Below are 52733 nucleotides of genomic sequence, written 5' to 3' on the forward strand. Positions count from 1 at the left end.
AGCGACTTCAACGGCAAATAATTCCGACACGAAACAGAAAGAAGATGAAATCGTCGTGACCGGGCAAACAAGCACGACGCAAAATGATGCAGCGGCAGGCGCCGGATTTAAAACGTCGGATATTGATGTCGGCCCGCTCGGTAATAAAGCATGGGTGGATACACCGTATTCCAGTACCACCGTCACACACGAGATGATTGAAAATCAGCAGGCGAAAAGCGTTAGCGAGTTGCTGAAGTACTCCCCCAGCACGCAGATGCAGGCGCGCGGCGGTATGGACGTAGGCCGCCCGCAGAGCCGCGGTATGCAGGGCAGCGTGGTGGCGAACAGCCGCCTCGACGGGCTGAACATTGTCTCCACCACCGCCTTCCCGGTGGAAATGCTCGAACGGCTGGATGTGCTCAACAGCCTGACCGGGGCGCTGTATGGCCCGGCAAGCCCGGCGGGGCAGTTTAATTTTGTGGCTAAACGCCCCACCGAAGAGACGCTGCGCCGCGTCACGCTTGGTTACCAGAGCCGCAGCGCGGTAACAGGCAGTGTCGACCTGGGTGGTCATCTTGATGATGAGAAACGCTTTGGCTACCGCATTAACGCCCTGAATGAAGAGGGCGAAGGCAACCTCGACGACAGCACTCTGCGGCGCAAACTGCTGGCGGTGGCTTTTGACTGGAACATCAACCCCGGCACGCAGTTGCAATTAGACGCCAGCCACTATGAGTTTATCCAGAAGGGGTATCCGGGGAGCTTCAGTTACGGTGCTGGCATTAAACTGCCGTCTGCGCCAAACCCGAAAGACAAAAACCTGACGCTCAGTACGGCGGGGAATGACTTAACCACCGACACGCTCAGCACGCGGCTGATCCACTATTTTAATGACGACTGGTCAATGACTGCCGGGGTGGGCTGGCAGCAGGCCGACCGCGCGATGCGTTCGGTCAGCAGCACCATCACGAACAGCGACGGCGATATTACCCGCTCGCTGAGCGACTCCAGCGCAGCGGGTCGTTTCCAGGTGCTGAGCAACACCGTAACCCTGAACGGCCACGTCGATACCGGCAGCATCGGCCACGATCTGGCGCTCTCCACCACCGGCTATATCTGGTCGATTTATGGCGCGAAAGGCTCCACCACGCGTTACTCGCTTGGCCGCAGCAACATGTACTCGCCATCGTCAATGAGCGAACCGGGCGACGGGCGTATCAACGTCAACGGCGCGCGTTACAAGTCCAGCGAGAACACCCAGCAGAGCATCACCGTTGGTGATACGGTGACCTTCAACCCGCAGTGGTCGGCGATGTTCTACCTGAGCCAGAGCTGGCTGCAAACAAAGAACTACAACAGTTCCGGCAATCAGACCGGGCAGGATGATCAAAACGGATTAAGCCCGAACGTGGCGCTGATGTACAAAATCACTCCGGCGCTGATGGCCTACGTCAGCTATGCGGACTCGCTGGAGCAAGGCGGCACCGCCTCCACCGGCAGCGGTATCAAAAACGAAGGCCAGACGCTGGACCCGTACCGCAGTCAGCAGTATGAAGCGGGTCTGAAAGCCGATCTCGGGGATCTGAACCTCGGTGCGGCGATCTTCCGCCTGAAACGCCCGTTCGCTTATGTCGACCCAACCGACATGGTTTACAAAGAGCAGGGCGAGCAGGTGAACAACGGGCTGGAACTGACCGCGACCGGGCATGTGTATGACGGGCTGAATATCTACAGCGGTGTGACCTTCCTCGACCCGCAACTGAAAGATACCGTCTCGGAAAGTACCACCAACAAACGCGTGGTCGGCGTGCCGAAAGTGCAGGCTAACCTGTTGGTTGAATACAACCTGCCGTCAATGCCGGAACTGGTCTACAGCGCCAACATCCACTACACCGGCAAACGCGCCGCCAATGATACCAACTCCGCGTGGGCCGACAGCTACACCACGCTGGATCTCGGCACGCGTTACCGCACCAAAATCAGCGATATCCCCACCACGCTGCGCCTGACGGTGAATAACGTGACCAACGAGCACTACTGGGCGTCCATCTTCCCGTCGAGCACCGATGGCGACGGCGGTTCCCCAAGCGCGTTTCTGGGCAGTGGCCGTGAAGTACGCGCTACCGTGACGTTCGACTTCTGAGTGGAGTGAAACATGAAACGGCTTCTCGCCCTTGTTCTGTGCCTGGGCATGTTAGTCAGTGGCGGCCTGCGGGCCGCTGATCCACACGCAGATGTGCGCATTGCTTCCCCGTGGCCCGCGCAGAACACCATTATCACCATGCTGGGTTATGGCGAAAACATTGTGGGGACGTCCAGTGTGGCGCAACAGATCCCGCTGTTTCGCCAGAGTCTGCCGCGCATTGCAAACGTGGCGGTGGTCAGCGTGAATGTGGGTCATGAGCTGAATCCGGAGCAGTTGATTGCACTGGGTGCGCAACTGGTTTTTGTGCCGAAAGGCATGGCGGTGCCACAGGACGATATGCTGGCGAAAACCGGTGTGCGCGTGCTGGCGTTTGAAGCCAACTCGATGGCAGCGCTGACCCATCGTGTGCAGCAAACCGCCGATGTGCTGGGCACGGATGCGCAGCAGAAAGCCCGCGACTACCAGCGCTATTTCGATCGTAATGCCAGGCTGGTGAAAACCCGCCTTGCGGATCTACCCGCGTCTGAGCGGGTGACGGTCTATCACAGCATGGGCAATGCGCTCACGACCACCGGCCGCCCGTCGTTGAATCAGGACTGGATGGATCTGGCGGGGGCGCGCAATGTGGCGGAAAACTGGTTTAGCGACAAGAAAAACAGCGCCGGGGAAGTGGCGCTGGAAAAAGTGGTGGCCGCAAATCCGTCGGTGATTGTGGCGATGAACCGCCGCGATGCGCAGGAGATCCAAACGTCGCCACAATGGGCGGGTGTGGATGCGGTGGTTCACCATCGCGTGTATGCCAACCCGAAAGGGATGTTCTGGTGGTGCCGGGAAACCAGTGAAGAGGCGTTACAGTTCCTGTGGCTGGCAAAAATGCTCTACCCGCAGCGCTTTGCTGATGTGGATATGCAGCAAGAAACGCGGGATTTTTACCAGCACTTCTTTGGCATTACGCTCAGTGACGCGCAAATTGCCGACATCCTCAACCCACCCGCGCAGGTTGGGCTGTAAGCCCAAAAAAGCGCGGCTAACACGGAAACCGACCGCCGCCGTACCTTGGGTTATCAGACCGGGTATGGCGCGGTTTAACCGCGTCACATATTCACAGGCGTAATGTGTGATCCCGCCAGGAGAGCGATTACTATAGAGCGATAAAACCAAACCTATATCGTGAGGGCGTGTCGGTGGAACTTCACCAGCTCAGGTGCTTTATTGCCGTGGCGGACGAGCTGCATTTTGGTCACGCGGCGCAAAAAATGGATATGCTGCCTTCTGCGCTGGGCCGCTATATAAAGCTGCTGGAAGAGGATCTCGGCACGCGGTTATTATCGCGCTCAACGCGCAATGTCTCCCTCACGCCCCACGGCGCGCTGTTTTTACCGGAAGCGCGGGAACTGGTGGCGCGTGCCGACGATATCGAAAAACGCTTTCAGACGCTGGCGCGGCAGAATGCAGGAAAACTGCGGATTGGCGCGATCGACAGTGCGGCGGTCAGCCTTATTCCTCATGTGTTGCACCATTTTCGCGAGCGCTGGCCAGGCGTGGAACTGAGTTTTCTGGAAGATAAATCGTCACGCCTGCTGCCAAAGCTGAAAACCGGCAGGTTGGATCTGATTTTTATTCGCCCGCAAAGCCAGATGGACAGCGCGTTGCATAGCGAGTTTCTGTTTTACGAAGATGTGGTGCTGGCGATTTCCGATAAGCACCCACTGGCCAACCGCAGTGAAATCAATGTTGATGATTTACGCGATATCCCGCTGATTGTGCCGGAAAAACGCGTACGCCCGCACAGCTACGATTTAACCTTGAGCCTGTTTGAACATGCCAGTTTTAAACCGACGCTGATTCAAATTGCCGATGAAAAACAGACCATTATTAATATGGTGGCAGCAGAACTGGGCGCAGCGATTATGCCTCGTTGGGTTATGCGCATGGCGGCGCTGAATATTAAATTCATTCCAATTGGCGAAGGTTATGACTCGATTCGCAGTAAATTGCCGATGGCCGCCGTATGGGTGGCAGGGGCACGGGATGAAGCGCGGGATAATATGATGCAAGTGGTAATGCATGAATTACCGGTGATTTCGGATCTCTATTAACCTGGTAAATCCGGGGAGAGGGGAAACCACAGCACCCCGCCACTGCGTTCGACAGTGTGTTTCGCCTGACGGCCTGGCGCGTTAAGTTCCCTCTCCCCTGTGGGGTGTAAGGGAGAGGGGGAAAATCTGCACTTCCCTTTGGGGAGTGAAAGTGAAACGCGCTCCAGTCGATCCCATCTCCCCTGTGGGGAGAGGGTTAGGGTGAGGGGAAAAATCTGCTATTCTGCCCCGCGTTATCATCAGGGGCAGCATTATGTTAAACATCGTTTTATTCGAACCAGAAATCCCGCCGAATACCGGGAATATCATCCGCCTGTGCGCCAATACTGGCTTTAGCCTGCATATCATCGAACCGATGGGTTTTACCTGGGATGATAAGCGCCTGCGCCGCGCCGGGCTGGATTACCATGAGTTCGCCGCCGTGAAACGCCACCATGATTACGCCGCCTTTGTTGCCGCAGAACAGCCGCAGCGCCTGTTCGCGCTGACCACCAAAGGTACGCCAGCGCACAGTGCCGTGAGTTATCAGGACGGGGATTTTCTGATGTTTGGTCCGGAAACCCGCGGACTGCCGGCAACTATTCTTGATGCGTTGCCAGCTGAGCAGAAAATCCGCATTCCAATGATGCCGGACAGCCGCAGTATGAACCTGTCAAACGCCGTGTCGGTGGTGGTATATGAGGCCTGGCGCCAGTTAGGTTACCCAGGGGCAATACTGCGCAGTTGAAAGGTTAGCGTATCGAGTGGCGGGTATTAATCGGAAACATGAGTAACACTTTTCTGGCATTATTGGCGTAGGCAGATTGAACACGGACAGCGCAGTACGTGAGGATTTTGAGCACTGCCCTGGTTCAGGCTGGCGAGTAAAATAGCCAGAAAATTAAATACCATCTCCGTATTCGAAACCGTGGTTTATCCCGTTGAAATGCTGATCCATATCCATCGACGGCTTTTCACTCTCCGGTTTACCCACAATGCGCGCCGGAACGCCTGCGGCGGTGGTGTGCGGCGGTACGGGTTGCAACACCACGGAACCTGCGCCGATTTTCGCACCACGACCGACTTCGATATTGCCGAGGATTTTCGCGCCTGCGCCAATCATCACACCTTCGCGGATCTTCGGATGACGGTCGCCGGACGTTTTCCCGGTCCCGCCAAGAGTCACCGATTGCAGAATCGACACATCATCTTCAATGACGGCGGTTTCACCCACCACAATGCCGGTTGCATGGTCGAGCATAATGCCGCGGCCGATTTTCGCCGCCGGATGAATGTCCACCTGGAAGCTCACCGACACCTGGTTTTGCAGGAAAATCGCCAGCGCGCGACGCCCCTGCAGCCACAGCCAGTGACCAATACGGTACGCCTGCAGAGCGTGAAAACCTTTCAGATAGAGCAGCGGCGTGGAGTACTTATCTACCGCCGGATCGCGGGTTCGCACGGCCTGGATATCACAGGCGGCGGAAGCAATCATTTCCGGATCTGCAGCATAGGCTTCTTCCACCACTTCGCGAATAGCGATAGCCGGCATAATCGGCGACGCCAGTTTGTTGGCCAGCATATAGCTCAGCGCGCTGCCCAGGTTTTCGTGCTTGAGTAATGTCGCATGGTAAAAACTGGCCAGCATGGGCTCACAGTCCGCCAGCGCCCGGGCTTCGGCTTTGATATTGTTCCAGACCAGATCCAGTTCTTCACACGCCATTGCTTACTCCAGAATATCTGCGTTTCAATACGCAACATCATCCAGAATGCCTCGGGACAGCCAATCTGAGCAGCCCGGCAGCTTACGTGAGTAAGCAACCGGGGATGCACAGGCGCAGCCAACAAGGAGGCAGCCGGAAAGATAATGTGTATTTAGTGATTGCTGCGTTCGTCTTTACGCGCACGACCTAATAGCGTCAATGCTGCCTCGCGCGCATTTTTTCCGCAATACAATACCTGATAAATTTCCTCGGTTATTGGCATTTCAACGCCAAACCGGTGTGCCAGCGCGCGCACTTCTTTGGTATTGCGGTAACCTTCAACCACCTGACCAATCTTGTCCTGGGCGCTTTGCACGTCCATTCCCTGGCCAAGCATCATGCCAAAACGGCGGTTACGCGACTGGTTATCGGTGCAGGTCAGCACCAGATCGCCCAAACCAGCCATGCCCATAAAGGTTGCCGGATCGGCGCCCAGCGCAGCACCAAGGCGCGACATTTCTGTCAGGCCGCGGGTAATCAGCGCAGTACGGGCATTCGCACCAAAGCCGATGCCATCAGACATGCCTGCGCCAATCGCAATCACGTTTTTCACGGCGCCGCCAAGCTGCACGCCAATGAAGTCCGGGTTGCTGTAAACGCGAAAACTTTTGCCGCAGTGCAAAAGCTGCTGGAGGTCGTCGGCAAACTGCGGGTCGGTCGATGCCAGAGAAATCGCCGTGGGCAAACCTGCCGCCAGCTCTTTCGCAAAGGTCGGGCCGGAGATCACCGCCAACGGAATATCCGGGCCTAAGACTTCGCGCGCGACATCTTCTAACAGACGCCCCGTTTCCGCCTCCAGGCCTTTTGTCGCCCAGACAATGCGCGCATCATGGCGCATCAGCGGTTTGATCTGCGCCAGCACCTCGCCAAAGACATGGCTTGGCACCACCACCAGAATATTGCGGCTGGCAGTGAGCGCACGCGTAAGGTCGCTTTCTAATTGCAGGGTGTCAGGGAAAGGCACATCGGGGAGAAACGCGGCATTGCAGCGATCGTGCTGCAGGGTCGCGATATGTTTCGGGTCATGGCCCCAGAGCACAACCTGGTGGCCGTTTCTTGCCAGTGTGATGGCAAGAGCGGTGCCGTAAGAGCCGGCACCGATCACAGTCATTGCAGCATTAAGTGCGTTCATCAGGCATCCTGATGTTGTTCAGCACCTTCGCCAGTCTGCTGTTGCAGGTAGTTCATGAACAGCGCATCAAAGTTAACTGGCGCAAGGTTCAGTTGCGGGAAAGTACCGCGGGACACCAGGCTGGTGATGCACTCACGCGCATACGGGAACAGGATGTTCGGGCAGTATGCACCAAGGCAATGCGCCATCTGGGTACCTTCGATACCGTCGATGGAGAAGATACCGCCCTGCTGTACTTCACACAGGAAGCCAGTCTCTTCGCCCAGGGAAGCGGTTACGGTAACGCGCAGAACCACTTCATAAACGCCTTCCGCCAGTTGAGTAGAGGCGGTGTCGAGGTCCAGTTTCACTTCCGGCTGCCACTCTTTCTGGAAGATGTGCGGCGCGTTCGGCGCTTCGAAAGAGATATCTTTCGTATAAATACGCTGAATCTGGAAAGTCATTTCGGTGTTGTTTTGTTCGGACATGAGTGAATAACCCTTTAGTGTTGTAGTGCTTTAAAGCATTAACGCAACAGCGGATCCAGCCCGCCACGCGCGTCCAGCGCATATAAATCGTCACAGCCGCCAATGTGCTGCGCATCGATAAAAATCTGCGGAACCGTTGTACGGCCACTACGTTGAATCATCTCTTCACGTTTTACCGCGTCGCCGTCAATCGGCAACTCAGCAAAAGTCACGCCTTTGCTGCTCAGAAGCGCTTTCGCACGGTGGCAAAACGGGCAGGTTGCTTTCGTGTAGATCTCAATATTGGCCATAACTCTTCTCCAGCTTTGACCCCGCGGGAGCTCTCCCGCCGGGCAAATTATTTACCGCGAACTAACGGCAGGTTCTCTCCGATCCAACCAGAGATACCGTCTTTAAGTACGTAGACTTTCTCGAAGCCCGCGTTCGTCAGCGCATTTGCTGGCGCCTGCGCCTGCATACCGGTGCCATCAACCACGATAACCGGCGCGCTTTTATGTTTCTCAAGCTCACCTACATTATTGGCTTTGATCTCGTTTGGCAGCAAATTCACGGAACCTGCAATGTGACCTTTACGGAAATCATCACGCTGGCGCAGATCCACCACCACAGCATCTTCTTTATTGATAAGACGTGTGGCTTCGCCGCGAGAAATCACTTTCACTTTAGACGCGATGCCTTTGAAAGTGGTGAACAGCACTGCCCCGAGTAACGCGACCCAGGCGATACACAGTATGGGGTTGCGGCTGATAAATTGCATAATTTCTTGCATCTGGGGTAACGACTCCCGACTGAGTGATAAAAAAACCAGGAAAGGAGTATACCTGCGCAGTGTGGCAAATACAGCCAGCGAGCGCGATGGAATGCATTTTCTGCGGAGTGTTACGAAAAAAATGAGTAAAGGCGGTGAAAACAGGCGTCGGCGCAGGCGCTTTTTTTGATCTTCTGAGGCTATTTGATCGATTCAGCTGTAGTAAAATTACGCAAAATTTTTTTGTCTTTGAGCATGAGGTTGTCGCAATGTCGGTTTCTAAAAAACCTATGGTACTGGTGATTCTGGATGGCTACGGCTACCGTGAAGACCAGCAGGATAACGCTATTTTCAACGCAAAGACCCCGGTGATGGATCAACTGTGGGCAAACCGTCCTCATACCCTGATTGACGCATCTGGTCTCGAAGTCGGCCTGCCGGATCGCCAGATGGGCAACTCCGAAGTCGGCCACGTTAACCTGGGCGCTGGTCGTATTGTTTATCAGGACCTGACCCGCCTGGACGTGGAAATCAAAGAACGCACCTTCTTCAGCAACCCGGTGCTGTCCGGCGCGGTGGACAAAGCCGTTGCCGCTGGCAAAGCAGTACACATCATGGGCCTGCTCTCTGCGGGCGGTGTGCACAGCCACGAAGACCATATCATGGCGATGGTGGAACTGGCGGCGGAACGCGGCGCAGAAAAAATCTACCTGCACGCTTTCCTCGACGGACGTGATACCCCGCCGCGCAGCGCTGAGTCTTCACTGAAAAAATTCGAAGACAAATTCGCCGCGCTTGGTAAAGGCCGCGTTGCCTCTATTATCGGTCGTTATTTCGCTATGGACCGCGATAACCGCTGGGATCGCGTTGAACAAGCTTACGACCTGATGACGCAGGCCAAAGGCGAGTTCACTGTCGATAGCGCCGTTGCCGGTTTGCAGGCTGCCTATGCACGCGATGAAAACGACGAATTCGTGAAAGCCACCGTAATCCGTGCTGCAGGTCAGCCGGACGCCGCCATGCAAGATGGCGATGCGCTGATTTTCATGAACTTCCGCGCTGACCGCGCGCGCGAAATTACCCGTGCGTTCGTTAATGCGGACTTTGACGGCTTTGCGCGTAAGAAAGTGGTTAAGCTGGGCGATTTCGTCATGCTGACTGAATATGCCGCCGATATCAAAACGGCTGTTGCTTACCCGCCAGCCTCTCTGGCGAATACGCTCGGCGAATGGATGGCGAAGAAAAACAGAACCCAGCTGCGTATTTCCGAAACGGAAAAATACGCACATGTGACGTTCTTCTTTAACGGTGGCGTTGAAGAGCCGTTCCCGGGTGAAGATCGTATCCTGATCAACTCCCCGAAAGTGGCAACTTACGATCTGCAGCCGGAAATGAGCTCTGCGGAATTGACCGAAAAACTGGTCGCTGCCATCACCAGTGGCAAATACGACACCATTATTTGTAACTACCCGAATGGCGACATGGTTGGTCATACCGGTGTGTTTGATGCAGCAGTTGCCGCCGTCGAAGCGCTGGATCACTGCGTTGAGCAGGTCGTCAAAGCGGTTGAGTCCGCGGGGGGCCAGTTACTGATCACCGCAGACCACGGCAACGCTGAACAGATGCGCGACCCGTCAACCGGTCAGGCTCACACCGCGCACACTAACCTGCCAGTGCCGCTGATCTACGTTGGCGACAAAGCCGTAAACGCCATCGCAGGCGGCAAACTCTCTGATATCGCGCCGACCATGTTGACGCTGATGGGAGAGGAAATCCCGCAAGAGATGACTGGTAAGCCGCTGTTCATCGTGGAATAATCGCTCCCCATGAGGGGAAAGGCGATTTTTTCAATTACATGGGGCGGGCTCCGTCCCCTGCTCTGCGCCAGCGCACTCAGCGCTGGCGCATTGCTGTGCGCCGTATCCGCCCACGCGGATGACCGCGACCAGCTCAAATCTATTCAGGCCGATATTGCCGAGAAAGAGCGTGCAGTACGCCAGCAACAGCAGCAACGTTCCGGTCTTCTCGCCCAGCTAAAGGCGCAAGAACAGGCGATTTCCGCCGCCGCACGTCAGCTACACGAAACGCAAAACACCCTCGCCCAGCTCAATAAACAAATTGATGAGATGAATGCGTCAATCGCCAAACTGGAACGCCAGCGCGCGACCCAGGAGCGTAATCTTGCCGCACAACTCGATGCCGCGTTCCGTCAGGGTGAACATTCGGGCATTCAACTGATTTTAAGTGGTGAAGAGGGCCAGCGCGGTCAGCGTTTGCAGGCCTATTTCGGCTATCTTAACCAGGCGCGACAGGAAACTATCGCCCAGTTGAAGCAGACCCGCGAAGAGGTCGCTGCGCAAAAAGCGGAACTGGAAGAAAAACAGAGCCAGCAACAGACGCTGCTGTATGAGCAAAAAGCCCAGCAGGCGAAGCTGGAGCAGGCACGCAGTGAACGGCAAAAAACCCTGAATGGCCTTGAGTCATCCATTCAGGAAGGCCAGCAGCAACTGAGCGAAATGCGCGCCAACGAATCACGTTTGCGCGATCGTCTGGCCCGTGCGGAAGCGGCAGCAAAAGCCCGCGCTGAGCGCGAAGCCCGCGAAGCGCAGGCCGTACGGGACCGTCAGAAAGACGCCAGCCGCAAAGGCACAACCTACAAACCCACCGAAAGCGAACGCTCGCTGATGTCCCGCACCGGTGGGCTTGGCTCACCATCTGGACAGGCCGTCTGGCCTGTTCGCGGCCCATTACTGCATCGCTATGGCGAACAGTTGCAGGGTGAGCTACGTTGGAAAGGGATTGTTATCGGTGCGTCTGAAGGCAGCGAAGTCAAAGCGGTTGCCGATGGCCGCGTTATTCTTGCCGACTGGCTGCAAGGCTACGGCCTGGTGGTGGTGGTTGAGCACGGGAAAGGCGATATGAGCCTGTACGGCTACAACCAGAGTGCACTGGTCAGCGTGGGAACGCAGGTGCGCGCAGGCCAACCGATAGCACTCGTTGGCAGCAGTGGCGGTCAGGGCCGACCGTCACTCTATTTCGAAATTCGCCGTCAGGGTCAGGCGGTCAATCCACAACCGTGGTTGGGAAGATAAGTTTTGCTTCAATTTCGTCGTCTTTTTCTCGCGCTTACCAGCGTGCTGGCATTTTCTTCACCGGTTATGGCCGGAAAGCTGGCCATCGTTATTGACGATTTTGGCTATCGCCCGCAGACGGAAAACCAGGTGCTGGCTATGCCGTCCGCCGTCTCCGTCGCGGTTCTGCCCAATGCAACACATGCCCGGGAAATGGCCACCAAAGCCCATAACAGCGGCCATGAAGTGTTGATCCATCTGCCCATGGCGCCCCTCAGTAAGCAACCGCTGGAAAAGGACACCCTGCGCCCGGACATGAGCAGTGCGGAAATAGAACGAATCATCAGCGATGCGGTCAGCAAAGTCCCTTACGCCGTCGGGTTGAATAACCATATGGGCAGCGCGATGACCTCCAGCCTGTTTGGCATGCAAAAGGTGATGCAGGCGCTGGAGCGTTATAACCTCTATTTTCTTGACAGCATGACCATCGGTAACAGCCAGGCGGTGCGCGCCGCGTCCGGTACCGGCGTTAAAGTGATTAAGCGCAAGGTGTTCCTCGACGATACGCAAAATGAGGGCGATATCCGCCGCCAGTTTGAAAGAGCCGTCGAACTGGCGCGCCGCAACGGTTCCGCTATCGCCATTGGACATCCACACCCGACGACCGTTCACGTATTGCAGCAGGTTATCTACACGCTGCCTGCGGATATTACGCTGGTGCGCCCGAGCAGCTTGCTGAACGAACTGCAAACCGATACCTCAACGCCCGGTGGCGTGATACCTCAGCCGCCGCGTAACCCCTTCCGTGGTGTGAAACTCTGTAAAGCGAAGCAGAAACCTGCACCGGTTTACGCCACCCGTTTCTTTAACGTGGTGAGTGAAAGTGTTGGTGAGAATACGCTGGTTCGTTATTTCAGGAACCAGTGGCAAGGGTGGAAGACGCCCCGCGCTTAAACCACCCGTTTGTTATGTTCTTTTGTCCTCGCGGAGGATTTTTCCTCCGCATGGGCATACCAGGCTTTAAAATATTTCATAAAGCTGTAGAGCGTGGCATATAGCCCGGTCGCCGCGCCAACCTTACCCTCGCGCCACGCCCCACTGAACACATACCATTTAAAAAATGCGCCAATCGCGCTAATGATCCCACGGGTGATGGATGGCCTGACAGGATTGTATTTCACCAGCCGTGTCGTATAGCCATTGAGCTTATTAAACATCTCATGCAGGGTATAAAACGTATCGTGACGCACCCGGCCGGGCATTTTCGCGCAGGTGAGCGCGCCGACCACCTGATCATCCACCGGGCGATCGTTAAACCGCGCACACTGGCGGTTAAATAAGCGCACCGGAAAATCGGGTGAAGAGATGGGATACAGGGTACGAACTTCCTGCCCCAACACGTACCAGTAGCGTGGTAAACGCCAGGCATGATCGCGCAACGGCTCATGACCTGCTTTAAGCTTCAGAATAAAATCGACCACCCGATCATCGAGGATCTCATCGCTGTCCATACATAGCACCCAGTCGTGAGCCGCAAGTTGGATCGCATAATTCATCTGCTGACCATGCATGTCATAGGGACGCTGATGGACGTTAACACCATAATCCCGGCAAATATCGAGCGTCGCGTCTGTACTGCCGGAATCAACCACCACGAAATCATCCGCCACAATAATGAGCGGCGGTAACACTTCCCGTAATAGTCGCGCTGAATTGTATGTCAGCAGGCATACCGATACTTTGAACATAAGGAAGACCACACATCAAAGTTAAACCGTTGCTCAACAGGTTAATCGCCTTGACGCAAACGGGTAGGGAAATTGTGCGGTTAAACGAAATAAAAATTGGGGAATGTGAGGATAGTTGTAAAAAAGGGCGCCTGCCAGCGCCCTTCCGTTTTGTTAGTCCCAGCTCAGAATAACCTTGCCGGAATGCCCCGAGCGCATCGCGTCGAAGCCCTGCTGGAAGTCATCAATGCTGAAACGGTGGGTGATGATCGGCGAGAGATCCAGACCAGACTGGATCAGCGCCGCCATCTTATACCAGGTTTCAAACATCTCACGGCCATAAATACCTTTAATAAACAGACCCTTGAAGATGACTTTATTCCAGTCGATAGACATATCCGACGGGGGGATGCCCAGCATAGCAATGCGACCGCCGTGGTTCATGGTGTCGAGCATCGTACGGAATGCTGGCGGCGCGCCGGACATCTCAAGGCCCACATCGAAGCCTTCCGTCATGCCCAGTTCCGCCATCACATCCGTCAGGCTCTCTTTGGCAACGTTTACCGCACGGGTCACGCCCATTTTCCTTGCCAGCTCAAGGCGATACTCGTTCACGTCGGTGATCACAACATGGCGCGCGCCAACGTGTTTTGCCACTGCCGCAGCCATAATACCGATCGGCCCTGCGCCGGAAACCAGTACATCTTCGCCCACCAGATCGAAGGAGAGCGCCGTGTGCACCGCATTGCCGAACGGGTCGAAAATCGACGCCAGATCGTCGGAGATATTGTCCGGGATTTTGAACGCGTTAAACGCCGGGATCACCAGATATTCTGCGAAACACCCCGGACGGTTAACGCCAACGCCGACGGTATTGCGGCACAGGTGCGTACGGCCCGCGCGGCAGTTACGGCAGTGCCCACAGGTGATATGGCCTTCACCGGAAACGCGGTCGCCAATCTTGAAACCTTTCACTTCCTGGCCAATGCCGACCACTTCACCCACGTATTCATGGCCAACAACCATCGGTACCGGAATGGTTTTTTTCGACCAGTCGTCCCAGTTGTAGATGTGCACGTCAGTCCCGCAAATCGCGGTTTTGCGAATTTTAATCAGCAGATCGTTATGCCCGACTTCCGGCTCCGGTACGTCGGTCATCCAGATGCCTTCTTCCGCTTTCAGTTTGGATAACGCTTTCATCGTAGTCCTCAGGCAATCACACCCAGTTGTTTACCAATGCGGATAAACGCAGCCACCGCACGCTCAATTTGCTCCGGGCTATGCGCCGCAGACATCTGCGTGCGGATACGCGCCTGGCCTTTTGGCACCACCGGGTAGAAGAAACCGGTGACGTAAATGCCCTCTTTTTGCAACTCGCGAGCAAACTCTTGCGCCACCACAGCATCGCCCAACATCACCGGGATAATGGCGTGATCGGCACCCGCCAGCGTAAAGCCTGCGGCGGTCATTTTTTCGCGGAACAGACGCGCGTTAGCCCACAGGCGATCGCGCAGTTCTGCGCCAGAAGCCAGCATCTCCAGCACTTTAATGGACGCAGCGACAATCGCTGGCGCCAGCGAGTTGGAGAACAGATAAGGACGCGAACGCTGGCGCAGCCACTCCACCACCTCTTTACGCGCCGCGGTATAACCGCCGGATGCGCCACCCAGCGCCTTGCCCAGCGTACCGGTAATGATGTCGACACGGCCCATCACGTCGCAGTACTCATGCGTACCGCGCCCATTTGCGCCAACAAAACCCACCGCGTGAGAATCATCCACCATCACCAGCGCATCGTATTTATCCGCCAAATCGCACACGCCTTTCAGGTTAGCAATCACGCCATCCATGGAGAACACGCCGTCGGTCGCAATCAGTACATGACGTGCACCCGCTTCGCGCGCTTCTTTCAGACGCGCTTCCAGCTCCTGCATGTCGTTATTGGCATAACGGTAGCGTTTGGCCTTGCACAGACGCACGCCGTCGATGATTGAAGCATGGTTCAGGGCGTCAGAGATAATGGCGTCTTCCGCGCCGAGCAGGGTTTCAAACAACCCGCCGTTGGCGTCGAAACAGGAGGAGTACAGGATGGCGTCTTCCATACCGAGGAATTCGGCCAGCTTCTGCTCCAGCACTTTGTGGCTATCCTGAGTGCCGCAAATAAAACGTACCGAGGCCATACCGAAACCGTGGCTGTCCATACCGGCTTTCGCCGCGGCAATCAGATCGGGGTGGTTAGCCAGACCGAGGTAGTTATTGGCGCAGAAGTTGATGACATGGCTACCATTCGCCACAGTGATGTCGGCCTGCTGCGCCGATGTGATAATGCGTTCTTCTTTAAACAGACCTTCCGCCCGTGCGGTTTCCAGGTCGTTCGTTAACTGCTGATAAAAATCCCCACGCATCGCAATTCTCCAGACAGGGCAAATTTCGGCACATATTACCCAAAGCTATACGGTGATACGAGATGACACATCATCCATTATCGATTTTGTAGCATAAATCACGCATAGCCGCGCAGTTGTCCGGTGAATGGCTGAAGGGTCGTCAATGTGATGGTATGATAAGTACTATTCGTGTCTGAGATTGTCTCAGCGCTTCATTTTCAAAGGTACAGTTATGATCATCGTTACCGGCGGCGCGGGTTTTATCGGCAGCAATATCGTTAAGGCCCTGAATGATAAAGGCATCACTGATATTCTGGTGGTGGATAACCTGAAAGACGGCACCAAATTCGTCAATCTCGTCGACCTGCACATTGCCGACTACATGGATAAAGAAGACTTTCTGATCCAGATTATGTCTGGCGAAGAGTTCGGCGATATTGAAGCGGTGTTCCACGAAGGTGCATGTTCCTCCACCACGGAGTGGGACGGCAAGTACATGATGGACAACAACTATCAGTACTCCAAAGAGCTGCTGCACTACTGCCTGGAACGCGAAATTCCGTTCCTGTACGCGTCTTCTGCCGCGACTTATGGCGGCCGTACATCTGACTTTATCGAATCCCGTGAATATGAGAAGCCGCTCAACGTCTACGGCTATTCAAAGCTGCTGTTCGATGAGTATGTGCGCGCTATCCTGCCGGAAGCAGACTCGCAGATCGTCGGCTTCCGCTACTTCAACGTCTATGGCCCGCGTGAAGGCCACAAAGGCAGCATGGCGAGCGTCGCTTTCCACCTCAATACCCAACTGAATAATGGCGAAAGCCCGAAACTGTTTGAAGGCAGTGATAACTTTAAACGTGACTTCGTCTATGTGGGTGATGTTGCGGCAGTGAACCTGTGGTTTTTGGAAAATGGCGTTTCCGGCATTTTCAACCTCGGCACCGGGCGTGCGGAGTCCTTCCAGGCCGTTGCCGACGCCACGCTGGCCTTCCACAAAAAAGGCAGCATCGAATACATTCCATTCCCGGACAAACTGAAAGGCCGCTACCAGGCGTTTACTCAGGCTGACCTGAGCAACCTGCGCGCAGCCGGCTACGATAAGCCGTTCAAAACCGTCGCCGAAGGCGTAACCGAATACATGGAATGGCTGAACCGCGACGCGTAAGTATGAAAATTCTGGTGATTGGCCCGTCATGGGTGGGCGACATGATGATGTCGCAGAGTCTCTATCGCACGCTCAAAGCGCGCTTTCCCCAGGCAGTAATTGACGTGATGGCACCCGCGTGGTGCCGTCCGCTTTTATCACGTATGCCGGAAGTGAATGAAGCGATTCCTATGCCGCTGGGGCATGGCGCGCTGGAAATTGGCGCGCGTCGTAAGCTAGGTCATAGCCTGCGCGAGCGCCGCTACGATCGCGCTTACGTATTGCCGAATTCCTTTAAATCCGCGCTGGTGCCCTTTTTTGCCGCGATCCCGCACCGCACCGGCTGGCGCGGTGAAATGCGTTACGGCCTGCTCAACGATGCCCGCGTACTGGACAAGCAAGCCTGGCCGCTGATGGTTGAACGGTATGTCGCGCTGGCCTACGACAAAGGGGTCATGCGCTCGGCAAAAGATCTGCCGCAACCGCTGCTGTGGCCGCAGTTGCAGGTCAACGACGGTGAGAAGTCGCAAGTGTGCGCGGTCTTCAATATTTCCGCTGAACGCCCAATCATTGGTTTTTGCCCCGGCGCAGAATTTGGCCCCGCCAAGCGCTGGCCGCATTATCACTATGCGGAACTGGCGAAACAGCTGATTGATGAAGGCTATCAGGTCGTCCTGTTCGGCTCGGCAAAAGATCACGAAGCCGGTAATGAGATCCTCGCCGCCCTGAGCATGGAACAGCAGGCATGGTGCCGTAATCTGGCAGGAGAAACCCAGCTGGAACAAGCGGTTGTGCTGATTGCCGCCTGTAAAGCAGTGGTCAGTAACGACTCCGGGCTGATGCATGTCGCCGCCGCGCTCAATCGCCCGCTGGTGGCGCTATATGGCCCAAGCAGCCCGGATTTCACACCGCCGCTGTCGCACAAAGCGCGGGTGATCCGCCTGATTTCGGGCTATCACAAGGTACGTAAAGGCGATGCCGCGGAAGGTTATCACCAGAGCCTTATCGATATTACGCCGCAGCGCGTACTGGAAGAGTTGAATAGCCTGTTGCTGGATGCGGAAGGATAACCAATGCGGGTACTGATCGTTAAAACCTCCTCAATGGGAGACGTGCTGCATACTCTGCCCGCGCTGACCGATGCCCTACAAACGATACCGGACATTCGTTTTGATTGGGTAGTGGAAGAGGGTTTTGCCCAAATCCCCACCTGGCATACTGCCGTTGAACGGGTGATCCCTGTGGCGATCCGCCGCTGGCGCAAAGCCTGGTTTTCCGCCCCGGTCAAAGCGGAGCGCAAAGCGTTTCGCGACGCCGTGCAATTGCAGCACTATGACGCGATCATCGACGCCCAGGGGCTGGTTAAAAGCGCCGCCCTGGTGACAAGGCTGGCGCGGGGCGTGAAACACGGCATGGACTGGCAAACCGCGCGTGAGCCACTGGCAAGCCTGTTCTACAATCGCCGCCACCATATTGCCAGGCAGCAGCACGCGGTGGAACGCACCCGTGAGCTGTTTGCGAAAAGCCTCGGTTACACCAAACCGCAAACGCAGGGCGATTACGCAATTGCGCAGCATTTTGCCGTCGGGAACGCCGCCCGATCGCCTTACGCTGTCTTTTTACACGCCACAACCCGCGACGATAAACACTGGCCGGAAACCCACTGGCGGGCCCTGCTTTCCTTGCTTGCCGGCAGCGGGTTGCGCATTAAATTACCCTGGGGCGCTCCCCATGAAGAAGCGCGAGCCAAACGGCTGGCCGAAGGGCTGGACTTTGTTGAGGTCCTGCCACGCATGAGCCTTGAAAATGTGGCGAGAGAGCTCGCAGGAGCACGGTTTGTGGTATCGGTGGATACAGGGTTAAGCCATCTTACGGCAGCGCTGGATCGGCCCAACCTGACGCTGTACGGCCCTACTGATCCAGGGTTGATTGGTGGTTATGGTAAAAACCAACATACTGTTTTGCCTGACAACGGGAACGCGACGGAGAACATTCCGGCAGAGAAAGTTTTCGCCTTGATTAAGACACAGGTATCAGATTAATGGGTTCACTCTTTAAACAAATATACCGATACACGCGTCCACGTACCTTCCGGCATAACGAAAGTCTCTGGCCATATACTCAAATTGAAAGAGCGGACACCGGTGAAATTGCGCGTTTGCGCTACAAAGGGCGCGAGGTGGCGATTGAGGACCTCAGCGCGCTTAAAGACAGCGCCGAAGGCACGGTATTGCTCACGGCAACAGGGCCTTCAACCCAGTCTATCGATTTCAGCAAACTGCCGTGCACAATCCCGGTTATGGGGGTCAATGGCGCCTGGTTCCTTTCTGGTAAGGTCACATTTTCACTGTATGTGATTGTGGATATGGAGTTTTTTGACCGCCGACAGGATGTCATCCGCTCAGTCATTGCTGATCCCAACATCCTCTTATTCACCACCATGCACGGGATTGCGAAAATCCTGGATCGCCATGCAGCAGATTTGCGCTGCCGTTTAGCCTTAATTGAGGATGCCTGCTACAAAATCTATCAGCCGAAGGTGGCCGATGCGTTGAAATGGGAAATGTACAAATCTGTTCCCGGCGCATCTTTTTGCGAAACCCGCCAGGATATCTGTTTCAGTACCGATATTCGCCACGGGATATTCGACGCAGGTACGGTAGCGTATTGGGCGTTACAAATTCTCTTCTATCTTGGGTTTAACAAGATTGTTATCACGGGTCTGGATATGAGCAATTTTAACCAGCCGAGATTTTATGAAACATCAGACAGCAAGCTTCCTTCCTATCTCGAGGAAAAGGTTGATAACGTTGTAATGCCATCCTTTGCACATGCGGCAACGGTGATGAAAAAGAACCACATAGAAATTGTAAATCTTTCCCCGGAAAGTGCTATTCCTGACACAATATTCCACAAGGTTGCGTTTGATGAATATTTTGACCTTTAGTGAGAAATCGCGCAAAGCATATGCTTTCGTGTTTCCACTGTTTTTATTTTTTAGCGCTATTTTCTGTATGTCCACCAGGACGAATAATCTTTTCCATATCTCTTTCGCGCTGTTTATTTTTTCACTTTTCTACAAAGAGAATTTTCTTCAATTTGTTGAAAAAACTGAAAAAAAGCGACTGACGTTTATTTTGGTCGCATTGATGGGGCTGTATTATGCTGCGACCAATATTTGGGGTAACACGCTTTACAATCTGGGATCGGTGCTGACGCACACTCTCTATATTGTGGTCTACCTACTGATCCTGACGACGCTACTGGAAGAACCGAAAACCCGGCATATTGCGCTGGCCAGCATTGTTGCCGGTGTTACCGTATTGTCGATTTACACGCTGGCGACGGATTATTCGTTAGTGGCGAGCTTACGCCAGGTTTCGCTTTCCAATCCGGGTCCGCAGAATGTCATTGATTTAGCCGGTTATTGCGGTGTCGGGATCTTGCTCGCCTGCATGTTGCTGAAAGAGAAAGGGCAGCAATTTTATTATATCCCTATCATCATCATGCTTATTATGATGATTATCACCCAAAGCCGTGGCCCCATTCTGGCACTGCTTATTGCGTTTATTTTTACACTGCACAGAAGTGTATTAACACGCAGGAATATCATTATTTGCCTGGTTATTGCTCTTATCCTGGCGGCTGTCGTCGTACTGACCCCTGCGGGCGTAATGCTGATGGAACGATTCGAAATCCTCGGCTCACAAAGCGGTTTACGTCTGAGTATCTGGCACCATACCCTGGAAGAGCTTTCTGGCCATCCCTGGCTGGGACGCGGCTTTGATTACCAGCTTGATTTCACCAACTACAGCGGTGAACACATCACAACCACCCACAGTATTTATCTGGGGGCGTTGTTAAAAGGCGGTATTGTTGGATTTACGCTGCTTATGGCGGTGATCTGCTCAGGTTTGTGGCGGGCACTGAAAAAATTCCGCGAAAATAATCGCTATGATGTCGCCCTGTTTATTTATGCGCTGATTTTTATGTCTTCACAGGGGATGTTCATTATCAACAACCCGCGCGAATCCTGGGTGCTCTTCTGGTTGCCCCTCGGCCTTGTTATCAGCCGGAGTCTGAAAAAACAATCATAAAAAAAGGCCCGTCAGGGCCTTTTTTATTGCAAGTCAGACAGCCGCTGCTTCACCGCCTGAACTAAATCGTTAACAGGCATCGCAGAGATAAAATCCGTGTCACAGATGATCTGCTGGGCCTTTGCGTAGTTGGGTGCCCAAATTTTATAGCCTGGCAAGCCGGTGTCTTTCAGCTTCCGTTTGTTATAAACCGCAATCAGCGGTTTATCCAGAGCGCGGGAAATATGCACAATGGAGGTATCCGGCGTGATCACCAAATCGCTGCAGCGAACGATCTCCACAGCCGAGTTAATGGTGCTGTTCTCCACCACGACCACATTTTCCAGCGCCAGGCTGGCTATCTTCGCGCTTTGCCCAATCATGATGACTTTTACAGGAAAAGGCAGCGAATGTAGCGCATCGATAAGTTTCACCACCTGCTCGCGACTGAAATCTTTATCTTCCGATCCGGTGAAGGGATTGATCGCGACATAGCGCGTATCGCCTGTTTTATCCCCCAACAAACGTTGCAGCTTATCGTGTTCCTGTTGATTAAACGGAACATGGTAGTGGTACTGCGCATCGGCGATACCAAACAGGTTGAGTACGGCTTTGTAACGCTCGGTCACATGCTTGTTTTCGTCGAAAAAGGGGATCGACTGATCAAACAGCTTATAGTTGTCTTTGTTAAAACCAATGACACACGGCACGCCGAGATCGGCATGCAGTTTAAAACGCTCATAGGACACCACATCGTCAAAATCGATGACCGCATCAAACTGCGCGGTTTTCAATTCATCAAGCGCCATGCGCGGGCGATGAAGGTGAATATTCTCCAGGTACTCAGAGCCGCTCAGGATCTGTTTGCACAACGGGCCGGTGAGCACTGAAACCCGGTAACCCTTTTCGGCCAGCGCCCTGGCGCATCCGGTGGTGATGACCATATCGCCAATTTTGTCATCCAGCCTCAGGAGCAATACGTTCTTGATGCGATGAGGCTGAAAGGACTCCCGCGCGGCTTTATGCCGGTAGCGCCGATTGATCAAATGGAGCTTGATAGAGCGAAAAAATGCGTTCTTCCGGCGCGTAAACTTTTTAATCATGTTCATTGTGCATAACTCATCGATAAACGCTTATTTCGCGGCAACTTTATATTGATAATATTCCGCAAGCGTCATTCCCTGCGTTTTAGGCGCCAGCCAGGCGAAGAACGCGTCCAGATCCTCATATAAACGCTCAATATCGTGCTCATTTTTGAAGGTGGGACTGCCGCCAGGCATATACTCGGACGAGTGCAGCATATACTCAACATAATCATTACCCTGCGCCAGCGTCTGCTCAACCACACGCTTCATGGTGTCGTTATTGCCACCCATAGGGCGCAACCAGTGTACTGACGGGCTACGCACCTTCCCGCGCAGGCGATCGTAACCCTGTTTGATGCTATTCATCAGCGCCGAATGCTTATGCTGGATGCTCATTGGCACTTCCAGCAGCGAGGAGTTCCCTTCACGGCGGATATCGTTTTCATTCAGAAAATAGGCGCGCTGAGGGAAATCGCGATAATCGGTACCGCCCGTACCTTGTGGCGCGCCTTTCGCCGGTTGCCAGTTCACTTTCGGTGTCACCGAGCAATCCACCTGATAGCCATGCTCCAACAATAAGCGCGCATAACGCTCATCAAATGCCCAACGTCCCGCACGGTGACTGACCATTTTCGTCTGGAAGGTCTCTTCCAGCAGTTGCGTCATATAGCTGACTTTGTCGCGCATTACCGCATCAGAATACTCAATCAGGTAGGGCTTATAACGCCAGTCATCATCGGTTAACGGTGCCGTCGGCGGGCTGTTCCACGCATGAAGATGCATACCGATTTCCGCCGTTCCCCTGGCAATCACATCTTTTGCAAATTCAATGTAGGCAGGGTCAATGGCCATTTCATAGTTGGTGAGGTATACGGGTTTGAAGCCATATTTTTCACAAAGCTGCTGAAAACGCGGCAAATACTTCGCATTTTCGGTCGTGATACTGTCGTGCTTCTGCCAGAGGTTATCTCCCTCGGTATCGATGGTGATAAGAAATGCAGGTTTGTGCACAGTGTTTTCCTCAGGACAGGTGTGTGGCGCCATGGTAGAGCAATACAATGCTTCTCTCAATCAGTCTGATAACCTAGAATCACAAGCCTGTAATGTGATGAAGAAGACTTTATGACGTCCGACACCCGACTTCCTGAGCCTACTGCGCCCGCGAGAATACTGGTTATAAAACTGCGCCATCACGGCGATATGTTATTAACCACCCCGCTGATCCTGGCTCTCAGGCAACGCTTTCCGGCCGCGCAGATCGATGTTCTGCTCTATGAAGAGACACGGGAAATGCTGTCCGCCAATCCGGATATTCACCGTATTTATGGCATCGATCGCAAATGGAAAAAGCAGGGGGTGCTTCATCAACTCAAAATGGAAGCCGGGCTACTTTGCACGCTGCGCAAGCAGAAGTACGACTTAGTGCTCAACCTCGCCGATCAGTGGCGCAGCGCCATCTGTACGCGCCTTACCGGCGCCAGAAAGCGTATTGGTTTCGCGTTTCCTAAACGTCGTCATCCTTTCTGGTCATTCTGTCACACCGATTTGGTCTCCACTCAGGATCACAACACACAGCACACCGTTGAGCAGAATCTTTCCATCCTGAGCGCCATCGGCGAGGCCGTCCATGACGTCCCGGCGAAAATGAGTTACACCGCTCAGGACTGGCAAGCATGCCGGTCGCTTTTGCCGCCAGATTTTCAGGAAAGTTATGTGGTTATCCAGCCCACTTCACGCTGGTTCTATAAATGCTGGCGTGAGGGCAACATCAGCGCAGTCATGAACGCGCTCTCCGCTGCGGGTCACAAAATCGTGCTGACGTCCGGCCCCGATGCAAAAGAGAAAAAAATGGTCGAAACCATTATTGCCGGCTGTCCCGATGCGCAATTCCACTCTCTGGCCGGGCAACTCACATTACGCCAGCTTGCCGCATTGATCGACCATGCGCGGTTGTTTATCGGTGTGGATTCCGTACCCATGCATATGGCTGCTGCGCTTGGTACGCCGCTTGTGGCGCTGTTCGGCCCTTCGAAACTGGTTTTCTGGCGTCCCTGGCAGGCGAAAGGTGAAGTCCTTTGGGCTGGCGATTACGGCCCGCTTCCCGATCCGGACGATGTAGACACGCACACCGACAAGCGTTATCTGGACGCGATCCCCGTAGATGCAGTGATTACCGCAGCGAAAAGGTTACTGGCATGAGTACGTTCCGACTGGCGCTGGTCAGGCAAAAATACCGCCCCGATGGCGGCGCTGAACGCTTTGTATCCCGCGCGCTGGAAGCGCTGGATAACAGCAACCTTGAGCTCAACGTCATTACTCGCGAATGGCAAGGCCCGGTCAAACCGGACTGGCGCATTCACATTTGCGATCCGAAAAAATGGGGACGGATCAGCCGCGAGCGCGGTTTCGCTCACGCCGCTCGCGACTTATGGCAACGCGAACACTTTGACTTAGTACAGAGTCACGAACGCATTGCCGGCTGTGACTTATACCGGGCAGGAGACGGGGTGCACCGCCGCTGGCTGTTACAACGGTCGCGCATAATCCCTGGCTGGAAAAAGCACCTTCTGTTTGCCGACCGCTATCACCGCTATGTGATGCAGGCGGAAAAAGAGATGTATCAGCATCCCAGTCTGCGTGCCGTCATCTGTAACGCAGAAATGGTGAAACAAGAGATCATCGAAGATTTCGCCTTCCCGGCGGACAAAATCCATGTGATTTATAACGCTGTCGATCACCGCCATTTCACCCCGCCGGATGCAAACACCTTTATACAGCTACGTGAGCAATGGCGAATTCCGGTTGAGGCCACCTGCTTTGTTTATGTCGGTTCCGGGTTTGAGCGAAAAGGGCTGGATGCGGCAATCCGTGCGGTTGCGCCCACAACCTGCCACCTTTTGGTCGTTGGTAAAGATAAAGATCAGAAACGCTATCAGACGCTGGCACAAACGCTGAAGTGCGCCGAGCGCGTGCACTTTTTTGGTATGCAACGGGAGACGCTGCCCTTTTACCAAATGGCCGATGGCTTACTGCTGCCCACGCTGTACGATCCCTTCCCGAATGTGATTCTTGAAGCAATGTCCTGCGGGCTACCGGTGATTACCACGCACGGTTGCGGCGGCGCGGAATTTATTGAGCAAGGGCGAAACGGATACGTCTGCGATGCGCTGGATATCCGTCGTTTGCAGGACGCCGTAATGGCCTTACCCGCGCGCGCACTCGACTCAGCCGAAGGCGAAAGCGCCCGGTCGCGGATTATGCAGTGCACCAACGAAAACTTATCCGCACAGCTGCTTTCCCTCTATCAACACCTGGTGAAATAACCATGCGCATTCTGTTTATTATTGATGGACTGCCTGGCGGCGGCGCAGAGAAAGTGGTGCTTACGCTGGCGGAACAGTTTTTGCGCGAGGGCGAAAATGTCTCGCTCTTTTCGCTACGCGATGTCTGTGAATACCCGCTTCCGGAGGGATTACATTACCAGGTTATTACCGATCATTGCCGTAAACCCTGGCGTAAATTAACGGAATTGAGCCGCCGGGCACGGCAATTGGATAAGGCCATTCATCTTGCCGAAAAAACGGGGCATTTTGATCTGGTACTGTCGAATCTGCATAAAACCGATCGGATAGTTTCCCGTAGCCAGGCGTTGAAAAATCATAACCTGTGGTTCTGCCTGCATGGCATGTTTTCGACATCCTACCTCGGGCATCGCACCGGTTTTGACCGCTGGCTTAAACAGCAGAAAATTAAACGGGTGTACCAGAACCGCAATATCGTTGCTGTTTCAGAAGCCGTGGGTAAGGATCTGGTCGGGCAGTTTGCGCTGACGCCAGCCCAACTGAAAACCCTATATAACCCATTCGATATTGCCGCGCTGCGGGCAGGAGCAGAAGCGCCATGCGAAATGGCGGGCACGGACTATATCATTCACGTAGGGCGTTTCCATCCGGCCAAACGTCACGATCGCCTGATTGAGGCGTATGCACAAAGCGGCATCCAGGCACCGTTGGTGTTGCTGGGGCAGGGTACTCCGCAGCAAGAGCAGCGGTTACGTCAGTTAGCCACCGCATCGGGCGTTGGCGACAGGGTAATATTTAAAGGCTTTCAGCCCAACCCGCTTCCCTGGATCAAGCACGCAAGAATGCTGGTGCTCAGCTCAGACAGCGAAGGTTTCGGCAATGTCATTGTCGAAGCGTTATTGCTCAACACGCCGGTCGTCAGCACTCGCTGCCCGGGCGGCGTGAGCGAGATCCTCACTGGTGCGCTGGCGGCGGGTCTGGCGGAGCTGAACAGCAGAGCGCTGGCTCAAACAATGCAAAGCATTTACCATAACCCGCCAGTAATAGAAGCATCCGCGCTGGAAAAATTCGGCGTAGAAACCATTTGCCAGCAGTATCGTCAGTTGCGCAGCGCCTGACGCACAATGAACACCAGGACACGATAGCGGATCATCTATGAGTCAGTCTCCTTTACTTAGCATCGTCGTTGCCGTTTATAACGGCGAAAAATTCCTCGATCAGTTTTTTGAAAGCATTGAGCAGCAGCAACTAAACAGTTATGAACTCATTCTGGTGAATGACGGCTCCACCGACGGGAGCCTGGCCGTGATTGAGAACTGGAAAGAGAGATTGCCAAACGTCCAGCTTATTCAACAGGCTAATCAGGGCGTATCCGTGGCGCGCAACAGCGGATTGGCTGTCGCCACCGGTAAATACCTGACGTTTCCGGATATTGACGACAAAATTTACCCCGGCATGTACAACACGCTGCTCAATATGGCGGAAACAGGAAACCTGGATGTTGCAACCTGTAATGGCCGCTACGTCTATGAAAAAAGAAAAGATGTGCACCCGATTTTCCCACCGGAGCGGCTCGCCTCAACGGGCGTCGTTGCGGGTCATGTCTGGCTTAAACAGGCGCTTGATTCACGTAAATTCCTGCATGTTACCTGGCTGAATATATATCGTCGTGCGTTTATCCAGCAGCATGCGTTTCATTTCGAACCGGGTCTACGTCACCAGGACATTCCCTGGACCACGGAAGTCCTGCTGGCGGCTGAGCGCGTGCAATACACCAGCGAGCAGTTCTACGATTATTACATTCACTCTGAATCGGTGTCGCACAAACCCGATAATGACGACACATTAATGCGCTCAGCGCGCCATTATATGAAAATTCTCGAAATGCTTGAGGCAATCAATCAGCGCTATGCGGATAAAGCAAAACAGATTTCTGCCTGCCGCTGGCAAATCGCTAAAGAAGGTCTTGGCATTATCCATACCTTTGATTGCATGAAAGATGAAGAGAAGAAGCGCATAATTATTAACGAGTTTTTCGATCGCGGTATCTGGCAGCTGATCTGGAAAAATGCCTGTACACTGCGTTTACGCTGGCGTCTGGGCCGACGTTATTTCCGCCTCAAGCCTTATCGCCATGCCTGATGGCTTCTCTTGCAGGCACGCCAAAGGTATAGCTTTAACGTGCCTAAATGCTTAGAATTTGCCCGCCGAATCTCAAAAAAACGGATAGTCGCTTGGAATTGTTGTATACCACCCTGCTCTACGTCATTCAGCCTCTGGTGTGGTTGCGATTATTACTTCGCAGCCGCAAGGCCCCTGCTTACCGTAAACGCTGGGCCGAGCGTTATGGATTCTGTCGTAACAAAGTGAAGCCGGACGGTATTTTGTTGCATTCTGTATCCGTTGGCGAAACGCTGGCGGCGATCCCGCTGGTGCGCGCCTTGCGCCATCGCTATCCTTCATTGCCCATCACCGTCACCACCATGACGCCAACCGGTTCAGAACGCGTGATGTCGGCCTTTGGTAAAGACGTTCATCACGTCTATTTGCCCTATGACCTGCCCTGCGCCATGAACCGTTTCTTCAATACCGTTCGCCCGAAGCTGGTGATCGTGATGGAGACAGAACTGTGGCCGAATATGATTTCTGCGCTCAATACCCGGAAAATCCCGCTGGTGATCGCCAATGCGCGCCTGTCGGAGCGGTCAGCGAAAGGGTACGGAAAACTGGGGAAATTTATGCGCCGTCTGCTGAGCAAAATCACGCTCATTGCCGCGCAAAATCAGGAAGATGGCGATCGTTTTCTGCAACTGGGGCTTAAACGCAATCAGCTGACGGTCACCGGCAGCCTGAAATTCGACATTTCGGTTACCCCGGAACTTGCCGCGCGTGCGGTCACCCTGCGTCGCCAGTGGGCGCCGCGCCGTAAAGTGTGGATTGCCACGAGCACGCACGACGGCGAAGAGGCCATTATTTTACAGGCGCATCGCAAGCTTCTGGAGAGTTTCCCGGATTTGCTGCTGATTCTGGTTCCGCGTCATCCGGAACGTTTCCCGGACGCGCGCGCTATGACGCAAAAAGCCGGGTTCAGTTACACCTTGCGCAGTACGGGCGAAATCCCCTCGGGCAGCACCCAGGTGGTGATTGGCGATACCATGGGTGAACTGATGCTGTTGTACGGCATTGCCGACCTGGCGTTTGTTGGCGGCAGCCTGGTGGAGCGCGGCGGTCATAACCCACTGGAGCCCGCAGCGCATGCCATTCCGGTGCTAATGGGGCCGCATACCTTTAATTTCAAAGATATCTGCTCACGTTTGCAGGAAGCGGAAGGGCTGATTACCGTCACCGATGCGGATTCGCTGGTGAAAGAGGTGTCGACGCTGCTGACCGATGAAGACTATCGTTTATGGTACGGGCGTCACGCGGTGGAAGTCCTGCACCAGAACCAGGGTGCGCTGGCGCGCCTGCTGCAACTCCTGCAACCGTATTTGCCTCAGCGGAGCCATTAATGTCCAGACGTTTGTCGGTGGTGATGATCGCCAAAAACGCGGCGGATCTGCTGCCGGATTGCCTGGCGTCCGTCGCCTGGGCGGATGAAATTATTGTGCTGGATTCCGGTAGCGAGGATGACACCGTCGGCATTGCCACTCGCGCCGGTGCGAAGGTCTTCAGCAATACTGAATGGCCCGGTTATGGTGTTCAGCGCCAGCGAGCGCAGCGCTATGCCAGCGGCGATTACATCCTGATGATCGACACCGATGAACGCGTTACGCCGGAACTGGCGCAGGCGCTGCGTGCCATTCTTGAGGCACCGCAGCCGGGTGCGGTTTACAGCATCGCCCGTCGAAACTATTTCCTGGGTCGCTTTATGCGCCACAGCGGCTGGTATCCTGACCGCGTAACGCGTTTGTATGAGCGTGAACGCTACCAGTACAACGACAACCTTGTGCATGAGTCGCTGGAAGCGCCACAGGCGCAGGTGATTGCGCTGAGTGGGGATTTGCTGCATCTGACCTGCCGGGATTTCGTCAGCTTCCAGCGCAAACAGCTCAATTACGCGGCTGCGTGGGCGCAGGAGCGCCATCAACGCGGAAAAAAAACCTCGCTGCCGGGGATTTTCGCCCATACTTTGGGCGCCTTTTGCAAAACTCTGCTGTTGCGCGGCGGCGTGCTCGATGGCAAACAAGGCTGGCTGCTGGCGGTGGTTAACGCGCAGTATACTTTCAATAAATACACCGGGCTGTGGGCACTGAACCACGGTTATTCAGAGAAAGAATAAGCGATGAGCACAAAAGCGATTTATCCCGGCACCTTTGATCCTATTACCAACGGGCATATTGATATTGTTGCCCGTGCCGCTGTGATGTTTGACGAGGTGGTATTAGCGATTGCCGCCAGCCCGAGCAAAAAACCGATGTTTAACCTGGACGAGCGTGTCGCGCTGGCGCAGTCCGCCACGGCGCATCTGCCAAATGTTACGGTTGTCGGTTTCAGTGATTTAATGGCGAATTTTGCCCGCGCTCAGCAGGCCAATATTTTGATTCGCGGCCTGCGAGCGGTAGCGGATTTTGAATATGAGATGCAGCTTGCGCATATGAATCGCCACCTGATGCCGGAGCTGGAGAGCGTGTTTTTGATGCCATCGAAAGAGTGGTCGTTTATCTCCTCGACGCTGGTCAAAGAAGTGGCGCGCCACCATGGCGATGTCACGCACTTCCTGCCGCCAAATGTGCATCAGGCGCTGCTGGAAAAGCTGAAGTAAGTGTTCTGCCTGTCCGGCCTGCGGCGATTGCAGGCCCGATAAGCGTGGTGCCCTCAGGCAGAAATGCCGGATTTATTTCTGGCAGCGACGACAGTAAAACGTTGAACGCTGTGCGTGTTTAGCGGCAACGATTGGCGTACCGCATACGCGACAAGGCTCACCTTCCCGCCCGTATACCTGTAATTCCTGCGCAAAATAGCCCGGTTTCCCGTCGCTTTGCAAAAAGTCTTTCAGCGTCGTTCCACCCTGTTCGATGGATCGTAGCAATACGGCTTTGATCACGCGCACCAGGAGTTCACACTCCTGCGCCGAGAGCGATGAAGCAAGGCGATCGGGGTGGATCCCCGCAGCAAACAGCGATTCGCTGGCGTAGATGTTGCCAACGCCCACCACCAGCTTGTTATCCATCAGCCAGGGTTTAATGGCGGTTTTCTTCTTCGCGCATTTCTGTTGGAAATAGCTGGCGTTAAACGTGTCGCTTAGCGGTTCCGGCCCGAGATGCGCCAGCACGTTGTGCCCTTCCAGCTCTTTCGTCCACAGCCATGCGCCAAAACGGCGGGGATCGGTGTAACGCAGTACTTTGCCGTTACTCATCACCAGATCGACGTGGTCGTGCTTTTCCGCCGGCAATTCACAGGGAAGAATGCGCAGACTGCCGGACATGCCAAGATGGATAATGATCCAGCCATCCGGTAGCTCCAGCAGCAGGTATTTGGCGCGGCGCTGAACGCTGAGCACGGGTTTATCGCTCAGGCTGTGGATCTCTTCAGAGACCGGCCAGCGTAATCGCCCGTTGCGTACCACCGCATAAAGAATGGTTTCACCTACCAGATGCGGTTCTATGCCACGACGGCTGGTTTCGACTTCGGGTAATTCAGGCATCTCGTCTCCGGCTTGCGGGTTATCAGAAATGCAAAAACCCCGACAATGCGGGGTTTTTGTTCAAGAAAACTAAAATTATTTGATTTTAGCTTCTTTGTACAGCACGTGCTGACGGACAACTGGATCGAATTTTTTCAGTTCCAGTTTTTCCGGCTTAGTACGTTTGTTCTTCGTGGTGGTGTAGAAGTGACCAGTACCAGCGGAAGAAACCAGCTTGATTTTCTCACGAATACCTTTAGCCATGATTTATATCCTCTAAGTACTTAGTACTTTTCGCCACGGGCACGCAGTTCAGACAGAACTGTATCGATGCCTTTCTTATCAATTACACGCATACCTTTAGCAGATACGCGCAGGGTGACAAAACGCTTCTCGCTCTCAACCCAGAAACGGTGAGAGTGCAGGTTCGGCAGGAAACGGCGTTTAGTCGCGTTCAGTGCGTGGGAACGGTTGTTACCGGTCACCGGACGCTTGCCAGTAACTTGGCAGACTCGGGACATGTCTATTCTCCAAAAATCAAATTAGCTCGAGCTTCGTATGGGGTATCGGCGCCTCGTCAGGCTTTACAGCCCGGTCATCGCAGTTCAATGTGAACTCTCGATTGCCAGGCCCAAATGCCAAACCCGAGATTCTCAAAGGTGGCGTAGTATACGCTGAGTCGGCGGTGTGCTCAAGTCCCGAACAGACAAAGATCCCGATGGATCGCGCAAAATGGTCTAAATCCAACCACGCTCTGCAAACGAAACGCTCTCTCCACGTCCGATAACAAGGTGATCAAGCACCCGTATCCCCATGAACTGACAGCATTTAACCACACGCTCGGTGATCTGCTTATCCGCTTTACTCGGCTCAGCATTACCTGAGGGGTGATTATGCGCGAGGATCACGCCCGCTGCATTCACTTTTAACGCTTCGCGGACAATTTCTCGCGGGTGTACCTCAACGTTATTGAGGGTGCCGCTGAACAAACGGCTGTGTTTCAGTATCCGATTTTGATTATCCAGAAAGATCACCATGAAGATCTCGCGCTCTTCACTCATCAACTGGCTTTGCAGGAACTCCCGCGCCATTTCCGGGCTCAGCAGTGAACTCTCCTCCAACAAGCGCGCATTATAATAGCGCCGGGCCAGCTCGCCGATCCCCCTCAACTGCGCATACTTGGCGAGGCCAATACCTTGTATATCCTTAAAATCCTCAAGACTGGAGGAGAGCAGCGCATACAGCGACCCAAAATGCGTTAGCATCTCCCGGGCAACGGTGAGCACGCACTTTTCTGGCGTACCGGTACGTAAAAACAGCGCTAATAACTCAGTATCAGTCAGCGATTCAATGCCGTATTTCAGCATCTTTTCCCGCGGTTTCAGGGGGGTAAAAACAATATCCATGTACTTTCCTCCATCTCTCGTGCTCATGCTGCCATACTGCGTTCCACCGCTTCGACTGCGGATTTTTCACCCTGCGTAGCACCTCGCAAAGTGGTTGGCGGGCAAAAGCACGACAACATCAGGATTGTGATAAAATGCCCAGCTTCTGGTGAAATCCAACAGGAAAGAATCATGATGAGTCTGGCGGGTAAAAAAATTGTCCTCGGCGTAAGCGGCGGCATTGCAGCCTATAAAGCGCCTGAGCTGGTGCGCCGTTTGCGCGATCGCGGCGCGGAAGTCCGCGTCGCAATGACTGAGGCCGCCAAAGCCTTTATTACGCCGATGAGCCTGCAGGCCGTGTCCGGACACCCGGTTTCCGACAGCCTGCTGGATCCCGCAGCAGAAGCGGCAATGGGCCATATTGAACTGGGGAAATGGGCTGATTTGGTGATTCTGGCACCCGCGACCGCCGACTTAATCGCCCGCGTTGCCGCCGGAATGGCCAACGACCTGGTCTCCACCATTTGCCTCGCCACCCCCTCGCCCGTTGCGGTGGTGCCTGCCATGAACCAGCAGATGTATCGCGCCGCCGCCACTCAGCATAATCTGCAAGTACTTGCTTCTCGCGGGCTGCTGCTGTGGGGACCTGACAGCGGCAGCCAGGCCTGTGGCGACATTGGCCCCGGCCGTATGCTGGATCCGCTGACCATTGTCGATATGGCGGACGCGCATTTCTCGCCTGTCAAAGATCTGCAACATCTGAACATCATGATTACCGCCGGTCCAACGCGTGAACCGCTGGATCCGGTGCGCTATATCACCAATCTCAGCTCCGGAAAGATGGGCTTCGCCATCGCCGCTGCTGCCGCCAGTCGCGGTGCGAAGGTGACGCTGGTTTCCGGCCCGGTTTCACTGCCAACGCCAGCTTTCGTACAACGTGTGGATGTCACCACTGCGCTGGAGATGGAAGCCGCCGTGCAAAAGGGCGCGCAACAGCAGCATATTTTTATCGGCTGCGCCGCCGTTGCGGATTACCGCGCCGCGAGCATTTCTGAAGAAAAGATCAAAAAGCAAGGCGATGAAATCACGATAAAAATGATCAAAAACCCGGATATTGTCGCGGGCGTCGCCGCGCTCTCCACCAACCGGCCTTATGTCGTTGGGTTTGCCGCCGAAACAAATAATGTGGAAGAATATGCCCGGCAAAAACGCGCCCGCAAAAACCTCGATTTAATTTGCGCTAACGATGTTTCGCAATCTGATCAAGGCTTTAACAGCGACAGCAACGCATTACACCTTTTCTGGCAGGAGGGCGACAAACGCTTACCGCTGGAGCGCAAGGAACTTCTGGGACACCTATTACTGGACGAGATCGTTACCCGTTATGATGAAAAAAATCGACGTTAAGATTCTGGACCCGCGCGTTGGCAACGAATTCCCGCTGCCGACATACGCCACCTCCGGTTCAGCCGGACTTGACCTGCGCGCCTGTCTCGACGCCGCTGTTGAGCTGGCTCCGGGAGCAACAACATTGCTGCCGACTGGCCTGGCAATCCATATTGCCGACCCGGCGCTGGCTGCGGTCATCCTGCCACGTTCAGGACTGGGCCATAAACATGGCGTCGTGCTGGGCAACCTGGTCGGGCTGATCGACTCAGATTACCAGGGTCAGCTGATGGTTTCCGTCTGGAACCGCGGGCACGACAGCTTTACTATCGTCCCGGGCGAACGTATCGCACAGATGGTGTTTGTACCCGTGGTGCAGGCGGAGTTTAACCTGGTGGAAGACTTCGACGCGACCGAGCGCGGCGAAGGCGGCTTCGGCCATTCTGGCCGCCAGTAACGGCTCTTTTTAACGCATCACACTGCGAAATAACGCGATAACATCACCGCAAACGCGCAACGTTTGCGGTCGCTGTGTGGCTGCTCGCCTGACGAGTGCTTATTTTTCAGGGGTATTTTAGAACATGGCAGAAAAACAAACTGCGAAAAGGAATCGTCGCGAAGAAATACTTCAGTCTCTGGCGCTGATGCTGGAATCCAGCGATGGAAGCCAACGCATCACCACAGCGAAACTGGCGGCGTCTGTCGGCGTTTCTGAAGCCGCGCTGTATCGTCATTTTCCCAGTAAAACGCGCATGTTCGATAGTCTGATTGAGTTTATCGAAGATAGCCTGATTACCCGCATCAACCTGATTTTGAAGGATGAGAAAGACACAACGGCGCGCCTGCGTTTGATTGTGCTGCTGATTCTGGGGTTCGGCGAGCGCAATCCGGGTCTGACGCGCATCATGACTGGCCATGCGCTGATGTTTGAACAGGACCGCCTGCAAGGGCGTATCAACCAGCTGTTTGAGCGCATTGAAGCACAGCTACGCCAGGTTCTGCGCGAGCGCAAAATGCGTGAAGGCGAAGGGTTCACTCACGATGAAACCCTGCTGGCGAGCCAGCTGCTGGCCTTTTGCGAAGGCATGCTGTCGCGCTATGTGCGTAGCGAATTTAAATACAGCCCGACCGATGACTTTGAGACCCGCTGGCCGTTGTTAGCCGCGCAATTGCAATAATCTCTCCATGCAGCCCAGTGTGGCTGCATTCTCATTTCCCCACTCTCTGTGAAAAAGCCCAACGGAATTCGTTGAGATGCCAGATGTCGCCGCATCCAACATTTCCTAACCTCCTTCTGGCAGCATCGTTCCACTTAACGCAAATCATCTTATAAATACCCTACAAATAAGGAGAGACCGGATGGCAACATCTCGTCGGGAACTGCTAAAACTAAGCGGTATCGCCACCGCGTCGTTATTACTAAGCCACAAAAGCCTCGCGGCCTGGGCACCCTCCCCCCGTTACCCGGACCCCAGCATTGTCGCGCTGGACGACAGCTTCCGCGACTATATGGTCTCCAGTGCCAAAGTCGAGCAGCTCGCTACCGGCTGCCGCTGGGCGGAAGGTCCGGTCTGGTTCGGCGATACCCGTATGCTGCTATGGAGCGATATTCCTAACAACGCGGTGATGCGCTGGGACGATGCAACCGGCGAGACCAGCATCTTTCGCCAGCCCGCAAATAACGCCAACGGACACGCCCGCGACAGGCAAGGCAGGCTAATCAGCTGTGAACACGATACCCGCCGCATCACGCGGACCGAGTACGACGGCACGATCACTGTGCTGGCGGACAGTTTTGAAGGTAAACCGCTGAACTCCCCCAACGATATCGCCGTGAAGTCAGATGGCTCCATCTGGTTTACCGACCCACCGTTCGGCATCGCCGGGTTCTATGAAGGGCATAAAGCCGCGTCGCAACTGCCGCAGAATGTTTATCGTCTCGATCCGGAGACACGCAAGCTGGAAGTTGTGCTGGGGGATGTCAAAGGCCCGAACGGGATCTGCTTCTCGGCCGACGAAAAAACGCTGTACGTGGTGGAGAGCCGCGCTACGCCCAATCGTTTAATTCTGGCATGGGATGTGGTGGATAATCAGTTAAAAAATAAACGGGTGCATATCGACTGCGGCAACGGAACAGCGGACGGTATCGCCATTGATGTGCATGGCAACCTGTGGTGCGGCTGGGGGATGGGCACGGAAGAGCTGGACGGCGTACGCATCTTCAACCCGCAAGGCAAGGCGATTGGCATGATCCATCTGCCGGAACGCTGCGCCAATCTCTGCTTTGGCGGAGAACAACGTAACCGCCTGTTTATGGCGGCCAGCACCTCGGTCTACTCACTGTATGTCAACACGCAAGGCGCGAAGCTGCTGTAACACTGACCCGGCAGGCAGCAGCTTGCCGGGCACAGACTTAAACGCCGTACTGCTCGCGATAAGCGCGAACGGCGGCCAGGTGATCGGCCATTTCCGGCTTCTCTTCCAGATAGGCAATCAGCTCTTTCAGCGTGATGATGGAGATCACTTTGCAGCCATAGTCGCGTTCAACTTCCTGGATCGCGGAGATATCCGCACGGCCACGCTCCTGGCGGTCCAGTGAAATCAGCACACCCGCCAGTGTCGCCCCGTTAGCCTGAATAATTTCCATCGACTCACGAATAGCGGTGCCGGCGGTGATCACGTCGTCCACCAGCATGACACGCCCCTGCAATGCGCTACCCACCAGATTACCGCCTTCACCGTGATCTTTGGCCTCTTTGCGGTTAAAGCAGTAAGGCACATCGCGCTCGTGATGTTCCGCCAGCGCGACAGCGGTGGTGGTGGCGATAGGAATCCCTTTGTAAGCAGGGCCAAACAGCAGGTCGAAATCAATGCCGGAATCCACCAGCGCTTCGGCGTAAAAACGCCCTAACAACGCCAGATCGCGCCCGGTATTAAACAGCCCGGCGTTGAAGAAATAGGGGCTTTTACGCCCGGATTTCAGCGTAAATTCGCCAAACTTCAGTACCTGTTTGTTAAGCGCAAATTCAATAAACTGACGCTGGTACGCTTTCATGGATCCGCTCCTCATCTCACTTTTCTACAGACAAAAAAAAGGGCGACATCGTCGCCCTTAGTAACTAGTTCGCCAGCGCCGCTTTCTGCGTCGCGATAATCGATTCGATCCCCCCTCTGGCCAGCGCCAGCAGGGTGAGTAGCTCTTCGTGGGAGAAGGGCTCGCCTTCCGCCGTCCCCTGAACCTCAATCATGCGGCCATCTTCAGTCATCACCACATTCATATCGGTTTCGGCTGCGGAGTCTTCCACGTATTCCAGGTCACACACCGCTTCACCGTTCACGATGCCCACAGAGACTGCGGCAACCATGCCCTTCAGCGGGTTGGTTTTCAGCTTCCCGGCAGCAACCAGTTTGTTCAGCGCATCCGCCAGCGCCACACACGCACCGGTAATCGACGCGGTACGGGTACCGCCGTCAGCCTGAATAACATCGCAGTCGAGAGTAATGGTGAACTCGCCCAGTGCGTTCAAATCGACCGCTGCGCGCAGTGCGCGGGCAATCAGACGCTGGATTTCCATAGTACGCCCACCCTGTTTACCCTTTGCCGCTTCGCGCGCATTACGGGTATGAGTGGAACGCGGCAGCATGCCATATTCAGCTGTGATCCAGCCCTGGCCCTGGCCTTTCAGAAAACGCGGAACGCCTTCTTCAATAGAGGCGGTGCACAGCACTTTGGTATCACCAAATTCAACCAGCACGGAGCCTTCTGCGTGTTTTGTGTAATTACGGGTCAGGGTAACGGGACGCACCTGAGTGGCGCTACGGCCTGCTGGACGCATGATGATTTCTCCGGCTATTCGAATGTGGCTGCGCATTATACTGGCTTACCGTGGTTATTCCTATCCTGATAAGGCCACGAAAGCTATAATCCCCGCATCTCTCTTTAAAAACGGGAACGTCTATGATCCGCAGTATGACCGCCTACGCCCGGCGTGAAATCAAGGGTGAATGGGGCTCTGCCTCCTGGGAACTGCGCTCGGTTAACCAGCGTTATCTGGAAACTTACTTCCGTCTGCCGGAGCAATTCCGCAGCCTTGAGCCGGTTGTCCGTGAACGTCTCCGTACCCGCCTGACGCGCGGCAAAGTCGAATGTAATCTGCGTTTTGAACCGGATGCCAGCGCGCAAGGCGAATTGATCCTTAATGAGAAACTGGCTAAGCAACTGGTCAACGCAGCGAACTGGGTCAAAATGCAGAGCGACGAAGGGGAAATCAATCCGGTCGATATTCTGCGCTGGCCAGGCGTAATGGCGGCGCAGGAGCAGGACCTGGACGCAATTGCCGCGCAAATTCTCGCCGCGCTGGACGGCGCGTTGGATGACTTTATCGTTGCCCGCGAAACCGAAGGCCAAGCGCTGAAAGCTCTGATTGAACAGCGTCTGGAAGGCGTGAGCAGTGAAGTCACCAAAGTTCGCGGTCATATGCCGGAAATCCTGCAATGGCAGCGTGAGCGCCTGGTCTCCAAACTGGAAGAAGCGCAGGTGCAGCTTGAGAATAACCGTCTTGAGCAGGAACTGGTGCTGATGGCGCAGCGTATCGACGTTGCCGAAGAGCTGGATCGTCTCGACGCTCACGTCAAAGAGACCTACAACATTCTGAAGAAGAAAGAGGCTGTTGGCCGTCGACTCGACTTTATGATGCAGGAGTTCAACCGTGAGTCGAACACCCTGGCGTCCAAGTCCATTAATACAGACGTGACCAATTCGGCTATCGAGCTGAAAGTGCTGATCGAACAAATGCGCGAGCAGATTCAGAACATCGAGTAAATTCTCTCAAAGTCCGCACCATTCCATAAGCCCATGTTAAATGGGCTTTTTTATTTGAAGGATAGTCTATTGAAGACCACTTAGATTCATTAAAAACCACCAATAAGTGAGGAGTAAAAGGGGGAGTCTTTTTGCTCTACTCGTCTCATCTGACAGTTCATAACCATATACTCCCACAACGATTTTTCATCAGGATAGGTTATGGCCTCACTCACTGTCAGAACGGTTCAGGCCCTCATCAAAGCAGGAGTACCGGCGAAGTTTGGAGATGGGCGTTGCTTGTATCTGAAAGTCCAACCAAAGGGTGAACCTTACTGGATGCTTCGATACACAATCCACTCCAGGAGACGAGACCTGCTTGCTTCACTGTCAGTTCCTCCGCTCGTAGCAAAGCGGTGTTTGAACCACAAACTGAAAGGTGTCGAAGGGATCTATGAAAGGCATGATTACTTTGATGAAAAGAGAGAAACCTTACTAAGGGTTGTTGCGGAAATAAGATTTATTAATGAGCGTTACGATTAATCTCCTTTCTTAGCAGTTGCTTACTCTCACATGCGTAGCAACATAGATCGCATCCTGATAAATCGTCCAGCCTAAACTCTCAGACAAAAAAAGTTAAGAAAACGCCTAATTACAGCACTAAAGTATAATTGTATAGTAGTTGTACATTTGATTGAAAGGGATTTATTTCGGATGGACGCAATCGATAGTAAATTGGTAATCTTCACCACAAGAAAAAGATTTAATGACAGAAATGCCGATGATATGCAGAGCGGCGATATGGATGCTGATACACTAAAAAAGCATTATCATCTCGGACAAGTATCAACATTCATTGACTGGACAACTTTTGGCCCTTCCTATAAACATCCTTATCTAAGCTCAATACCTGCCGTAAGTAGAGAAAAAGCCATTGCCATGTTATATGATGAGTTAAGATCTCAATCTCATGTATTTTCTTTCCAGGGTCCATACCAGGGTTTGATCAAAGATCTTTTCAATCATATGCAACGGAATAATGGAAGAGATTACCAACATCCAGCAATGAATAATGCATATAAAAATCTAATTTTGGCTGAGAAGACCCGTTATAGCACTTTACCCATCATTAAAAAAGCTATCGAGCAATTTGATTTTAGTAAATCCAAACTGACAAAAGAGTATTTTTCAAGTGATTTATATAAAAGTTTTTTACCCAAATACACAAGATGGAAAGATTGGTTCAATGGAATGGGTATTACCGTTCATGATATAAATAGTACAGAAATTTCCATTGAGAGCCTCATCCTTCAAGGAAATAGATATACTGCGGTTGTAAAATACAGAGCACAAGATCATTTTGGCTTAGACAGAGAGGATATATTGAAACCCGAATTCAATTCGATTGCTTTTTTTAGGATATGGTTTGTCCTTCAGCGGGCAAAGCATTTAGCTCAAAAACCATTTTTCACTAATTTTGAAGCCACTATAACATTGACAGGAGAAAACAATGTTTAATTATAAAAGGATTGGAGCAATTACAATTATTTTAATAATTGCATACTGCATATGGATTGCTGTCAGACCAACAAAAATAGTCAGAGTGGATAATGGTGTGGTTTTTGTAGAACATTTGCCAATGACAACAGAAGGAAAATTAAAATGGTGGATGAAAAATAAGGACTTACTTCAGGAAAAATATCACGTTATCAATACACCATATAACTTCACAGTTACCATCATGAACTTCGATGGTTATGAACAATTACCCAAAGGAACAAGGGATGGTTCTATCGATGATTATACTTGCTTTGATGATACTAATGGCAAGTATGAAAAATGTGTGTATAACAGTATAGCAATAGTTGTCAGAGGCAACCTTGATAGTAAACAATTCATAAACATAGACGATGAAACTTATATCCAAACATATGATGGCAAAGTCGTTTTAGAATGAAATCTTTGAATATAATATTATTATGTATTTAATTATAAAAAATAATCTGTCGTGTAAAATACAGATTATTCAATATGAATATTATATAATCCAGGTTGGTTCTGAAAACAATAAATATTTTCGTTTGTAAGACGAGTTGAAAGCCAGAGCCTGCGACTTCCCAAATCGCCGTATAAGCAATTACCTGCTCATGGGAAAAGAGACTCTTAATAGGGTTATAGCGTAGCTGTCCGGTGTTGAACCAAGCCAACCACCTAATGTCATTCAGATTGGCTACCGCACTGGCTCATCCGCAAACAGCTGGAAAGTGGTCGGCTGGTAAGGTTGCTTGCCGATACAGAAAGCGTGAAATTCCCGGTGCACGCCGTCTGGCCCAAAACGCGCTGGCTACCGCTAAAAGTGCGAATCACCGTGGATATGCTGCTGGAAACGTTGCCGCAGGTGATGGCCCCGTACGAGCAGAAATGATGCTGATCGGCATGATTAGTTTTGTCAGGCTAAAAGCCATAAATCTGGTGATAAACCCTCTATAGATAAAAACAATTAAATATTAAAATCAATCTGTTAAATGAAAATCGCCTTTCAAATTCACATTAGTAAAAGTTATCCAACACGCCATGTGTGAGAAAATCTCAATCGTCGTCTGCCATACGAGCCGCTACCCTACCGCCTCTGAATCAGGGAGGCGATATGCTGTTACACACTCTTTATCTTATTGGCATTACCGCCGAAGCCATGACAGGCGCGCTGGCGGCAGGTCGCCGCCGGATGGATACCTTTGGCGTTATTATTATTGCCACCGCCACTGCACTTGGCGGCGGCTCGGTCCGCGATATCCTGCTTGGTCATTATCCGCTTGGCTGGGTGAAGCATCCCGAATACGTCATTATTGTCGCCGTTGCCGCAGTGCTGACCACCATTTTTGCGCCGGTGATGCCGCATCTGCGCCGCCTGTTCCTGATCCTCGATGCTCTCGGGCTGGTGGTGTTCTCCATTATCGGAGCGCAAATCGCACTGGATATGGGAGAAGGTCCAGTGATCGCCACTATTGCGGCTGTAGTTACCGGCGTATTTGGCGGCGTACTGCGCGATATGTTCTGTAAACGTATTCCCCTGGTATTTCAGAAAGAACTCTACGCCGGAATCGCCTTTGCCTCAGCCGTACTCTATCTCGCCCTTGGCCATTATATTTCCAGCCATGATACGGTTGTGATCGCCACCCTCCTGTTCGGCTTCACAGCCCGTTTGCTGGCAATCCGCTGGAAACTGGGATTGCCGGTATTTCATTACAAACACAACGCTCACTGAAATGCCTTCACACCCTGGTTGCCCAGCCATACCGCCAGCTGTTCAACCACTGGCGTTCGGACGAAGGTGATAAGCTGCCGGGCTTTTTGTGCACCAATAGCGGGTAACTGCTGCCATGCAAGCTCATCACGCGCACGTACTTGCCGCCAGTGTGTATCACTCGTCGCTTTTAACGCCGCCTGCGGCAGCGGCGTGCCCAGAGCATTCAGCCAGCGGGTAAACGGCCTGTCGCGCGCCAACGAAAAACGGTGCCAGAGTTGCAGGCCTCGCGCAGCAGAGAAACCCGGCGTCGCCTGCAATTGCGCCTTCGTCAGCGCCAGCCAGGAAAATATGTGCTCAAAACGATGTGCCTGATGCAATGCGCGCCAGCCCTCTTCCCCCACGCCGTCAATGCCGAGCGCTTTTGACGACCCCAGCCAAACCAGTCGGGCAATAAATTGCTCGTGGCACTCCGGTGAGGCATAAAAACATGTCAGCGGGGTAAATCGCGCATCCGGCGGCGTGGGCTTTTCCCGTACCACTCCACGCCAGACCACACGGTTGATACGCGGGATACCCTGCCCGGCAAGGCTCACAGAAACATGATCCCCCGGCGCGATATCCAGCAGCTGCCATTTTCGGATGGAGCCAATATTCACTCGCCGGACACGTTTATCATCCAGTTGCACCGGCTCAAGCTGCGCCACCACCGAAATTTTACCGGTACGACCTGTCGCGAACTGGATCCCGCTGACTCCGGTAACCTGCTCAATCGGCTCGTATTTCCAGGCCGCCACCCAGTGCCCTTCTCCGGGCAACCACGCGTTTCCTGCTGGTTCCATCGACGAGCGGACCACTACGCCATCGGTTACAAACGGCAACGGTGATGTGAACCAACTGGCGCGCAAACGCTCCACATCCTGCACATTGTTTACCGCTACGCTGTAGCGCTGCCCCCATTCGAACCCCACCTTGCTGAGTAACTCAGCTTTTCCGGAAAATGTTGCCGGGCCATCCGGCCAGGCCCAAACGAAAAACGCCAACTCAGACAGAAGAGGCGTGTCGCGGCGGCTCATCATTGCCCCTGCCACCTTTGCCCGGGCGTTGAGCCCTCCCATACGTTTTTGAACGTGGTTATCGCGGCGTAGAAACAACTCCCCCTGCAAAACGCTATCCGCCAACAAACCGGTTACCGTTTTGGGAATCGACGGGATAGCGCGCACTTTTTCTGTCCAGTCCTCTCCTGCCAGGCCATCTCCCCGGCTGATGGCTTGTATCAGCTTGCCATGCCGGTACACCAGCGTGACCGCCACACCATCCACTTTTGGCTGAACCCAAAGATCTTTCTTTCCCGCCATCCATTGCTGTAGCGCATGTTTATCGGCCAGTTTGCGCACCCCGGTATGCGCCACCGGATGCTTCACATTGCCGCCTGGCAATGTCGATACGCTGCCAACAGCATGCAGATCAAAGCAACGCTGCCACTGCGTTAAGCGCATACTGAGCCGGTCATACACATCATCACTCACGCCGCTATCGCCCTGTTTCCAATAGTCGTTGTTCCATTGTGCCAGCTGTTGTTGCAGGCGGCTGACTTCTTCCTGCGCCCGTGCTGGCGACCAGACCGGGCAGGTCGCCAGAGTGAATGTGCTCCACAGCAACAGACAAATTACGGCTCCGGCTTTTCTCCACATCATTATTTCTCCCTTGTGATAGCGCAGTCGTTATAGCGTTACCGGAACGACTCTTTCGAGCGGGAAAAGGGGAGATTGCGAGGACGGTTCAGGCAATTCATCGTGATCATGAAAATTTGCAGACAAATCAGGAAAGCAGTACGGGAAACGCCAAACTCAACGGGAAAAAGTGTGACAAAAGCTACGTCACATAGCAGCGATGTGTATAATAGGCACGTATGTAAGTTTCCTTTCGCAATTCACATACAAAAGACTCTCATGGCTCAAGGCACGCTCTATATTGTTTCCGCCCCCAGCGGCGCGGGTAAATCAAGCCTCATCCAGGCTTTGTTGAAGACCCAACCGTTATACGACACGCAAGTTTCTGTTTCGCATACGACGCGCGCTCCGCGCCCGGGTGAAGTGCACGGTGAACACTATTTCTTCGTTAATCATGACGAGTTCAAAGCCATGATCGGTGAAGACGCGTTTCTTGAGCATGCCGAGGTGTTTGGCAATTACTATGGCACCTCCCGCGCAACCATTGAGCAAGTGCTGTCCACTGGTGTGGATGTGTTCCTCGATATCGACTGGCAGGGCGCGCAACAAATTCGCACCCGGATGCCGCAGGCGCGCAGCATCTTTATTCTGCCGCCGTCGAAAGTGGAGCTGGATCGTCGCCTGCGCGGGCGCGGTCAGGACAGCGAAGAGGTGATCGCGAAACGTATGGCGCTGGCAGTTGCGGAAATGAGCCATTACGCAGAATATGATTACCTTATTGTGAATGATGATTTCGACACCGCCCTGGGCGATTTGAAAACCATTATTCGCGCTGAACGTCTGCGCATGAGCCGCCAGAAGCAGCGACATGACGCTTTAATCAGCAAACTATTGGCAGACTGAGCCTGGTTTCAGTATCATGCCCAGTCATTTCTTCACCTGTGGAGCATTTTAAGTATGGCACGCGTAACTGTTCAGGACGCTGTAGAGAAAATTGGTAACCGTTTTGACCTGGTGCTGGTCGCCGCGCGTCGCGCTCGTCAGATGCAGGTTGGCGGCAAAGATCCGCTGGTACCGGAAGAAAACGATAAAACCACCGTTATCGCGCTGCGCGAAATCGAAGAAGGTCTGATCAACAACCAGATCCTCGACGTACGTGAGCGCCAGGAGCAGCAAGAGCAGGAAGCCGCAGAACTGCAGGCCGTCACCGCCATTGCTGAAGGTCGCCGTTAATTAATCCTGCAGGTCACCCTTGTATCTGTTTGAAAGCCTGAATCAGCTGATTCAAAACTATCTGCCTGAAGACCAAATCAAACGTCTCAGGCAGGCGTATCTCGTTGCACGTGACGCTCACGAGGGCCAGACACGTTCAAGCGGTGAACCTTATATCACGCACCCGGTAGCGGTAGCCTGTATCCTGGCCGAGATGAAACTCGATCACGAAACGCTGATGGCCGCGCTACTGCATGATGTGATTGAAGATACCCCAGCCACGTACCAGGATATGGAACAGCTATTTGGCAAAAGTGTTGCCGAACTGGTGGAAGGGGTATCCAAACTTGATAAGCTCAAGTTTCAGGATAAGAAAGAAGCGCAGGCCGAAAACTTCCGCAAGATGATCATGGCGATGGTGCAGGACATCCGCGTCATTCTGATCAAACTTGCCGACCGCACGCACAACATGCGCACGCTGGGCTCGCTTCGCCCGGATAAACGTCGCCGCATTGCCCGTGAAACCCTCGAAATCTACAGTCCGCTGGCGCACCGTTTAGGTATTCACCACATCAAGACCGAGCTTGAAGAGCTGGGTTTTGAAGCGTTGTACCCAAACCGCTACCGCGTCATCAAAGAAGTGGTGAAAGCCGCGCGCGGCAACCGTAAAGAGATGATCCAAAAAATCCTCTCAGAAATCGAAGGGCGTTTACAGGAAGCGGGCATTCCCTGCCGCGTGAGCGGGCGTGAAAAGCACCTTTACTCCATCTACTGCAAGATGGTGCTGAAAGAGCAGCGTTTTCACTCAATCATGGATATCTACGCCTTTCGCGTCATCGTTCATGATCTGGATACCTGCTATCGCGTACTCGGCCAAATGCACAGCCTGTATAAACCGCGCCCGGGTCGCGTAAAAGACTACATCGCCATTCCCAAGGCGAACGGCTATCAGTCCCTGCACACCTCGATGATTGGTCCGCACGGCGTACCAGTTGAGGTGCAGATCCGCACGGAAGATATGGATCAGATGGCAGAGATGGGGGTCGCCGCACACTGGGCATATAAAGAGCACGGTGAAAGTAGCACCACGGCGCAAATCCGCGCCCAGCGCTGGATGCAAAGCCTGCTGGAGCTACAGCAGAGCGCCGGTAGCTCGTTTGAATTTATCGAGAGCGTTAAATCTGATCTCTTCCCCGATGAGATTTATGTTTTCACCCCGGAAGGCCGCATTGTCGAACTGCCCGCGGGCGCTACGCCAGTGGACTTCGCCTACGCTGTGCATACCGATATCGGCCATGCCTGTGTTGGCGCACGCGTCGACCGCCAGCCTTATCCGCTGTCGCAGTCGCTCTCCAGCGGCCAGACGGTAGAAATCATCACCGCGCCGGGCGCCCGCCCGAACGCCGCATGGCTGAACTTTGTCGTCAGCTCGAAAGCGCGCGCCAAAATCCGCCAGATGTTGAAAAACCTCAAGCGTGATGACTCAGTCAGTCTCGGTCGCCGTCTGCTCAATCATGCATTGGGCGGAAGCCGCAAACTGGCGGAAATCCCACCGGAGCATATTCAGCGCGAGCTGGACCGCATGAAGCTGGCAGCGCTGGACGATCTGCTGGCAGAAATCGGCCTCGGCAACGCCATGAGCGTCGTGGTGGCGAAAAACCTGCAGCAAGGGGAAGCAGTGCAAGCGGTACAAACGCCTGCCGGCACGGGCAACAGCGGCGGCCATCTGCCAATTAAAGGCGCCGACGGTGTGCTGATCACCTTCGCCAAATGCTGCCGCCCGATCCCTGGCGACCCGATTGTCGCTCACGTCAGCCCCGGCAAAGGGCTGGTTATCCACCATGAGTCCTGCCGTAACATTCGTGGCTATCAAAAAGAAGCCGAGAAATTTATGGCCGTGGAGTGGGACAAAGAGACCGCTCAGGAATTTATCACCGAAATCAAGGTGGATATGTTCAACCATCAGGGAGCACTGGCAAACCTGACGGCCGCCATTAATACGGCCTCTTCCAATATTCAGAGCCTGAATACGGAAGAGAAAGATGGCCGCGTATACAGTGCTTTCATCCGTCTCACGGCGCGCGATCGCGTCCACCTGGCGAATATCATGCGTAAGATCCGCGTGATGCCAGACGTGATTAAAGTCACCCGTAACCGAAACTGATTGTATGAATTCTCAGCGTTATGCACGTATCCGCGAGATGCTCGCCAGGCGTCAGCCTGATCTGACCGTCTGCATGGAGCAGGTTCACAAACCTCATAACGTCTCCGCGATTATCCGCACGGCGGACGCTGTTGGCGTGCATGAAGTTCATGCCGTCTGGCCGGGCAACCGCATGCGTACCATGGCCTCTTCCGCCGCAGGCAGTAATAGCTGGGTGGAAGTGAAAACGCACCGCACCATCAGCGATGCCGTTGGCGAGCTGAAAGCACGCGGTATGCAGATCCTCGCCACGCACCTGTCTGACAACGCCGTCGACTTTCGCGAGATCGATTACACCCGCCCGACCTGCATTCTGATGGGGCAGGAAAAAACCGGGATCACCCAGGAAGCACTGGATCTGGCGGATCAGGACATTATCATCCCGATGATCGGTATGGTGCAGTCGCTGAACGTCTCCGTGGCTTCCGCATTGATCCTGTATGAAGCTCAGCGCCAGCGGCAAAACGCGGGCATGTATCAGCGTGAAAACAGCATGCTGCCGGACGTTGAGCAGCAGCGCCTGCTGTTCGAGGGCGGTTACCCGGTACTGGCAAACGTCGCCAAACGCAAAGGCCTGCCTTACCCTCACGTCAATACTGAGGGGCAAATCGAAGCCGACCCGACATGGTGGGCCACCATGCAGGCAGCAGGGTAACAACATGAAAGGCCGCCTGCTCGACGCTATTCCGCTCAACACGCTGACCGGCGTCGGCGCAGCGCAGAGCAGCAAACTGGCGAAAATCGGCCTGCACACCGTGCAGGATCTCCTGCTTCACCTGCCGCTGCGCTATGAAGATCGCACCCAGCTGTACCCCATTGCCGATCTGCTGCCGGGTGTTTATGCCACGGTGGAAGGCGAAGTGCTGAACTGCAATATCACCTTCGGCGGGCGTCGGATGATGACCTGCCAGATCAGCGACGGCTCCGGCATCCTCACCATGCGCTTTTTTAACTTCAACGCGGCGATGAAAAACAGCCTCGCTACCGGCCGCCGTGTGCTGGCCTACGGTGAAGCGAAACGCGGGAAGTACGGCGCCGAGATGATCCACCCGGAGTACCGCATTCAGGGCGATCTCAGCACGCCGGATTTACAGGAAACCCTGACGCCGGTGTACCCCACCACTGAAGGCGTGAAACAGGCGACCTTGCGCAAGCTGACCGATCAGGCGCTGGATCTGCTGGCGACCTGCGCCATCAGCGAACTGCTGCCGCCGGAGCTGGCACAGGGCATGATGAGCCTGCCGGACGCCCTGCGCACGCTGCACCGCCCGCCGCCCACCCTTCAGCTCAGCGACCTCGAAAGCGGGCAGCACCCGGCGCAAAAACGTTTAATTCTCGAAGAGTTGCTGGCACACAACCTGAGCATGTTGGCGCTACGGGCCGGAGCACAGCGCTACCACGCGCAACCGCTCGCCGCCAACGATGCGCTAAAACAAGGTCTGCTGGCATCACTGCCGTTTAAACCGACGGGCGCGCAGGATCGCGTCGTGGCGGAAATCGAGCGCGACATGGCGCTGGATATGCCCATGATGCGCCTCGTGCAGGGCGATGTCGGCTCCGGTAAAACGCTGGTTGCCGCGCTCGCGGCCTTACGCGCCATCGCCAACGGCAAACAAGTGGCGATGATGGCTCCGACCGAACTGCTGGCCGAGCAGCACACGAATAACTTCCGCAACTGGTTTGCCCCACTCGGCGTGGAAGTGGGTTGGCTGGCGGGCAAACAGAAAGGCAAAGCGCGGCAAGCCCAGCAAGAAGCGATTGCCAGCGGTCAGGTACAGATGATCGTCGGTACGCACGCTATTTTCCAGGAGCAGGTGCAGTTTAACGGCCTTGCGCTGGTGATTATCGATGAGCAGCACCGCTTTGGTGTACATCAGCGCCTGGCGCTGTGGGAAAAAGGCCAACAGCAAGGTTTCCACCCGCATCAGTTGATCATGACCGCCACGCCCATTCCGCGAACGCTGGCAATGACCGCCTATGCCGATCTGGATACCTCCGTCATCGACGAGTTGCCACCGGGCCGTACGCCGGTCACCACCGTCGCCATTCCGGATACCCGCCGTAACGACATTATCGATCGCGTGCGCAACGCCTGTACTGACGAAGGCCGCCAGGCGTACTGGGTCTGTACGCTGATTGAAGAGTCAGACCTGCTGGAAGCGCAAGCGGCGGAAGCCACCTGGGAAGAGCTGAAACTGGCGCTGCCGGAGCTGAATGTGGGCCTGGTACACGGGCGAATGAAGTCCGCCGAAAAGCAGGCCGTCATGCAGGCCTTCAAGCAGGGCGAACTGCATTTGCTGGTCGCCACCACGGTGATTGAAGTGGGCGTGGACGTACCTAACTCCAGCCTGATGATCATTGAAAACCCGGAGCGTCTTGGCCTTGCGCAACTCCACCAGTTGCGTGGCCGCGTCGGGCGTGGTGCGGTGGCCTCGCATTGCGTGCTGCTGTATAAATCCCCGTTGTCCAAAACCGCGCAAAAACGTCTGCAGGTATTACGCGACAGCAACGACGGCTTTGTGATTGCGCAAAAAGATCTGGAAATTCGCGGCCCCGGCGAACTGCTTGGCACCCGCCAGACCGGCAATGCCGAATTCAAAGTCGCCGATCTGCTGCGCGACCAGGCGATGATCCCCGAAGTGCAGCGCACTGCCCGCCATATTCATGAGCGCTACCCGCAGCTGGCGGAAGCCCTGATCGACCGCTGGATGCCGGAAACAGAACGCTACTCCAACGCCTGAGTTTTAGAACCTTATGCCGTAAAAAGAATCCCCCTTAGAAAAGTATGTTGTTAACAAAGCAACCGTTTGCTTTTACCAAACAGTCCGATAAAATCACCGCTTTTCCACCCAGGGGATTGCTTGAGATGTCCGTAAACACCATCGAGTCAGAAAGTGCGCAACCGGTTGCGCAGACTCAACCCAGCGAACTGATCTACCGCCTTGAAGACCGCCCGCCGCTGGCGCAAACGCTGTTTGCCGCGCTGCAGCACCTGCTGGCGATGTTTGTCGGCGTTATCACGCCCGCGCTGCTTATCTGCCAGGCGCTGGGTTTACCGGCTCAGGACACTCAGCACATCATCAGCATGTCGCTGTTCGCCTCTGGTGTGGCTTCCATTATCCAGATCAAAGCCTGGGGGCCGGTGGGTTCTGGCCTGTTGTCGATTCAGGGCACCAGCTTTAACTTTGTAGCACCGCTGATTATGGGTGGCACTGCACTGAAAACCGGTGGTGCGGATGTACCGACGATGATGGCGGCACTGTTCGGCACCCTGATGCTGGCAAGCTGCACCGAAATGGTTATCTCCCGCATTCTGCCGCTGGCGCGCCGTATTATCACCCCACTGGTCTCCGGCGTGGTGGTGATGATTATCGGCCTGTCGCTGATTCAGGTCGGTTTGACCTCCGTGGGCGGCGGTTTTGCCGCGATGGGCAACCACACCTTCGGCGCACCGAAGAACCTGCTGCTGGCAGGCGTGGTGCTGGCGATCATTATTCTGTTGAACCGCCAGCGTAACCCTTACCTGCGCATCGCCTCTCTGGTGATCGCCATGGCGGTCGGTTACGTGCTGGCAATGTTTATGGGCATGCTACCGACGTATAACGCCCCGGCGGACGCCTTTATGGTGCCGACACCGCTCTACTACGGCCTGAGCATTGACTGGAACCTGCTGCTGCCGCTGATGCTGGTGTTTATGATCACCTCGCTGGAAACCATCGGCGACATCACCGCCACGTCTGACGTTTCTGAGCAGCCGGTTGCCGGCCCGGTCTATATGAAGCGCCTGAAAGGCGGTGTCCTGGCTAACGGCCTTAACTCCTTCGTCTCCGCGGTGTTTAACACCTTCCCGAACTCCTGTTTCGGTCAGAACAATGGCGTCATCCAGTTGACCGGCGTCGCCAGCCGCTACATTGGCTTCTTCGTGGCGTTGATGCTGATTGTGCTGGGCCTGTTCCCGGCGGTGAGCGCGTTTGTGCAGCAACTGCCTGAGCCGGTGCTCGGCGGCGCAACGCTGGTGATGTTCGGAACTATCGCCGCTTCTGGCGTGCGTATTGTTTCCCGCGAGCCGCTGAACCGCCGCGCGATCATGATTATTGCGCTGTCGCTGGCTGTCGGCCTTGGTGTTTCTCAGCAGCCGCAAATCCTGCAATTCGCCCCGGACTGGCTGAAAAACCTGCTCTCTTCCGGCATCGCCGCTGGCGGTATCACGGCGATTGTACTGAATCTGATTTTTCCGCCAGAGAAAAACTGATGCATGCCGCAGCAACGGGGCCAAACCGTTGCCGCGGTCACTTCCTTTCATCATTCCGCCCTTGAGCATTGCGCATAAATCGTGCATAACTGCCTGACTGACACGTCGGGGATGGAAGATGATGAAATTTCTTGGAAAGCTGCTCCTTGTTGTCGCTATCGTCTTGTTACTGGCGATGCTGGCGGTCTATTTCTTGTTGCAAACTCGCTGGGGTGCAACGCAGGTCAGCCAGTGGGTCAGCAACAACAGCGACTATCATCTGACGTTCGATGTGATGGATCACCGCTTCTCTTCCCCGTCCCATGTGCTGCTGAAAAACGTTAACTTTGGCCATAAAGGCAAACCCGCCACCCTGGTCGCTAAAACCGTCGATATTGATCTCAGTAGCCGCCAGCTTACCGATCCGCTGCATGTGGACACCATTCTGTTGCAGGACGGCACGCTCAATCTCTCCCCGGCTGCCGCGCCGTTGCCTTTCCAGGCCGATCGTCTGCAACTGAGCAATATGGCGTTTAACAGCCCGGCCACTGGCTGGGATCTGAGTGCGCAACGGGTCACCGGCGGTGTTGCGCCGTGGCAACCGGTCGCAGGCAATGTGCTCGGCAGCAAAACGCAGATCCAGATGAGCGCCGGATCGCTGACATTAAACGGCGTTCCCGCCAGTAACGTTCTCATTCAGGGCAGTATTGATAAAGATGTGGTTACGCTGACCACCATTGGCGCGGATATGGCGCGCGGTTCGCTGACGGGCGATGCGCAACGCAATGCCGACGGCAGTTGGGTGGTGAATAACCTGAGGCTGAACGATATCCGCCTGCAAAGCGACAAACCCCTGCTCGATTTCTTTAATCCGCTGACCACACTGCCTTCACTGAAAATTGGTCGCGTCGAGGTGACGGATGCGCGCCTGCAAGGACCGGAATGGGCAGTTACCGACCTCGATCTGAGCTTGCGCAACCTGACGCTGGAAGGCGGCGACTGGAAAAGCGACGACGGCAGGCTGTCGATGAACGCCACCGAGTTTATTTACGGTTCGCTGCATCTGTTCGATCCGATCCTGAACGCCACCTTCTCGCCGCAGGGCATTGCGCTGCAGCAGTTCACCTCACGCTGGGAAAACGGCATGGTGCGCACCTCCGGTAACTGGTATCGCGCCGGGCACGCACTGGTGCTGGACGACGCCGCCTTTGCCGGGCTGGAATACACCTTGCCGGCAAACTGGAAGCAGGTCTGGATGGATGAACTGCCAACGTGGCTGAACAGCGTGACGCTGAAGAAATTCAGCGCCAGCCGCAATCTGGTGATTGATATCGACCCGGACTTCCCGTGGCAACTCACCGCGCTGGATGGCTATGGGGATAACCTGCAACTGGCGCGCGATCGCAAATGGGGCGTCTGGGGCGGCAGCGCAAAACTGAACGCCGCCGCCGCAACGTTTAACCGCGTTGATGTGCGCCGCCCGTCTCTGGCATTAAACGCGAACAGCAGCACGGTGAACATCAGCGAACTTAGCGCCTTTACCGGCCAGGGCTTGCTGGAAGCCACCGCCGTGGTTTCGCAAACGCCGGAGCGCAGCGTCAACCTCAGTCTGCGCGGGCGCGGCGTGCCGGTAAATGTGTTGCAGGAGTGGGGCTGGCCCGCGCTACCGATAAGCGGCGATGGCAATCTGCAACTGACCGCCAACGGTAACGTCAACGCAAATGCGCCGCTGAAACCGACGGTGAATGGCGAGTTGCAGGCGATAAACGTCCAGAAACAGCAGCTAAAACAAAGTATGCATGGCGGTGTCATCTCCGGTGGCGTGGTTGCGCCACCGGCAGAGTCTGCGCCATCACCCTCACCCCAA

General features: G+C 54.4%; 52 protein-coding genes and 1 pseudogene (1 of these 53 cut by a window edge). 36 read left to right on the forward strand and 17 right to left on the reverse strand.

Translation table 11 applies throughout. The features are described 5' to 3' along the window. The 4 genes from ACQ3G7_RS20950 to trmL all read left to right on the forward strand — a co-directional run. Positions 1-2125, forward strand: partial view of a TonB-dependent siderophore receptor gene (locus ACQ3G7_RS20950; RefSeq protein ID WP_430891831.1) — the 3' portion only. It extends 62 nt beyond the left edge of the window; only the last 2125 of its 2187 coding nucleotides appear in the window; its start codon lies off the left edge, out of view; it ends in the stop codon at positions 2123-2125. A gap of 48 nt (positions 2126-2173) precedes the next feature. Continuing rightward, a complete protein-coding gene (locus ACQ3G7_RS20955; RefSeq protein WP_430891925.1) occupies positions 2174-3139 on the forward strand; it encodes an ABC transporter substrate-binding protein in 966 nt (321 codons plus the stop codon). 167 nt (positions 3140-3306) lie between these two features. After that, complete coding sequence (locus ACQ3G7_RS20960; RefSeq protein ID WP_430891833.1) at positions 3307-4227, forward strand: LysR family transcriptional regulator; 921 nt, start codon at positions 3307-3309, stop codon at positions 4225-4227. A gap of 253 nt (positions 4228-4480) precedes the next feature. Continuing rightward, positions 4481-4954, forward strand: a complete 474-nt coding sequence (gene trmL, locus ACQ3G7_RS20965) for a tRNA (uridine(34)/cytosine(34)/5-carboxymethylaminomethyluridine(34)-2'-O)-methyltransferase TrmL (RefSeq protein WP_263098814.1) — start codon at positions 4481-4483, stop codon at positions 4952-4954. Positions 4955-5107: 153 nt separating this feature from the next. Here the strand turns inward: trmL and cysE are convergent, their stop codons facing one another. The 5 genes from cysE to ACQ3G7_RS20990 all read right to left on the reverse strand — a co-directional run bounded on the left by cysE (position 5108) and on the right by ACQ3G7_RS20990 (position 8337). Then, entirely contained in the window at positions 5108-5929 is an 822-nt protein-coding gene (gene cysE / locus ACQ3G7_RS20970) for a serine O-acetyltransferase (RefSeq protein ID WP_263098812.1), read from the reverse strand. 152 nt (positions 5930-6081) lie between these two features. Continuing rightward, a complete protein-coding gene (gene gpsA, locus ACQ3G7_RS20975) occupies positions 6082-7101 on the reverse strand; it encodes an NAD(P)H-dependent glycerol-3-phosphate dehydrogenase (protein WP_430891835.1) in 1020 nt (339 codons plus the stop codon). After that, a complete protein-coding gene (secB, locus tag ACQ3G7_RS20980) occupies positions 7101-7568 on the reverse strand; it encodes a protein-export chaperone SecB (RefSeq protein WP_017458193.1) in 468 nt (155 codons plus the stop codon). Before secB ends, gpsA begins: the two co-directional genes overlap by 1 nt. A 38-nt stretch (positions 7569-7606) precedes the next feature. Next, positions 7607-7858, reverse strand: coding sequence for a glutaredoxin 3 (gene grxC / locus ACQ3G7_RS20985; protein ID WP_263098810.1), 252 nt, complete (start codon positions 7856-7858; stop codon positions 7607-7609). Between the two features lie 47 nt (positions 7859-7905). After that, positions 7906-8337 carry a rhodanese-like domain-containing protein gene (locus ACQ3G7_RS20990; RefSeq protein WP_061492521.1) on the reverse strand — a complete coding sequence of 144 codons (432 nt, stop codon included), beginning with the start codon at positions 8335-8337 and terminating at the stop codon, positions 7906-7908. Between the two features lie 248 nt (positions 8338-8585). On the opposite strand from ACQ3G7_RS20990, the gene gpmM reads away from it, so the two are divergent. The 3 genes from gpmM to ACQ3G7_RS21005 are packed head-to-tail and all read left to right on the forward strand — an operon-like array spanning position 8586 to position 12341. Beyond that, positions 8586-10133: a 2,3-bisphosphoglycerate-independent phosphoglycerate mutase gene (gpmM, locus tag ACQ3G7_RS20995; protein WP_263098809.1), complete on the forward strand. Its 1548-nt coding sequence runs from the start codon at positions 8586-8588 to the stop codon at positions 10131-10133. A 9-nt stretch (positions 10134-10142) separates the two neighbouring features. After that, a complete protein-coding gene (gene envC, locus ACQ3G7_RS21000; protein WP_430891838.1) occupies positions 10143-11408 on the forward strand; it encodes a murein hydrolase activator EnvC in 1266 nt (421 codons plus the stop codon). A 3-nt stretch (positions 11409-11411) separates the two neighbouring features. After that, a complete protein-coding gene (locus ACQ3G7_RS21005) occupies positions 11412-12341 on the forward strand; it encodes a divergent polysaccharide deacetylase family protein (protein ID WP_430891840.1) in 930 nt (309 codons plus the stop codon). Here ACQ3G7_RS21005 and ACQ3G7_RS21010 read toward each other — a convergent pair. The 3 genes from ACQ3G7_RS21010 to kbl form a co-directional block, all read right to left on the reverse strand. Further along, the gene (locus ACQ3G7_RS21010; RefSeq protein ID WP_061492518.1) at positions 12338-13135 is read right to left on the reverse strand and encodes a glycosyltransferase family 2 protein; all 798 of its coding nucleotides are present in this window, start codon (positions 13133-13135) and stop codon (positions 12338-12340) included. The genes ACQ3G7_RS21005 and ACQ3G7_RS21010 overlap by 4 nt on opposite strands. A 153-nt stretch (positions 13136-13288) precedes the next feature. Next, positions 13289-14314 carry an L-threonine 3-dehydrogenase gene (gene tdh / locus ACQ3G7_RS21015; RefSeq protein WP_430891843.1) on the reverse strand — a complete coding sequence of 342 codons (1026 nt, stop codon included), beginning with the start codon at positions 14312-14314 and terminating at the stop codon, positions 13289-13291. A gap of 8 nt (positions 14315-14322) precedes the next feature. Continuing rightward, on the reverse strand, positions 14323-15519 hold the full coding sequence (kbl, locus tag ACQ3G7_RS21020) for a glycine C-acetyltransferase (protein WP_430891845.1): 1197 nt from the start codon (positions 15517-15519) through the stop codon (positions 14323-14325). 214 nt (positions 15520-15733) lie between these two features. Between kbl and rfaD the strand changes: the two genes are divergently transcribed. From rfaD to ACQ3G7_RS21045, 5 genes are read left to right on the forward strand one after another with little or no spacing between them, the layout of a single operon-like run. Next, positions 15734-16666 (forward strand): ADP-glyceromanno-heptose 6-epimerase, encoded by a 933-nt coding sequence (gene rfaD / locus ACQ3G7_RS21025; protein ID WP_263098803.1) that lies wholly within the window; start codon positions 15734-15736, stop codon positions 16664-16666. Between the two features lie 2 nt (positions 16667-16668). Further along, positions 16669-17715 carry an ADP-heptose--LPS heptosyltransferase RfaF gene (gene rfaF, locus ACQ3G7_RS21030; protein ID WP_263101007.1) on the forward strand — a complete coding sequence of 349 codons (1047 nt, stop codon included), beginning with the start codon at positions 16669-16671 and terminating at the stop codon, positions 17713-17715. A 3-nt stretch (positions 17716-17718) separates the two neighbouring features. Continuing rightward, positions 17719-18687, forward strand: a complete 969-nt coding sequence (gene rfaC / locus ACQ3G7_RS21035) for a lipopolysaccharide heptosyltransferase RfaC (protein ID WP_430891847.1) — start codon at positions 17719-17721, stop codon at positions 18685-18687. Continuing rightward, on the forward strand, positions 18687-19592 hold the full coding sequence (locus ACQ3G7_RS21040) for a WaaZ-like lipopolysaccharide core biosynthesis protein (RefSeq protein ID WP_430891849.1): 906 nt from the start codon (positions 18687-18689) through the stop codon (positions 19590-19592). The genes rfaC and ACQ3G7_RS21040 overlap by 1 nt, the downstream gene beginning before the upstream one ends. Beyond that, complete coding sequence (locus ACQ3G7_RS21045; protein ID WP_430891851.1) at positions 19573-20742, forward strand: O-antigen ligase family protein; 1170 nt, start codon at positions 19573-19575, stop codon at positions 20740-20742. The genes ACQ3G7_RS21040 and ACQ3G7_RS21045 overlap by 20 nt, the downstream gene beginning before the upstream one ends. Positions 20743-20765: 23 nt before the next feature. Here ACQ3G7_RS21045 and ACQ3G7_RS21050 read toward each other — a convergent pair whose 3' ends face one another. Beyond that, on the reverse strand, positions 20766-21830 hold the full coding sequence (locus ACQ3G7_RS21050) for a glycosyltransferase family 9 protein (RefSeq protein ID WP_430891853.1): 1065 nt from the start codon (positions 21828-21830) through the stop codon (positions 20766-20768). 24 nt (positions 21831-21854) lie between these two features. Further along, on the reverse strand, positions 21855-22817 hold the full coding sequence (locus tag ACQ3G7_RS21055; RefSeq protein WP_430891855.1) for a polysaccharide deacetylase family protein: 963 nt from the start codon (positions 22815-22817) through the stop codon (positions 21855-21857). A gap of 111 nt (positions 22818-22928) precedes the next feature. On the opposite strand from ACQ3G7_RS21055, the gene rfaQ reads away from it, so the two are divergent. From rfaQ to coaD, 7 genes are all read left to right on the forward strand, one after another. Next, entirely contained in the window at positions 22929-24005 is a 1077-nt protein-coding gene (gene rfaQ, locus ACQ3G7_RS21060; protein ID WP_430891857.1) for a putative lipopolysaccharide heptosyltransferase III, read from the forward strand. After that, positions 24002-25129 (forward strand): glycosyltransferase family 4 protein, encoded by a 1128-nt coding sequence (locus ACQ3G7_RS21065; RefSeq protein ID WP_430891859.1) that lies wholly within the window; start codon positions 24002-24004, stop codon positions 25127-25129. Before rfaQ ends, ACQ3G7_RS21065 begins: the two co-directional genes overlap by 4 nt. A gap of 2 nt (positions 25130-25131) precedes the next feature. Continuing rightward, positions 25132-26226: a glycosyltransferase gene (locus tag ACQ3G7_RS21070; protein ID WP_430891861.1), complete on the forward strand. Its 1095-nt coding sequence runs from the start codon at positions 25132-25134 to the stop codon at positions 26224-26226. Between the two features lie 37 nt (positions 26227-26263). Further along, positions 26264-27250 (forward strand): glycosyltransferase, encoded by a 987-nt coding sequence (locus ACQ3G7_RS21075; protein WP_430891863.1) that lies wholly within the window; start codon positions 26264-26266, stop codon positions 27248-27250. A 92-nt stretch (positions 27251-27342) separates the two neighbouring features. After that, entirely contained in the window at positions 27343-28617 is a 1275-nt protein-coding gene (gene waaA, locus ACQ3G7_RS21080) for a lipid IV(A) 3-deoxy-D-manno-octulosonic acid transferase (protein ID WP_430891865.1), read from the forward strand. After that, positions 28617-29387: a glycosyltransferase family 2 protein gene (locus ACQ3G7_RS21085; RefSeq protein ID WP_430891867.1), complete on the forward strand. Its 771-nt coding sequence runs from the start codon at positions 28617-28619 to the stop codon at positions 29385-29387. The genes waaA and ACQ3G7_RS21085 overlap by 1 nt, the downstream gene beginning before the upstream one ends. Positions 29388-29390: 3 nt before the next feature. Further along, on the forward strand, positions 29391-29870 hold the full coding sequence (gene coaD, locus ACQ3G7_RS21090; RefSeq protein ID WP_430891869.1) for a pantetheine-phosphate adenylyltransferase: 480 nt from the start codon (positions 29391-29393) through the stop codon (positions 29868-29870). Between the two features lie 72 nt (positions 29871-29942). Here coaD and mutM read toward each other — a convergent pair whose 3' ends face one another. The 4 genes from mutM to radC all read right to left on the reverse strand — a co-directional run bounded on the left by mutM (position 29943) and on the right by radC (position 32137). Next, a complete protein-coding gene (mutM, locus tag ACQ3G7_RS21095) occupies positions 29943-30752 on the reverse strand; it encodes a bifunctional DNA-formamidopyrimidine glycosylase/DNA-(apurinic or apyrimidinic site) lyase (RefSeq protein WP_430891871.1) in 810 nt (269 codons plus the stop codon). 75 nt (positions 30753-30827) lie between these two features. After that, a complete protein-coding gene (gene rpmG / locus ACQ3G7_RS21100) occupies positions 30828-30995 on the reverse strand; it encodes a 50S ribosomal protein L33 (protein ID WP_003024094.1) in 168 nt (55 codons plus the stop codon). Positions 30996-31015: 20 nt separating this feature from the next. Continuing rightward, complete coding sequence (gene rpmB, locus ACQ3G7_RS21105; protein ID WP_002436699.1) at positions 31016-31252, reverse strand: 50S ribosomal protein L28; 237 nt, start codon at positions 31250-31252, stop codon at positions 31016-31018. A gap of 216 nt (positions 31253-31468) precedes the next feature. Further along, positions 31469-32137: a RadC family protein gene (gene radC, locus ACQ3G7_RS21110; RefSeq protein WP_263098789.1), complete on the reverse strand. Its 669-nt coding sequence runs from the start codon at positions 32135-32137 to the stop codon at positions 31469-31471. A 174-nt stretch (positions 32138-32311) separates the two neighbouring features. Here radC and coaBC point away from each other — a divergent pair, with 174 nt between their 5' ends. The 4 genes from coaBC (at position 32312) to ACQ3G7_RS21130 (ending at position 35878) form a co-directional block, all read left to right on the forward strand. After that, positions 32312-33523, forward strand: a complete 1212-nt coding sequence (coaBC, locus tag ACQ3G7_RS21115) for a bifunctional phosphopantothenoylcysteine decarboxylase/phosphopantothenate--cysteine ligase CoaBC (protein WP_430891927.1) — start codon at positions 32312-32314, stop codon at positions 33521-33523. Next, on the forward strand, positions 33501-33959 hold the full coding sequence (dut, locus tag ACQ3G7_RS21120; protein ID WP_263098788.1) for a dUTP diphosphatase: 459 nt from the start codon (positions 33501-33503) through the stop codon (positions 33957-33959). The genes coaBC and dut overlap by 23 nt, the downstream gene beginning before the upstream one ends. A 124-nt stretch (positions 33960-34083) precedes the next feature. Beyond that, entirely contained in the window at positions 34084-34680 is a 597-nt protein-coding gene (gene slmA / locus ACQ3G7_RS21125) for a nucleoid occlusion factor SlmA (RefSeq protein WP_061492497.1), read from the forward strand. Between the two features lie 181 nt (positions 34681-34861). After that, on the forward strand, positions 34862-35878 hold the full coding sequence (locus ACQ3G7_RS21130) for an SMP-30/gluconolactonase/LRE family protein (RefSeq protein WP_430891881.1): 1017 nt from the start codon (positions 34862-34864) through the stop codon (positions 35876-35878). Positions 35879-35915: 37 nt separating this feature from the next. Here ACQ3G7_RS21130 and pyrE read toward each other — a convergent pair whose 3' ends face one another. Both pyrE and rph read right to left on the reverse strand, forming a co-directional pair. After that, positions 35916-36557 carry an orotate phosphoribosyltransferase gene (gene pyrE / locus ACQ3G7_RS21135; RefSeq protein ID WP_263098785.1) on the reverse strand — a complete coding sequence of 214 codons (642 nt, stop codon included), beginning with the start codon at positions 36555-36557 and terminating at the stop codon, positions 35916-35918. Positions 36558-36621: 64 nt separating this feature from the next. Further along, positions 36622-37338, reverse strand: a complete 717-nt coding sequence (rph, locus tag ACQ3G7_RS21140) for a ribonuclease PH (protein ID WP_061492495.1) — start codon at positions 37336-37338, stop codon at positions 36622-36624. A 122-nt stretch (positions 37339-37460) separates the two neighbouring features. On the opposite strand from rph, the gene ACQ3G7_RS21145 reads away from it, so the two are divergent. The 6 genes and pseudogenes from ACQ3G7_RS21145 to ACQ3G7_RS21170 all read left to right on the forward strand — a co-directional run bounded on the left by ACQ3G7_RS21145 (position 37461) and on the right by ACQ3G7_RS21170 (position 41568). Next, positions 37461-38324 (forward strand): YicC/YloC family endoribonuclease, encoded by an 864-nt coding sequence (locus ACQ3G7_RS21145; RefSeq protein ID WP_430891884.1) that lies wholly within the window; start codon positions 37461-37463, stop codon positions 38322-38324. 201 nt (positions 38325-38525) lie between these two features. After that, positions 38526-38846 carry an Arm DNA-binding domain-containing protein gene (locus ACQ3G7_RS21150; RefSeq protein WP_430891886.1) on the forward strand — a complete coding sequence of 107 codons (321 nt, stop codon included), beginning with the start codon at positions 38526-38528 and terminating at the stop codon, positions 38844-38846. A gap of 171 nt (positions 38847-39017) precedes the next feature. Then, entirely contained in the window at positions 39018-39821 is an 804-nt protein-coding gene (locus tag ACQ3G7_RS21155) for a DUF3289 family protein (protein WP_430891888.1), read from the forward strand. Further along, the gene (locus tag ACQ3G7_RS21160) at positions 39814-40260 is read left to right on the forward strand and encodes a DUF943 family protein (RefSeq protein WP_430891889.1); all 447 of its coding nucleotides are present in this window, start codon (positions 39814-39816) and stop codon (positions 40258-40260) included. The genes ACQ3G7_RS21155 and ACQ3G7_RS21160 overlap by 8 nt, the downstream gene beginning before the upstream one ends. Positions 40261-40542: 282 nt before the next feature. Next, positions 40543-40728 (forward strand): annotated as a pseudogene (locus ACQ3G7_RS21165) (LysR family transcriptional regulator); the annotation flags it as partial. Positions 40729-40950: 222 nt separating this feature from the next. Beyond that, the gene (locus ACQ3G7_RS21170; protein WP_430891891.1) at positions 40951-41568 is read left to right on the forward strand and encodes a trimeric intracellular cation channel family protein; all 618 of its coding nucleotides are present in this window, start codon (positions 40951-40953) and stop codon (positions 41566-41568) included. On the opposite strand, the gene ligB is transcribed toward ACQ3G7_RS21170, so the two are convergent. Beyond that, complete coding sequence (ligB, locus tag ACQ3G7_RS21175; protein WP_430891928.1) at positions 41562-43241, reverse strand: NAD-dependent DNA ligase LigB; 1680 nt, start codon at positions 43239-43241, stop codon at positions 41562-41564. The genes ACQ3G7_RS21170 and ligB overlap by 7 nt on opposite strands. A gap of 258 nt (positions 43242-43499) precedes the next feature. Here ligB and gmk point away from each other — a divergent pair, with 258 nt between their 5' ends. From gmk to ACQ3G7_RS21210, 7 genes are all read left to right on the forward strand, one after another. Continuing rightward, on the forward strand, positions 43500-44123 hold the full coding sequence (gene gmk / locus ACQ3G7_RS21180) for a guanylate kinase (RefSeq protein ID WP_263098778.1): 624 nt from the start codon (positions 43500-43502) through the stop codon (positions 44121-44123). Between the two features lie 54 nt (positions 44124-44177). Beyond that, complete coding sequence (rpoZ, locus tag ACQ3G7_RS21185) at positions 44178-44453, forward strand: DNA-directed RNA polymerase subunit omega (protein ID WP_000135058.1); 276 nt, start codon at positions 44178-44180, stop codon at positions 44451-44453. Positions 44454-44472: 19 nt separating this feature from the next. Continuing rightward, entirely contained in the window at positions 44473-46596 is a 2124-nt protein-coding gene (spoT, locus tag ACQ3G7_RS21190) for a bifunctional GTP diphosphokinase/guanosine-3',5'-bis pyrophosphate 3'-pyrophosphohydrolase (protein WP_263098777.1), read from the forward strand. 4 nt (positions 46597-46600) lie between these two features. Next, a complete protein-coding gene (trmH, locus tag ACQ3G7_RS21195; protein ID WP_430891916.1) occupies positions 46601-47290 on the forward strand; it encodes a tRNA (guanosine(18)-2'-O)-methyltransferase TrmH in 690 nt (229 codons plus the stop codon). Positions 47291-47294: 4 nt separating this feature from the next. Next, the gene (gene recG, locus ACQ3G7_RS21200; RefSeq protein ID WP_430891918.1) at positions 47295-49376 is read left to right on the forward strand and encodes an ATP-dependent DNA helicase RecG; all 2082 of its coding nucleotides are present in this window, start codon (positions 47295-47297) and stop codon (positions 49374-49376) included. Positions 49377-49501: 125 nt separating this feature from the next. Further along, positions 49502-50887 (forward strand): nucleobase:cation symporter-2 family protein, encoded by a 1386-nt coding sequence (locus ACQ3G7_RS21205; RefSeq protein ID WP_430891920.1) that lies wholly within the window; start codon positions 49502-49504, stop codon positions 50885-50887. A gap of 121 nt (positions 50888-51008) precedes the next feature. Continuing rightward, a partial coding sequence (locus ACQ3G7_RS21210; RefSeq protein WP_430891929.1) for an AsmA family protein occupies positions 51009-52733 on the forward strand: 1725 nt, incomplete at its 3' end.

It is taken from the genome of Kosakonia sp. N21 (genome assembly GCF_050587465.1).
Lineage (GTDB): Bacteria > Pseudomonadota > Gammaproteobacteria > Enterobacterales > Enterobacteriaceae.

What these genes read in the sequence shown, in the direction of transcription:
- ACQ3G7_RS21145 (WP_430891884.1), top strand. Translation starts at nt 37,461, where the DNA reads ATGATCCGCAGTATGACCGCCTACGCCCGGCGTGAAATCAAGGGTGAA.
- dut (WP_263098788.1), top strand. Translation starts at nt 33,501, where the DNA reads ATGATGAAAAAAATCGACGTTAAGATTCTGGACCCGCGCGTTGGCAAC.
- ACQ3G7_RS21050 (WP_430891853.1), bottom strand. Translation starts at nt 21,830, where the DNA reads ATGAACATGATTAAAAAGTTTACGCGCCGGAAGAACGCATTTTTTCGC.
- rpmB (WP_002436699.1), bottom strand. Translation starts at nt 31,252, where the DNA reads ATGTCCCGAGTCTGCCAAGTTACTGGCAAGCGTCCGGTGACCGGTAAC.
- ligB (WP_430891928.1), bottom strand. Translation starts at nt 43,241, where the DNA reads ATGTGGAGAAAAGCCGGAGCCGTAATTTGTCTGTTGCTGTGGAGCACA.
- coaBC (WP_430891927.1), top strand. Translation starts at nt 32,312, where the DNA reads ATGAGTCTGGCGGGTAAAAAAATTGTCCTCGGCGTAAGCGGCGGCATT.
- ACQ3G7_RS21045 (WP_430891851.1), top strand. Translation starts at nt 19,573, where the DNA reads ATGAATATTTTGACCTTTAGTGAGAAATCGCGCAAAGCATATGCTTTC.
- ACQ3G7_RS21085 (WP_430891867.1), top strand. Translation starts at nt 28,617, where the DNA reads ATGTCCAGACGTTTGTCGGTGGTGATGATCGCCAAAAACGCGGCGGAT.
- ACQ3G7_RS21150 (WP_430891886.1), top strand. Translation starts at nt 38,526, where the DNA reads ATGGCCTCACTCACTGTCAGAACGGTTCAGGCCCTCATCAAAGCAGGA.
- gpmM (WP_263098809.1), top strand. Translation starts at nt 8,586, where the DNA reads ATGTCGGTTTCTAAAAAACCTATGGTACTGGTGATTCTGGATGGCTAC.
- radC (WP_263098789.1), bottom strand. Translation starts at nt 32,137, where the DNA reads ATGGATATTGTTTTTACCCCCCTGAAACCGCGGGAAAAGATGCTGAAA.
- ACQ3G7_RS20955 (WP_430891925.1), top strand. Translation starts at nt 2,174, where the DNA reads ATGTTAGTCAGTGGCGGCCTGCGGGCCGCTGATCCACACGCAGATGTG.
- recG (WP_430891918.1), top strand. Translation starts at nt 47,295, where the DNA reads ATGAAAGGCCGCCTGCTCGACGCTATTCCGCTCAACACGCTGACCGGC.
- rfaC (WP_430891847.1), top strand. Translation starts at nt 17,719, where the DNA reads ATGCGGGTACTGATCGTTAAAACCTCCTCAATGGGAGACGTGCTGCAT.
- secB (WP_017458193.1), bottom strand. Translation starts at nt 7,568, where the DNA reads ATGTCCGAACAAAACAACACCGAAATGACTTTCCAGATTCAGCGTATT.
- gpsA (WP_430891835.1), bottom strand. Translation starts at nt 7,101, where the DNA reads ATGAACGCACTTAATGCTGCAATGACTGTGATCGGTGCCGGCTCTTAC.
- cysE (WP_263098812.1), bottom strand. Translation starts at nt 5,929, where the DNA reads ATGGCGTGTGAAGAACTGGATCTGGTCTGGAACAATATCAAAGCCGAA.
- ACQ3G7_RS21070 (WP_430891861.1), top strand. Translation starts at nt 25,132, where the DNA reads ATGCGCATTCTGTTTATTATTGATGGACTGCCTGGCGGCGGCGCAGAG.
- rfaF (WP_263101007.1), top strand. Translation starts at nt 16,669, where the DNA reads ATGAAAATTCTGGTGATTGGCCCGTCATGGGTGGGCGACATGATGATG.
- rfaQ (WP_430891857.1), top strand. Translation starts at nt 22,929, where the DNA reads ATGACGTCCGACACCCGACTTCCTGAGCCTACTGCGCCCGCGAGAATA.
- ACQ3G7_RS21170 (WP_430891891.1), top strand. Translation starts at nt 40,951, where the DNA reads ATGCTGTTACACACTCTTTATCTTATTGGCATTACCGCCGAAGCCATG.
- ACQ3G7_RS21075 (WP_430891863.1), top strand. Translation starts at nt 26,264, where the DNA reads ATGAGTCAGTCTCCTTTACTTAGCATCGTCGTTGCCGTTTATAACGGC.
- ACQ3G7_RS21040 (WP_430891849.1), top strand. Translation starts at nt 18,687, where the DNA reads ATGGGTTCACTCTTTAAACAAATATACCGATACACGCGTCCACGTACC.
- rfaD (WP_263098803.1), top strand. Translation starts at nt 15,734, where the DNA reads ATGATCATCGTTACCGGCGGCGCGGGTTTTATCGGCAGCAATATCGTT.
- rpoZ (WP_000135058.1), top strand. Translation starts at nt 44,178, where the DNA reads ATGGCACGCGTAACTGTTCAGGACGCTGTAGAGAAAATTGGTAACCGT.
- ACQ3G7_RS21160 (WP_430891889.1), top strand. Translation starts at nt 39,814, where the DNA reads ATGTTTAATTATAAAAGGATTGGAGCAATTACAATTATTTTAATAATT.
- gmk (WP_263098778.1), top strand. Translation starts at nt 43,500, where the DNA reads ATGGCTCAAGGCACGCTCTATATTGTTTCCGCCCCCAGCGGCGCGGGT.
- kbl (WP_430891845.1), bottom strand. Translation starts at nt 15,519, where the DNA reads ATGCGTGGGGATTTTTATCAGCAGTTAACGAACGACCTGGAAACCGCA.
- trmL (WP_263098814.1), top strand. Translation starts at nt 4,481, where the DNA reads ATGTTAAACATCGTTTTATTCGAACCAGAAATCCCGCCGAATACCGGG.
- ACQ3G7_RS21010 (WP_061492518.1), bottom strand. Translation starts at nt 13,135, where the DNA reads ATGTTCAAAGTATCGGTATGCCTGCTGACATACAATTCAGCGCGACTA.
- ACQ3G7_RS21155 (WP_430891888.1), top strand. Translation starts at nt 39,018, where the DNA reads ATGGACGCAATCGATAGTAAATTGGTAATCTTCACCACAAGAAAAAGA.
- ACQ3G7_RS21205 (WP_430891920.1), top strand. Translation starts at nt 49,502, where the DNA reads ATGTCCGTAAACACCATCGAGTCAGAAAGTGCGCAACCGGTTGCGCAG.
- slmA (WP_061492497.1), top strand. Translation starts at nt 34,084, where the DNA reads ATGGCAGAAAAACAAACTGCGAAAAGGAATCGTCGCGAAGAAATACTT.
- mutM (WP_430891871.1), bottom strand. Translation starts at nt 30,752, where the DNA reads ATGCCTGAATTACCCGAAGTCGAAACCAGCCGTCGTGGCATAGAACCG.
- rph (WP_061492495.1), bottom strand. Translation starts at nt 37,338, where the DNA reads ATGCGTCCAGCAGGCCGTAGCGCCACTCAGGTGCGTCCCGTTACCCTG.
- ACQ3G7_RS20990 (WP_061492521.1), bottom strand. Translation starts at nt 8,337, where the DNA reads ATGCAAGAAATTATGCAATTTATCAGCCGCAACCCCATACTGTGTATC.
- tdh (WP_430891843.1), bottom strand. Translation starts at nt 14,314, where the DNA reads ATGAAAGCGTTATCCAAACTGAAAGCGGAAGAAGGCATCTGGATGACC.
- pyrE (WP_263098785.1), bottom strand. Translation starts at nt 36,557, where the DNA reads ATGAAAGCGTACCAGCGTCAGTTTATTGAATTTGCGCTTAACAAACAG.
- envC (WP_430891838.1), top strand. Translation starts at nt 10,143, where the DNA reads ATGAGGGGAAAGGCGATTTTTTCAATTACATGGGGCGGGCTCCGTCCC.
- trmH (WP_430891916.1), top strand. Translation starts at nt 46,601, where the DNA reads ATGAATTCTCAGCGTTATGCACGTATCCGCGAGATGCTCGCCAGGCGT.
- ACQ3G7_RS21130 (WP_430891881.1), top strand. Translation starts at nt 34,862, where the DNA reads ATGGCAACATCTCGTCGGGAACTGCTAAAACTAAGCGGTATCGCCACC.
- ACQ3G7_RS21065 (WP_430891859.1), top strand. Translation starts at nt 24,002, where the DNA reads ATGAGTACGTTCCGACTGGCGCTGGTCAGGCAAAAATACCGCCCCGAT.
- rpmG (WP_003024094.1), bottom strand. Translation starts at nt 30,995, where the DNA reads ATGGCTAAAGGTATTCGTGAGAAAATCAAGCTGGTTTCTTCCGCTGGT.
- coaD (WP_430891869.1), top strand. Translation starts at nt 29,391, where the DNA reads ATGAGCACAAAAGCGATTTATCCCGGCACCTTTGATCCTATTACCAAC.
- grxC (WP_263098810.1), bottom strand. Translation starts at nt 7,858, where the DNA reads ATGGCCAATATTGAGATCTACACGAAAGCAACCTGCCCGTTTTGCCAC.